Source organism: Collinsella sp. SGI.184, from assembly GCF_050313415.1.
Classification (GTDB): Bacteria; Actinomycetota; Coriobacteriia; order Coriobacteriales; family Coriobacteriaceae; genus Collinsella.
In genome coordinates this window covers 1-42,108 of the sequence record NZ_JBNPLJ010000020.1, presented here as the reverse complement: position 1 = coordinate 42,108, position 42,108 = coordinate 1, and the positions used below count along the sequence as shown (strand labels likewise).

Annotated in this window: 31 protein-coding genes and 1 pseudogene; 28 read left to right on the top strand and 4 right to left on the bottom strand. The window is 58.4% G+C overall.

Annotated features, from left to right (window positions below):
- Nucleotides 1-127 precede the first annotated feature (127 nt).
- The 3 genes from coaE to uvrB are packed head-to-tail and all read left to right on the top strand — an operon-like array spanning nt 128 to nt 3,635.
- Nucleotides 128-769 carry a dephospho-CoA kinase gene (gene coaE, locus ACQRAJ_RS07350; RefSeq protein ID WP_427748193.1) on the top strand — a complete coding sequence of 214 codons (642 nt, stop codon included), beginning with the start codon at nt 128-130 and terminating at the stop codon, nt 767-769.
- Complete coding sequence (locus ACQRAJ_RS07345; RefSeq protein WP_427748192.1) at nt 762-1,343, top strand: lytic transglycosylase domain-containing protein; 582 nt, start codon at nt 762-764, stop codon at nt 1,341-1,343. Before coaE ends, ACQRAJ_RS07345 begins: the two co-directional genes overlap by 8 nt.
- Before the next feature lie 51 nt (nt 1,344-1,394).
- The gene (gene uvrB, locus ACQRAJ_RS07340; protein ID WP_427748191.1) at nt 1,395-3,635 is read left to right on the top strand and encodes an excinuclease ABC subunit UvrB; all 2,241 of its coding nucleotides are present in this window, start codon (nt 1,395-1,397) and stop codon (nt 3,633-3,635) included.
- A 65-nt stretch (nt 3,636-3,700) separates the two neighbouring features.
- On the opposite strand, the gene ACQRAJ_RS07335 is transcribed toward uvrB, so the two are convergent.
- From ACQRAJ_RS07335 to ACQRAJ_RS07320, 4 genes are all read right to left on the bottom strand, one after another.
- Nucleotides 3,701-5,341, bottom strand: a complete 1,641-nt coding sequence (locus tag ACQRAJ_RS07335; protein WP_427748190.1) for an NAD(P)/FAD-dependent oxidoreductase — start codon at nt 5,339-5,341, stop codon at nt 3,701-3,703.
- An 80-nt stretch (nt 5,342-5,421) separates the two neighbouring features.
- Nucleotides 5,422-6,693 (bottom strand): NAD(P)/FAD-dependent oxidoreductase, encoded by a 1,272-nt coding sequence (locus ACQRAJ_RS07330; RefSeq protein WP_427748188.1) that lies wholly within the window; start codon nt 6,691-6,693, stop codon nt 5,422-5,424.
- Nucleotides 6,694-7,524: an Mrp/NBP35 family ATP-binding protein gene (locus ACQRAJ_RS07325; RefSeq protein WP_427718672.1), complete on the bottom strand. Its 831-nt coding sequence runs from the start codon at nt 7,522-7,524 to the stop codon at nt 6,694-6,696.
- Nucleotides 7,525-7,669: 145 nt separating this feature from the next.
- Nucleotides 7,670-9,823 carry an LTA synthase family protein gene (locus tag ACQRAJ_RS07320; RefSeq protein WP_427748187.1) on the bottom strand — a complete coding sequence of 718 codons (2,154 nt, stop codon included), beginning with the start codon at nt 9,821-9,823 and terminating at the stop codon, nt 7,670-7,672.
- A gap of 193 nt (nt 9,824-10,016) precedes the next feature.
- Between ACQRAJ_RS07320 and uvrA the strand changes: the two genes are divergently transcribed.
- The 25 genes and pseudogenes from uvrA to ACQRAJ_RS07195 all read left to right on the top strand — a co-directional run bounded on the left by uvrA (nt 10,017) and on the right by ACQRAJ_RS07195 (nt 41,976).
- Entirely contained in the window at nt 10,017-12,896 is a 2,880-nt protein-coding gene (gene uvrA, locus ACQRAJ_RS07315) for an excinuclease ABC subunit UvrA (RefSeq protein ID WP_427728763.1), read from the top strand.
- Nucleotides 12,897-13,030: 134 nt separating this feature from the next.
- Nucleotides 13,031-13,531 (top strand): Cys-tRNA(Pro) deacylase, encoded by a 501-nt coding sequence (gene ybaK / locus ACQRAJ_RS07310; protein WP_427718664.1) that lies wholly within the window; start codon nt 13,031-13,033, stop codon nt 13,529-13,531.
- Nucleotides 13,532-13,534: 3 nt separating this feature from the next.
- Nucleotides 13,535-15,832, top strand: coding sequence for a murein biosynthesis integral membrane protein MurJ (murJ, locus tag ACQRAJ_RS07305; RefSeq protein ID WP_427728764.1), 2,298 nt, complete (start codon nt 13,535-13,537; stop codon nt 15,830-15,832).
- A 60-nt stretch (nt 15,833-15,892) separates the two neighbouring features.
- The gene (uvrC, locus tag ACQRAJ_RS07300; protein WP_427728785.1) at nt 15,893-17,779 is read left to right on the top strand and encodes an excinuclease ABC subunit UvrC; all 1,887 of its coding nucleotides are present in this window, start codon (nt 15,893-15,895) and stop codon (nt 17,777-17,779) included.
- Nucleotides 17,780-18,143: 364 nt separating this feature from the next.
- Entirely contained in the window at nt 18,144-19,751 is a 1,608-nt protein-coding gene (locus ACQRAJ_RS07295) for an ABC transporter substrate-binding protein (RefSeq protein ID WP_427718660.1), read from the top strand.
- Nucleotides 19,752-19,908: 157 nt separating this feature from the next.
- Nucleotides 19,909-20,865 (top strand): ABC transporter permease, encoded by a 957-nt coding sequence (locus ACQRAJ_RS07290; RefSeq protein WP_370450641.1) that lies wholly within the window; start codon nt 19,909-19,911, stop codon nt 20,863-20,865.
- Between the two features lie 3 nt (nt 20,866-20,868).
- Nucleotides 20,869-22,884: a dipeptide/oligopeptide/nickel ABC transporter permease/ATP-binding protein gene (locus ACQRAJ_RS07285; protein WP_427728769.1), complete on the top strand. Its 2,016-nt coding sequence runs from the start codon at nt 20,869-20,871 to the stop codon at nt 22,882-22,884.
- Nucleotides 22,885-23,712: an ABC transporter ATP-binding protein gene (locus ACQRAJ_RS07280; protein WP_154517508.1), complete on the top strand. Its 828-nt coding sequence runs from the start codon at nt 22,885-22,887 to the stop codon at nt 23,710-23,712. It abuts the gene before it with no gap.
- A gap of 80 nt (nt 23,713-23,792) precedes the next feature.
- Nucleotides 23,793-24,770, top strand: a complete 978-nt coding sequence (locus tag ACQRAJ_RS07275) for an acetylxylan esterase (protein WP_427748185.1) — start codon at nt 23,793-23,795, stop codon at nt 24,768-24,770.
- Nucleotides 24,763-25,614 carry an acetylxylan esterase gene (locus tag ACQRAJ_RS07270; protein WP_427748184.1) on the top strand — a complete coding sequence of 284 codons (852 nt, stop codon included), beginning with the start codon at nt 24,763-24,765 and terminating at the stop codon, nt 25,612-25,614. Before ACQRAJ_RS07275 ends, ACQRAJ_RS07270 begins: the two co-directional genes overlap by 8 nt.
- Before the next feature lie 68 nt (nt 25,615-25,682).
- A complete protein-coding gene (locus tag ACQRAJ_RS07265) occupies nt 25,683-26,603 on the top strand; it encodes a dihydrodipicolinate synthase family protein (RefSeq protein ID WP_427718650.1) in 921 nt (306 codons plus the stop codon).
- Between the two features lie 170 nt (nt 26,604-26,773).
- A complete protein-coding gene (locus ACQRAJ_RS07260; RefSeq protein WP_427728775.1) occupies nt 26,774-27,739 on the top strand; it encodes an ROK family protein in 966 nt (321 codons plus the stop codon).
- A 70-nt stretch (nt 27,740-27,809) separates the two neighbouring features.
- Entirely contained in the window at nt 27,810-28,496 is a 687-nt protein-coding gene (locus ACQRAJ_RS07255; protein ID WP_154517496.1) for an N-acetylmannosamine-6-phosphate 2-epimerase, read from the top strand.
- A 99-nt stretch (nt 28,497-28,595) separates the two neighbouring features.
- On the top strand, nt 28,596-29,516 hold the full coding sequence (rapZ, locus tag ACQRAJ_RS07250) for an RNase adapter RapZ (protein WP_427718645.1): 921 nt from the start codon (nt 28,596-28,598) through the stop codon (nt 29,514-29,516).
- 6 nt (nt 29,517-29,522) lie between these two features.
- Nucleotides 29,523-30,452, top strand: coding sequence for a DNA-binding protein WhiA (gene whiA, locus ACQRAJ_RS07245; RefSeq protein WP_154517461.1), 930 nt, complete (start codon nt 29,523-29,525; stop codon nt 30,450-30,452).
- Between the two features lie 193 nt (nt 30,453-30,645).
- Nucleotides 30,646-31,671, top strand: coding sequence for a type I glyceraldehyde-3-phosphate dehydrogenase (gene gap / locus ACQRAJ_RS07240; RefSeq protein WP_154517458.1), 1,026 nt, complete (start codon nt 30,646-30,648; stop codon nt 31,669-31,671).
- A gap of 140 nt (nt 31,672-31,811) precedes the next feature.
- The gene (locus ACQRAJ_RS07235; RefSeq protein WP_304212190.1) at nt 31,812-33,002 is read left to right on the top strand and encodes a phosphoglycerate kinase; all 1,191 of its coding nucleotides are present in this window, start codon (nt 31,812-31,814) and stop codon (nt 33,000-33,002) included.
- Nucleotides 32,995-33,762 carry a triose-phosphate isomerase gene (gene tpiA, locus ACQRAJ_RS07230; RefSeq protein ID WP_154517452.1) on the top strand — a complete coding sequence of 256 codons (768 nt, stop codon included), beginning with the start codon at nt 32,995-32,997 and terminating at the stop codon, nt 33,760-33,762. The genes ACQRAJ_RS07235 and tpiA overlap by 8 nt, the downstream gene beginning before the upstream one ends.
- Before the next feature lie 5 nt (nt 33,763-33,767).
- The gene (gene gpmI, locus ACQRAJ_RS07225) at nt 33,768-35,321 is read left to right on the top strand and encodes a 2,3-bisphosphoglycerate-independent phosphoglycerate mutase (protein ID WP_304212185.1); all 1,554 of its coding nucleotides are present in this window, start codon (nt 33,768-33,770) and stop codon (nt 35,319-35,321) included.
- 164 nt (nt 35,322-35,485) lie between these two features.
- Nucleotides 35,486-35,740 (top strand): preprotein translocase subunit SecG, encoded by a 255-nt coding sequence (secG, locus tag ACQRAJ_RS07220; protein ID WP_006236144.1) that lies wholly within the window; start codon nt 35,486-35,488, stop codon nt 35,738-35,740.
- Between the two features lie 294 nt (nt 35,741-36,034).
- Entirely contained in the window at nt 36,035-37,711 is a 1,677-nt protein-coding gene (locus ACQRAJ_RS07215; RefSeq protein WP_427718635.1) for a peptide ABC transporter substrate-binding protein, read from the top strand.
- Nucleotides 37,712-37,866: 155 nt separating this feature from the next.
- Nucleotides 37,867-38,903: pseudogene (locus tag ACQRAJ_RS07210) on the top strand (ABC transporter permease).
- A 14-nt stretch (nt 38,904-38,917) separates the two neighbouring features.
- Nucleotides 38,918-39,853: an ABC transporter permease gene (locus ACQRAJ_RS07205; protein ID WP_427718631.1), complete on the top strand. Its 936-nt coding sequence runs from the start codon at nt 38,918-38,920 to the stop codon at nt 39,851-39,853.
- A 2-nt stretch (nt 39,854-39,855) separates the two neighbouring features.
- Nucleotides 39,856-40,947 carry an ABC transporter ATP-binding protein gene (locus ACQRAJ_RS07200; protein ID WP_154517437.1) on the top strand — a complete coding sequence of 364 codons (1,092 nt, stop codon included), beginning with the start codon at nt 39,856-39,858 and terminating at the stop codon, nt 40,945-40,947.
- On the top strand, nt 40,948-41,976 hold the full coding sequence (locus tag ACQRAJ_RS07195; RefSeq protein ID WP_427748182.1) for an ABC transporter ATP-binding protein: 1,029 nt from the start codon (nt 40,948-40,950) through the stop codon (nt 41,974-41,976). It abuts the gene before it with no gap.
- The last annotated feature ends 132 nt before the right edge of the window (nt 41,977-42,108 follow it).

Below are 42,108 nucleotides of genomic sequence, written 5' to 3'. Positions count from 1 at the left end.
TGCGCTATATACAAGCTGTGCCTTGTGAACGGACTCTTCCTTTGACTCTCTTACTGTTTGGCTGTTTTTTGAACCGTCGCTTTGTATTTGCGCGATAATTACTCGCATTGACGTTAGGGAGGGCTTGATGTTTACCGTTTTCGTTTTGGGCAATATTGCTTCGGGTAAATCGACTGCCTGCCGCTTTCTGGAATCTCGCGGAGCCCTGCTTATCGATTTAGACGTTCTTGCCAAATCGCTGTACGTACCGGGGTCGGATATCGTCAATGCTCTTGCTGAAGAGTTTGGCTGGGATATTTTGGACGAGGATGGCGGTGTTCGACGTAGCGTTCTCGCTTCTCGAGCTTTTGTTTCTCCCGATACGGTTGCAAGGCTCAATAGTATTGTGCACCCCGCTCTCATTGAGCAGCTTTCGCTGAGGATTCTCGATCCTGCTTGCTGTACGGTTTCGTCCCCCCGCTATCCCTTTGCGGCGGTCGAAGTATCTGCTCCGACTGGCTTTGAGGACGCCTTTGGCCTTGCGGATGAAATTATGGTTGTTAGCGCTCCTTTAGCGGTCCGTCGCGAACGCGCTATTCACCGTGGTATGGAGCCATCCGATTTTGATGCTCGCTGTGCTTGCCAACCCGATGAGTCTTCGCTTTGCAGTCTCGCCACGACCGTGATTGATAACGCAGCGGGCGACAGCTCGCTCTTTGAACAACTGGACGCGTGGCTTGCTCGCCATGGCCTTATGGATGCTATGGATAAGGAGACGACAGATGCCTAAGACGCGTTTCTTTACGTGGTATCGCCTTGTGCCGCTGGTTGTCGTTTTCATCTTTGGCCTTATCTCGCTCGTTTACTCGTGTGCTCCCGCCGCTTTCTTTAAACCGTTCTATCCGATTGACTATGAGGCGTATGTAAAGCAGTCCAGTATTTCGCATAATCTCGATCCGTATCTGGTGTGTGCCGTCATCAAGTCGGAATCAAACTGGGATCCCGAGGCGGAATCAAATCAGGGCGCCCAAGGTCTCATGCAACTTATGCCCGAAACCGCTCAGGATATGATCGCTAAGGGCCTTGTCGACGGGGACGAGTATTCAGCCGATGACCTGAATGACCCCGCTTCGAATATCGAATTTGGGTGCGCGTACCTCTCATACCTGTTGACGTATTTCAATGGGTCGACGGATAGCGCTATTGCTGCTTACAATGCCGGAATGGGCAATGTCGATGGGTGGGCGCAGCAAAACACATCGTTCCATAACGCGATTGCCTTTCCCGAGACGCAAGCCTATTTGATTCGTGTCAATAATGCCTGGGTTCGCTATAAGACCCTCTATCCCGACCGGTTCGTATAGGACTATGCCTGCCGCCTGCGTATACTGCAGATGTATGAGTTAGGAGTATCCATGGCGGATTTTGAAGTTGAGCGTGTTGGCGGAGAGCTCAAACGTTTTGGCGTTGAGGGCTCCGAGGTACCGTTTGAGGTCGTGTCTCCCTATGAGCCTGCAGGTTCACAGCCTAAGGCCATTGAGTCGCTTGTGCAGGGTGTGAGGGACGGAGACCGCTATCAGGTTTTGCTTGGCGTGACCGGCTCGGGCAAGACCTTTACCATGGCCAAGACCATCGAAGCTCTCGGTAAGCCAACGCTGGTCATGGCCCCCAACAAAACCCTCGCCGCCCAGCTTGCGAGCGAGCTCAAAGAATTCTTTCCCAACAACGCCGTGGTCTACTTCGTCTCGTACTACGATTACTATCAACCCGAAGCGTATGTGCCGCAAAGCGATACGTATATCGAGAAGGATGCTTCGATTAACGAAGAAGTCGAGATGCTTCGACATCAGGCGACCGCCTCGTTGCTTTCTCGACGCGATGTGATCGTCGTTGCTTCGGTGTCCTGCATCTATGGCATCGGCTCTCCTGAGGACTATGCGGGGCTGGCGCCGAATGTCGACAAGAAAGTACCGCTCGAGCGCGATGACTTTATCCATGCGCTCATCGACATTCAGTACGACCGGAACGACTATGACTTGGCGCGTGGCACCTTCCGCGTGCGCGGTGATGTTGTCGATGTGTATCCGCCCTATGCCGAGCATCCGTTGCGATTTGAGTTCTTTGGCGATGAGGTCGAGCTTATCGCCGAAATCGATGAGGTTACCGGTGAGATGCTTCGTGAGTATGAGGCTATTCCCGTGTGGCCGGCATCGCACTATGTGACCGAGAAGCCCAAGGTCAAGGCGGCCTTGAAGTCAATCAGTGAAGAATGCGAAAAACGCGTCGCGGAGCTTAAGGCAACCAATAAGTTGCTCGAGGCGCAACGTCTACAGCAACGGACCGATTATGACCTCGAGATGCTCGAGACCATGGGCTTTTGCAACGGCATCGAGAACTACTCTCGCCATTTGGACGGGCGTAAGCCGGGTGAACCGCCGTTTACCCTAATCGATTACTTTCCCAAGGACATGCTCTGCATCATAGACGAGAGCCATGTGACGGTGCCGCAAATTCGTGGCATGCATGAAGGCGACCGTTCGCGTAAAGTGACCCTGGTGGAGCACGGCTTTCGCCTGCCCTCGGCGCTCGACAATCGCCCGCTTCGTTTCGATGAGTTTGAGGCGAGAATCCCCCAGTTCATCTATGTTTCGGCAACGCCGGGCGACTACGAGCTGCGGGTGAGCCAAAACGACGTGGAGCAGATTATTCGTCCGACCGGCCTGCTCGATCCCAAGATCGACGTGCGTCCCGTTCGCGGTCAGATTGACGATCTTGAGGATGAGATTCGCGAGCGTGTTGCCCGCAAGGAGCGCGTGCTGGTGACCACGTTGACCAAGCGCATGGCCGAGGACCTGACCGACCATCTACTTGATGCGGGCATTAAGGTCAATTACATGCACTCTGATACGGCGACAATGGACCGTGTCGAGATCCTGCGAACGCTGCGCGAGGGCAAGATCGATGTTCTCGTTGGCATCAACCTGCTTCGCGAGGGCTTGGATCTTCCCGAGGTCTCACTGGTGGCAATTCTCGATGCCGATAAGGAAGGCTTCTTGCGCAACCGTCGTTCGCTGATTCAGACGATTGGCCGTGCGGCCCGTAACGCCGATGGCGAAGTCATCATGTATGCAGACGTTGTGACCGATTCGATGAAAGCGGCCATCGAGGAGACGCAGCGTCGTCGCGAGATTCAGATGGCATATAACGAAGAACATGGCATTGTGCCCAAGACAGTGCGCAAGGCCATCAACGACATCTCAAGTTTTATTGCCGAGGCCGAAAAAACTGTGGGCTCCAAGGGACGCTCGAAGGGCGACTCTCTTGGCCATGGCGCATTCTATACGCCCGATGAGTCGGGCGAGGGCGGTGTGCCGGAAACGGTGGCGCCCGAGCAGACACTTGCGGAACAGTTGGAAGAACTACCGCATGACGAGCTTGTGCGGATCGTCGAAACCATGGAAGAGGATATGCGTAACGCTTCTGCCGCCATGGACTTTGAGGAGGCGGCGCGCCTGCGTGATGCTGTCGTTCAGATTCGGGCGATGCTCGAGGGTGCGTCTGAGGACGAGACGATCGAGCGTTTGCGTTCGCAGGCCCGCAAGGGTTCCACGTTCGCATCGGGTAGAAAACGCCAGGGTGCACGGTTTAAGAAATAGCGAACAGGCCCCGAGCTCCATAGGGAGCTCGGGGCCTGTGTCTTTTGCGCGCTGGAATTCGTTCGCTAGAGGTCTGCGATCAGGGCTTCGGCACAACGGATACCGTCGGTGGCCGCGCTCATGATGCCTCCAGCATATCCAGCTCCCTCACCACAAGGGTAGAGGCCCGGGGTCGACACGGCATGGCACGTTCGGTCTCGGGTGACAGTGACCGGTGAACTCGAACGAGTCTCCACGCCGGTAAGAACGGCATCGGGGCGGTCGTAGCCCCGTAGCTTTTTTCCGAGTAGGGGAAGTCCCAGGCGGAGCGACTCGACGATATGCTGCGGCAGGGCTTCGTCAATTGCCGTCCAGGTCACACCGAGCGGATAGGTGGGCTTTACCTTTCCGGGCGCCTTGCTGGCGCGTCCTGCGAGGAAATCTCCGACGAGTTGTGCCGGTGCGTTCCAGTTGGAACCGCCCAGGCGATAGGCGGCCGCCTCGCAGGCGCGCTGGAGCTCGATGCCGGCGAGCGGGTCATCGTCGGGAAGGTCCTCGGGCGTGACGTTAACGAGCAGGGCGGCATTTGCGTTACGGCCGTCGCGGGCATTGAGGCTGGCGCCGTTGACGCACAGGTGGCCCTGCTCGGAAGAGGCGGCGACAACCTGCCCGCCGGGGCACATGCAAAACGAGAACACACTGCGGCCGTTGGGAAGATGGGCGACGAGTTTGTAGGGGGCTGCTCCGAGGGCAGGATGTCCCGCCGAGGCTCCATATTGGGCTCGGTCGATGTCGCGCTGCGGATGCTCGATGCGAACGCCCATGGCAAAGGTCTTTTGTGCGAGGGCCACGTCGTGGTCCTTAAGGAGTTCAAAAATATCGCGAGCAGAATGCCCGCAGGCGAGGATGAGGTGCTTTGTCTCAATTGGCTCGTAAGCGGCGTCTTGGGATGATTGGACATCAATACCGGTGATGGCGCCAGACGCGTCGATGCGAATGTCGACGAGTTTTGTTCGATAACGGACGACACCTCCGAGTTGCTCGATGCGCTGGGATATAGCGGTAACAACCGTGGGAAGGATGTCGGAGCCAATGTGCGGCTTGGCATCCCACAGAATATCGCGGGGCGCACCTGCCTCGACGAAGGTTTCGAGGATAAGGCGATGGGCGGGATTTTTGGTTCCTGTATTGAGCTTGCCGTCCGAGAAGGTCCCCGCGCCGCCCAGGCCAAACTGAATATTGCTCTCGGGGTCGAGGATGCGCTCCTTTAGAAAGAGGTCGATCGCCTGCGAGCGGCGAAATGCCGGGTCGCCGCGCTCGATGAGCAAGGGCTTCAGACCTGCTTCGGCAAGGGTGAGTGCGGCGAAAAGGCCGGCACATCCGGCACCGACGACGACGGGGCGCTCTTTGGGTGCGCCGGAAACGGGGGAGGGGAATGAAGGCTCATCGTCTTCTATCGCGCGTACGCGCGAGCGGTCACGCTCGGCAACGCTGTCGACCGCTTCTCGCTCGAGGTGGGGACTAGTCAGCTCAACACGAAAGCTCAGGATAAAATGGACGTCTCGTTTTTTGCGAGCGTCGATTGACTTGCGGTGGAGCTCGATGGACTTGATCTCGGAGTCCTTGCAACGCAGGACGCGCTTGGCGAATCGCTTGCCAACAATGAGGCAGGCATTTTCATCGCCGGCTTCATCGAGTGACGCGTTGACTTGGGTGATTTCGATCATCGAGGTCTCCTTAGAGGCAAGAAAGAGGCCGTCCGGTATCCCAGACGGCCCGAATGCGTTTTTGATTATAGACTGTGCGGCTACAGGCTGCTTGCAGCGCGAATGCCCGAGATCCAGGCCCACGCAAGGTTAAAGCCTCCGCAATCGGCGTCGATGTCGAGCGCTTCGCCGCAGACGTAAAGCGGGGCGTCGACAACGCTGCACGCGTGTAGACTGGGTGTTGAGATGCTCTCGACAGATACGCCACCACGCGTGACCTGCGCCGAGCGCTCCTCGGCTGTTCCCTCGACGAGCAACTTAAAGTGCTTGAGGATCGAGACCAGGTGGACGACATCGTTGGAGCCTGGATGGCACTGCTCGAACGCTGTGCAGACGACGCGGGAGAGTTGCGGGGCGAGCATGCCGTCGAGCCAACGGGGATCGCGGGGCGAAAAGCCGCCGAGCAGCTCAACGCGCCGGTTAAGCATATCGAGCAACTCGTCTTTAGAGAGGTCGGGGAAAACGTCGAGCAGGATCGTATCGCCGCGCTGGATACGACGGGAGAGGTTGAAGACAGCGACGCCCGAGATACCGAAGGTTCGAAACAGTACTTCACCGTCTTCGTGCCAGAGCTCACTATGGTTACGGGTGAGCGTCAAGCGGGCGCGGACGCGCAGACCATCCAACGTCTTGAGTGCCGCCCGATCGCCGACGACCGTTGCCGATACGGGGCAGAGGATGGGGCGCAGCGAAGTGAGGGGGAGGCTAAACGTATCGGCGATACCGGTGGGGTTGCCACCCGTGGCGATAATTACGGCATGTGCCTCCAGGGCCTCGTTCTTGCGAGGGACATCGGCGAGTGCTTTCCGAAGCGAGCGGAGCTCCGATTTTCGGTCGTCGTGCTTTTTTGCCTTGAGCGCCCGCGCTGGACGGTTTATTTGGAGTGCCCAGCCTTCGGAAGCTTTGTGCGCCGAGGCAACGTTGGCCCCGCAGATTAAGGTGATACCCAGGCGGTCGCAAACGTTGAGAAGCGCGTCGCGTACCGATTCGGCGCGAAGGGAGCGCGGGTACAGCCGGCCTTCCTCGGAGGTTGTCATGATGCCCAGCGAGGAGAAGAAACCCATAAGCTCTTGCTCGGGCTGGGGGCCCATGACGGATTCGACGAATGCGGGGTGGTTATACCGCTGAGGATCAATCGATTCGTTGGAGAGGTTGCAGCGACCGTTGCCGGTCGCAAGCAGCTTAAGGCCGCAGGCGACATCGCGCTCAACGATGCAGACGCTTTTACCCGCGCGCGCGGCCGTGATGGCGGCGGCGAGGCCTGAAGCCCCGCCGCCGATTACCAGGACGTCATAGAAGGCGCTCGTGTTCACTTAGGCCTCGTCGGTCTCGTGCGGGGCAATGGCCTCGACGGCAGAGACGGCCTGGGGCAACATGCCGTCGGGCAACGCGGTCTCGACCTCGCCCTTATCGCAGGCCTCGGCGAGTGCCGGATTAATGGGAAGCTGGCCCAAGATGTCGAGGTTATAGCGCTCTGCGACCTCGGGGAGCTTGCTCTTGCCAAAGACCTCGATCTTCTTGCCGCAGTCGGGGCACTCAATGTAGCTCATGTTCTCGACAATGCCCAGAATGGGGACGTTCATCTTCTCGGCCATGTTAACCGCCTTGGCGACGATCATCGAGACCAGATCCTGCGGGCTCGTGACGATGACGATGCCGTCGACGGGCAGCGACTGGAAGACGGTGAGCGCGACGTCGCCTGTTCCCGGAGGCATGTCGACCAGCAGGTAGTCGATGGGGCCCCACGAGGTCTCGCTCCAGAACTGCCTAATGGCGCCTGCGATGACCGGACCGCGCCAAAGGACGGGGTCGGTCTCGTTTTGGAGCAGCAGGTTGGAGCTCATGACCTTGACGCCGTGCTCGGAGATTTCGGGCAGCATAAGGTTGCCAAGGGCATGGACGTGGCGTCCGCTCATACCGAACATCTTGGGGATAGAGGGACCGGTGATGTCGGCATCGAGGACGCCGACCTTGTGGCCGTGACGGGCGAGCTCGGTGGCGATGGCACCGGTGACAAACGACTTGCCGACACCGCCCTTGCCGGAAAGCACGGCGATGACGCGTTTGACCTCGGACAGCGTGTTCTCCTCAAATTGCGACGGCGACGTTTGTCCGCCGGCGGCCTGTGCGTGCTCGCAACCCATGTATGACTCCTTTGTATATGTTGGGGCCGGGGCCCCGTGATGTGACACGAGCGTCATTGTACCCTCGTTTGCGAGCGGGAGTCATTTGTGATGCATTTGGGCCGAGCGTGCTTGCAATGCGATGGGCCCAAGCGAATGAGCGGGCTTACTGAACTTTGCTGGCGAACTCGAGGTATTGCATGCGCTGCAGCTTGTCGATCGTCGAGGCGTATGGGCTGTCTTCAGATTCCAAATCGTAGCGCAGCCCGTCGGCACCAAGATAGCCGGCGACATTGATGGTGGGCACATCTGACCTTGTTGCAAGCAGAGCCTTTTGATAGTCGGTGAGCGGGGCGCCGATCTTATTAAGGGTAATGGCTGCAATCTCGTTTGCCCCGACGGTGTCGTAGACGTTGAGCTCGGTATTGCCGGCGATTTCATAGTTAGCCCAGACGAAATAGGTCGACTGATAGATACGGAAAGCGTGGCTTGCCGTATCTTCCTGAGGGTACAGCTCGTCGTTGAGAGTCGCTGCGGCGCTCGGCTGATGGTCGCCAAAAAAGACAAGAACAACCGGTCTGCCGATATTGCGGAGCTCGTTGATAAAGTACTCGAGGTCCCGGTCGGATGCGTTGATGCAGGTAAGATAGGTGTTGAGCGCGCTATTGGCGCCCTCGCTGGCTCCCTCGACCCAATAGTTTGTCAGCTCTTCGGCGGGAACGGTGCCATAGTCGTAGCCGCCGTGATTTTGCATCGTGACGTCAAAGATGAACTGCGGGGCTTCGTCGGTTCTAAGCAGGTCGAGTATCTTGTCGTAGGTGGCGTAGTCGCATACGCCGGCATGGTAGCAGGGCGCACCTTCGAAATCGCCGATTGAAAGAAAGTCTCCAAAGCCCAGCTGCTGATAGATTTTATCTCGATGGTAGTTGACGGGGTTTTGCGGGTGCATAGCGGTAGCGGTATACCCAAGCTCTTTAAGGTCCTTTGCCAGGCTGTTGACGTCATTCATCTGATACAGCTGATAGGGGATTTTGCCTAATCCGACAAAGGCCGTTGTCGCTCCGGTCAAAAATTCGAATTCGGAGTTCGCCGTTCCGCCACCGGCGACCGAAGCGAACATGGTGCCGCGAACAAGCGTGTCGGGAAGCGAGTTGTAGAATGCGGGGCCGGTGTACCCGGCCGCCTGGAGCTGCTCAAAGCACGAAAGGTCGCTAAAACTCTCGTTCATGACGGCAACAATCGTCGGCTTGATTTCATTGAACTGGGCAACGGCCGCCGCGCGCTGCTCGCTCGAGCCATACGTGCTGTCGTAGGTGGCGGCGAGCTCCTGCTCGATGCTCTGCGCCTCATCGGGCGTATAGTCTTCGGGCTTCTCAATGGGCAACTCGTTGACCATTTCGGTGAACGAAGTGATAAAACCCTGAGACGCATACGTGGTGATGGGCTGCCAACGGTCAAATCCAAAATTCAGCGCCTGCTCCAAGTCGATGCTGGAAAAGCCCGAGAGCCCCACAACGGTCACTAGCAGAAAAGCGCAGAGGTTAGCGGCGATTGCGGGGAAGACATGGGTGGGCGTACGGAGCTTTCTCGGTCGGATAAGCGAAAGAAGCCCCAGGGAAATCTCTAACAGGGCTAGAGAGGTTACGATTCCGGCGGTAAAGGTAAACTCGTATCCCTCGCTCACTTCCATTGCGGTGCCAAGGGCCAAGATATCGCTTGGCAGGATGGCCTCGCCTTTAAACGTTATGACGAAGTGCTCGGCAATGCCAAGGATGCAACAGACGACGGGCACGAGGGCCATGACGCCTCCATGACGCTGTCCCAGCAAATAAAGGGAGAACAGAACCGTCGCGAGCAGCCCGACGGAAAACCCGAATGAGTTGGCGGGAATGCGATAGAACGTTTCGTTGCAGGCAATTTCGAGTGAAACGAACGAGAGCGCTGAAACAGCGGCGATGACAAGGATGTCACGGCAAATACAGGCAACCGTTCCCGTCGCAAGATCGGTTTGGTCGATAAGTCCCGAAACCAAGGGTTCGACAAGAAGTATGACGGCGGCAGCACCGAGCGCCGAATAAGAAAGGACCCATAGGGAACTGTCCTCATTTACGAGCAATTGATTCGTAATCCATGCAGCTACCATGCCGAGCGGAATGAGGAGCGTCGCGCACCAAAAGACGCGGGCAATGGGTGGCTTTTCATTGTGTTTAATTGAAAAATACACGCGCACGACGACGGTGGCCACGATAAGGACGGCGATGAATATGGGCAGATTGGCCATGTCGCTCGAAGTGATTTCAAGGGGGATATCTTCGGTCATGGACGTTCCTCTGTTACAGCAAATTAAGTTCAGTATTTGATTACTGTAACCTTTCCACGGCATTTCGAGAAACTAAGCGCCCGATACGCAAAGCTAAAGGTCTGCGAATCTTGTATTACGAACATCTGTGCGCGTCGAGTGCGCTAAACTCATCGACAGTATGATTCGATGCAATAGGAGGCAAGGAGCTTCCATGTCTGATTCTTCTATCGTTATTCGCGGCGCTCGTGAGCACAACCTCCGTGATATCGATGTTTCCATTCCGCGTGACCAACTCGTGGTCATTACCGGTCTTTCTGGCTCGGGCAAGAGCTCGCTGGCATTTGACACTATCTATGCCGAGGGCCAGCGTCGATACGTCGAGAGCCTTTCGAGCTATGCGCGCCAGTTCTTGGGCCAGATGGACAAACCCGACTTGGATTCAATCGACGGCCTTTCGCCGGCGGTGTCGATCGACCAAAAGACGACGTCTAAAAACCCTCGCTCGACGGTTGGCACCGTAACCGAGATTTATGACTATCTGCGCCTGCTGTTCGCCCGTGTGGGCACCCCGCACTGTCCCGAATGCGGCCGCGTCATTGAGCGCCAGACGACCGACCAGGTTGCCGACAAGGTCTTGGCGGCGGGGGAGGGTCGCCGCGCGTTTGTGCTGGCACCGGTGGTGCGCGGGCGAAAAGGCGAGTACACCAAACTGTTTGAGGACCTTCGCGCCGAGGGCTTTAGCCGCGTGCGTGTCGACGGTGAAGTGCGCTCGCTCGACGATCCAATCGATCTGGACAAGAAGTTCAAGCACGATATCGAGGTCGTGGTCGATCGCATCGTGATCCGTGAGAACTCTCTGGGCCGTATCGCCGAGTCCGTTGAGCAGGCGACCGCGCTGGCTCACGGCAATGTAAATGTGTACATGCTGCCCGATCGTGATGCTCCCGAGGGGACCGAGGGCGAGCTGCTGGAGTATTCGTTGGCCTTGGCGTGCCCGGAGCATGGACACTCCATCGACGATCTTCAGCCGCGTGATTTTTCGTTTAACGCTCCCTATGGCGCATGTCCTGAGTGCGACGGCCTGGGCTTTAAGAAAACCGTTGATGCCGAGGCGCTGATCGAGGACCCCTCGAAGTCCATTGCCGACGGAGTCTTTGGTAGCCTGTTTGGCAATTCGAACTACTACCCGCAGATTTTTGCTGCGGTCTGTAAACACTTTAAGGTAAGCGCCGATACGCCGTGGGAGGACTTGCCCCCTCGCGTGCGTCGTGCATTCTTGGATGGCCTGGGCGATACGAAGATCTCGGTTGACTACCAAAAGCTCGACGGACGTCGTAGCCAGTGGGATACCAAGTTTTCGGGCGTTCGCAACATCCTGTACGAACGCTATACCGAGACGACGAACGAGAACACCAAGGCGCGCTTGGAGAAGTACATTCGCGAGGAACCGTGCTCGAGCTGCCACGGCGCTCGTTTGCGCCCTGAGATGCTCGCCGTCACCGTGGGCGGCAAGTCCATTTACGAGGTTTGTTGCCTGTCGTGCCGTGAGTCGCTCGAGTTTTTTGAGGGCCTGGAGCTCACCGAGCGCCAACAGTTTATCGGCGGGCGCATCGTCAAGGAAATCCTGGAGCGCTTGCGTTTTCTGGTCGATGTTGGACTCGACTATCTGACGCTCGATCGTGCCTCGGCGACGCTTTCTGGTGGCGAGGCGCAGCGTATTCGCCTGGCAACGCAGATCGGCGCCGGCCTCATGGGTGTCCTGTACATTTTGGACGAGCCATCGATCGGACTTCATCAGCGTGACAACGAGCGCCTGATCAAAACCCTTGAGCGCCTGCGCGATATCGGCAATACCGTCATCGTCGTCGAACACGACGAGGACACGATCCGTGCCGCCGACTACGTGATCGACATGGGGCCCGGCGCCGGCGTCAACGGCGGACACGTAGTCGCGGCGGGAACGCCTGCCGATATCATGGCGTGTCCTGAGTCGATGACGGGCGCTTATCTGACCGGCAAACGAATGATCCGGGTGCCTGATGAACGGCGCAAGCCCGGTCGCGGCTGCCTTAAAATTACGGGCGCTCGAGCTAACAACCTCAAAAACGTTACTGCCAAGATCGAGTTTGGTACGCTTACGGTTGTTACCGGCGTGTCGGGATCGGGCAAGAGCTCCCTGGTTACCGACACCATTGCGCCTGCCCTTACGAATGCTATTCACCGTTCGACGCGCCCTGTGGGTCCGTATAAGAAAATCGAGGGCATCGAGTGTATCGATAAGGTTATCGATATCGACCAGTCGCCGATTGGCCGCACACCGCGTTCCAACCCTGCTACCTATATTGGCCTGTGGGATGATCTTCGCGCGCTGTTTGCGAGTACGCCGGAGTCGAAGGCGCGCGGCTACTCGCCGGGTCGTTTCTCCTTTAATGTGAGTGGCGGGCGCTGTGAGGCGTGCAAGGGCGACGGACAGATCAAGATCGAGATGCACTTCCTTCCCGATATCTACGTTCCCTGCGAAGTTTGCGGCGGTAAACGCTACAACCGCGAGACACTCGAGGTCACCTACCGTGGCAAGACCATCTCGGACGTGCTCGACATGAGCGTCACCGAGGCGCTGGCGTTCTTTGGGAATATCCCGCAGATTAAGCGCAAGCTTCAGACTTTGTATGACGTTGGCTTGGGCTATGTGAGTTTGGGGCAGCCTGCCACGACGCTTTCGGGCGGCGAGGCGCAGCGTGTGAAACTCGCCAAGGAGCTTCATCGACGCCAGACGGGCAAGACGTTCTATATTTTGGACGAGCCGACGACCGGCCTTCATTTTGAGGACGTCCGCCAGCTGCTCGATGTGCTGCAGCGCTTGGTCGATGCGGGCAACACGGTGCTGGTGATTGAACACAACCTTGATGTCATCAAGGTTGCCGACCGCCTGATCGATATGGGTCCCGAGGGCGGCAATGGCGGCGGAACCGTCGTGGTCTCGGGTACGCCGGAGCAGGTCGCGGCATGTTCGCAGAGTTACACGGGCAAGTTTTTGGCACCGCTGCTCAAGCGCGACCGCGAGCGTCAGGCACAACTCGACGCCCAGTAAAGAGACGCCGTCGTACGAGAAGCGCCACCGATTCCTTTCGATTCGGTGGCGCTTCTGTGTGTCGAGATGACGTATGCGGCTAAATTGGACATATACTTAGGCGTTACGTTCGAATGCGAGGGAAGGGACATGCCATGGCAAAGGCTGCAAAGACGCCGAAAACCAATGCGATGCGCGAGCTGGAAAACGCCGGCATCTCCTATATTCTCCATACGTATGAAGACGATGGCGATGAGTCGGTGGGTTTAGGCGTTGCAATTTTGGAACAACTTGGCGAGGAGCCTGGCCAGGGGTTTAAGACCTTGGTTTGCGTGACGCCGTCCAACGAACACGTTGTGTGCTGTATTCCCGTTGCCGACGAGCTTGACCTAAAGGCCGCAGCGCGCGCCGCTGGTGAAAAGTCGCTGACCATGATGCATGTCAAGGACTTGCTTGCCGCGACGGGGTATGTCCGGGGCGGCTGCAGTCCAGTCGGCATGAAAAAACGCTTTCGGACGCTGATCGATGAGACATGCGTCCTTTGGGATACCATTTTTATCTCAGGCGGTAAGCGTGGCTATCAACTTGAGCTTGCCCCCGACGACTTAGTTGCATTTTGCGGGGCGACGGTTGCCCCGATCACGAGAGAGGACTGAGCGATGCCGCAGGAAGAATCGAAGCGCGGAGCTCACTTTGCAAAGGGTTCGGCTTCTCAGACGCCCGCGCCTGAGGCTTCTTCGGTCGATGACCAGATTCGAAACGCTTGGTCCGTTGCTGCAGATCCAGGGGAGACGGCTGTGTATTTGCGTGCCGCCGGTGCCGGTACGGTGCCTCCCCGTACGATTCTCTCTTCGGCTCGCCCCGATGAGACGGCGGTGTTTTTGGCCGCGGCTCAATCCCGTGCCGGACGGATGCCTGACGCCGGGGCGTCTCGTGCGCCGCGTCCCGATGAGACGGCGGTGTTTTTGATGGCGGCTCAGGGAAAGGGCGCACTGCAGGGTGTCCCAGCCGATCGTCCCGCGAGGCCTGCAACCGACGGTGATGGCGAGCAGTTGCTTTTGGATGACGAGTGGTCACCGCTCGGCTCGACCGATCCGGTCGAGGGCGTTGCTGTTGAGGACGATGATTGGGATCTATTGTCGTTTTCTGGTCGAACCGCTGCCGCCAGGGAAGTTGACACGGTGTTTGGTAATAATGCCGTAGCTAACGATGACGCTTCGTTTGACAACGATGTCACGCCTGTTGACGGAGCTTTTTCTGCCGATGATGCCGTTTTGGTCGACGACCCCTTCGCGATAATCGATGAGCCTGATATCGAGGTTGATTCTCGACAACACACTGAAGTCAGCCCCCAATCACAGGACGACGTAGATGATATGGGCTCGTCGGACTACTCTACGGTTGGCCGTTCTGCCGGCCTCATGACTGCACTGACCATTGTGTCGCGCGTCACCGGGTTTATCCGTACTTGGGCTATGGCTGCCGCCATCGGCATGTCGCTGCTCTCGTCTTCCTATCAGGTCGCCAACAACCTGCCCAATATGCTCTATGAGCTCGTGATGGGCGGTATGTTGGTTACCGCCTTTTTGCCGGTGTACATGGGCGTGCGTCGTGAGCAGGGTCGCGACGCCTCAAACGAATACGTAGGTAATCTGCTCGGCATCCTGCTTTTGCTGCTGGGCGGCATTTCGGTGTTGGGCACCGTGTTTGCTCCGGGCTTTATCTGGACGCAGTCGTTCCTTTCGGGCGATGGCGGAAGCATGGATACCGCTGCATTCATGTTCCGTTTCTTTGCCATTCAGATTTTGTTCTACGGCTTGGGCTCGGTGTTCTCGGGCGTTCTTAACGCGCATCGTGACTACTTTTGGTCGACGTTCGCCCCGGTACTCAACAATGTGATTGTCATTGCGAGTTTTATGGGCTTCGCTCCCGTATCTGCCTGCTTTGGTGAGCAGGCGGGCGTCGTTTTGATTTCGCTCGGCACGACGCTTGGCGTTTTTGTCCAGATGGCGTGCCAGATTCCCGCACTCGGTAAGCATGGTGTCCGGCCTCATATTCATATCGACTTTAAGGATCCTGCACTGCGACAGACGCTCGCGCTCGGCGTCCCGACGTTGCTCGCTACGGTATGCATGTTCGTGTCGACTTCCATTACCAACGCAGCCGCGCTGGTGGTGCAGCCCGAGACCGGTCCTTCTGTAATTGCCTATGCGCGCCTTTGGTACACACTGCCTTATGCCTTGATAGCCGCCTCGCTCTCGACGGCGCTTTATACCGAGCTTTCGCACGATGCCCAGGAAAAGGATTATGACAGCGTGCGCGTTGGTATCTCGCGCGGCGTGGCCCAGATGCTCTTCTTCCTGATTCCTTTCGCGCTATATCTCATTGTGTTTGCCCGTCCGCTCAACATGATTTATTGCGCCGGCAAGTTCGACGAGTCGGGTGTGGCGCTTGTGTCCGAGTTTCTGGTTTATCTGGCGCTCTCCCTGCCGCTCTACGGCGTGGTCGTGTTGATGCAGAAGAGCTTCTCGGCGTTGCTCGACATGAAGCCTTATAGTCGCTATTGCCTATACTCTGCTATCGGTCAGGCTGGTTCGGTTCTGCTGTTTGGTGTGGTGCTGGGCTATGGCATGCCTGCGATTGCGATGTCGTATGTTGTCGACTATGTGATTCTGGTCGGCTGTTCGCTGTGGTGGCTGCGTCGTCGTCTGCAGGGTCTTCAGGTTAAATCTATTCTGCACGGCTGCTTCTATGGCCTTTTGCTCGGCGGCCTGGGTGCCGCAGCGGGTGCCGGCGTTTTGTGGGCGCTCGAGAGTTTTGTCGGAGCGCTTGGCGGATCGATTCTTATTACCTTGGGCTATGTTTGCATCGCGGGCATGGTTTCGCTTGCCGTGACTTTTGGCCTTGCCGTCCTTCTAAAGATGCCTGAGGTCTCCGCTCTTCTTCGCCGCAGGTAGGCAGTCGTGGCAGGTCATGACAACATTCCAACGCTTGCCGAACAGGTTTCGCGTGTGCCCATGCAGCCTGGCTGCTACCTTTGGAAAGATGCCAAGGGCGATGTCATTTACGTTGGCAAGGCTAAAAATCTGCGCTCGCGCATGCGTCAATATGTGACGCTGCAGGACGAGCGCCAAAAGATTCCACTGATGATGCAGCTGGTTGCGAGCTTTGACTATATCGTTGTCGAGAACGAGCACGAGGCGCTGGTGCTCGAGCGCAACCTGATCGGTCAATATCATCCGTACTTTAATGTCGACCTTAAGGACGATAAGAGCTATCCCTTTATCGCTATCACCAAGAGCGATCTGTTCCCAGCTATTAAATATACTCGTGAGCGTCATAAGCCGGGAACGCGTTATTTTGGTCCCTACACCGACAGCCGCGCGGCGCGCGAGACCATTGATACGCTGCGCAAGGTAATCCCGATCTGCTCGGCTTCTTGTGCGGAATGGCGTCGATGCCGCCGTATCGTCGAGTCCCACAAGGGCGAAGAAGATATCGTCAATATGATTTGCGCTCAAAACGGGCGTCCCTGCTTTGACTTCCATGTTGGCCGCGGTCCGGGGGCATGCGTCGGTGCGATCTCTCCAGCCGACTATGCTAAAAACGTTAAACGCGTCGAGCGATTTTTGTCGGGCCATCGTAAAGATGTCGTTGATGAGCTTACATCCGAGATGACGGACGCCGCCGAAGCGCTCGATTTTGAGCGGGCGGCGCGCGTCAAGCGTCGCTTGGAAGTTATTAGGGGCTTGGACGACCGACAGCAGGTCGTTTTTCCGTCGAGTGTCGATCTCGATGTGATTGGTTTCTATCGAGAAGAGACCATTTCGGCCGCCTGCGTGTTTGTTGTGCGCGAGGGGCGAACGGTTCGAACCTGTGAGTTCATTCTCGATAAGGGCCTGGATGTCGATGAAGAGGAGCTTCAGTCGGGCTTTCTCAAGCGCTATTACGACGAGACGGCTGATATTCCAGCCGAGGTGAACCTTTCCGTCGAGCTTGAGGATGCGGAGGCGCTAGGGGAATGGCTTTCGGACAAGCGCGAGCGTTCCTGTCATCTCCATAGGCCTCAGCGTGGCGAAAAACACCGGTTGCTCGATATGGCATCTAAAAATGCGCGTCATGCCCTCATGCGTTATATGATGCGCACGGGATACGCCGACGATCGCACCAATCGAGCGCTCCTGGAGCTTGAGAGCGCCTTGGCGCTACCTGCGCCGCCAATGCGAATCGAGTGCTTCGATATCTCTACGCTTCATGGCACCTTTACGGTCGCCTCGATGGTGGTGTTTACCAACGGCCACGCCGACAAGAGCCAGTACCGCCGCTTTAAAATCCAGGCCGAATTGGACGAGGCGAACGACTTCGTTTCGATGTCCGAGGTTTTGGGGCGTCGCTATGCTCCCGAGCGGATGGGCGACGAACGTTTTGGCTCGCGCCCCGATTTGCTCGTTGTCGACGGCGGCAAGCCGCAATTGACGGCTGCAATTAAGCAACTTGAGGCCCTTGGGCTCGATATACCAGTTTGTGGTTTGGCAAAGGCCGATGAGGAGGTTTTCGTGCCTTGGGACGAGACTCCTGTCGTACTTCCGACCGGGTCTGCGTCGCTCTATCTCATCAAGCAGGTGCGCGACGAATCGCACCGTTTTGCCATCACGTTCCATCGCGAATTGCGCGATAAAGCCATGACGGTTTCGGTACTCGATGACGTTCCAGGCGTGGGACCCACTAGAAAACGTGCAATTATGCGCCATTTTGGCTCGATGAAGCGGTTGCGCGCGGCGAGTGAGCAAGAGATCGCGGAAGTTCGCGGCATACCTGCCGATGTTGCCAAGGCGGTCCACGAGGCGCTCGTTGCATGGAATGCCGAGCGCGCCGAGGCAGCGGCTGGCCATTCCGATAGCTAAACACGAGCCTAAACAACTGATATACATGATTGCGCGATTTTCAACCATTTATTTCGCCATGATTGCCTGCTGGTTTCGGGTTTTATTAACGCTAAAACGTTTGACTAACCCAAGCGAAAACCCTGCTATCCTGCGGGTTGACGAAGACTGATATCTCACCTCGCCGATACATACTGTCTGCTGTATCGTTTGTCAACGAATTCGGTGAACGGTAGTAAATACCGTTCAAGCGTATGTATGTATCGGTCGCCGAGCGCGGCACCTCAGTTGGGTTTGTCGGTAGGTAAGGTATATATCGTCCGCAAGTTGCGCGGGGGCAAGTTTAGGTGCTCCCGGGTAAGATTCTCTATTGATAGGAGAAGACATGGCCATCATCAATAAGGGTATGTCCAGGCGTTCGTTCCTTGGCCTCACCGGCAGCGTCGCTGCTGTCGCCGGCTTTGGTCTCACTGGCTGCGGTGGCAGCTCTAGCGACGAGGGTTCCGCTCCCGCCGATTCCGCCAACCGTGGCGGCGGCGTGATCACCGCCGGTTCCGCTTACGCTCCGTCCAGCTTCGACCCCGCCAGCACCGGCTCCGCCGTGGGCCTGGGCGCTAACTGGCACGTCGTCGAGGGCCTCTACGGCATCGATTACCACGACTACAGCACTTTCAACGAGCTCGCCACCGATGATCCCAAGTCCGTGGACGACACCACCTTCGAGGTCACCATCCGCAAGGGCGCCAAATTCTCCGATGGCACCGAGGTTACCGCTGACGACGTCGTCGCCTCCTACACCGCTTGCGCCGCTTCTGCCACCTACGCTCCGTTCTTCCAGCCTTTCGAGTCCATCGAGGCCAAGGATGCCAGCACCGTGACGGTCAAGACCAAGGTCCCCAACTTCTCCCTGCTCAAGGATCGTCTGGCCATCATTCGCGTTACTCCTGCCGCCCAGAGCGAGGAGGATCGCGCCAAGCAGCCGATCGGCTCCGGCCCCTGGATGTACGATTCTATCTCCGATACCGAGATCACCCTGGTTCCCAACCCCGAGTACAACGGTGAGTATGCTGCCGAGGATAAGAAGATCCAGTACAGCATCCTGACCGACCCCACCGCTCGCGTCACCGCTCAGCAGGAAGGCTCCACGCTCGTCATGGAGCTCGTTACCGCTGACGCCGTCGACCAGCTCGAGGGCGCCGGCTGCAAGATCGACAACGTCCAGGGCTTCGGCACCCGCTTCATCATGTTCAACGTCGCCAAGGAGCCTTGGAACGACGTCAAGGTCCGTCAGGCTGTCATGTATGCGCTCGACACCGAGAAGATGATCAGCAACACCTTCGCCGGCCTTGCTACCGCTGCCAGCTGCTACCTGCCCAAGAGCTTCACCAACTATCATGAGGCCTCCACGGTGTACAAGACCGACGCCAAGAAGGCCAAGAAGCTTATCGAGGAGTCCGGTATCACCCCGGGCGCCATTACCCTGCGCACCACCGATAACGAGCAGATCAAGGGTATGGCTGCCCAGGTCAAGAACGACCTCGACGCTCTCGGCTTCGATGTGACCATCCAGACCGATACCTCGCCGGCCACCTATGCTGCCATCGACGGCGGCGAGGCCTACGATATCCTCCTTGCCCCTGGCGATCCTTCCTGCTTCGGCGCAGACCCCGACCTGCTGCTCAACTGGTGGTACGGAGACAACGTCTGGATGCAGACCCGTTGCCCGTGGAAGGAGTCCGCTGAGTGGCAGAAGCTCCACGGCCTTATGGACGAGGCTCTTGCCGCCGAGGGCGACGAGCAGCAGAAGAAGTGGAACGAGTGCTTCGACATCATCGCCGACAACGCCGTTCTGTACCCCGTTGTCCACGTTAAGACCGTCTCCGCTTCCTGGAACGACCCGTCCACTGCGCCCAACGGCGAGGCCCTCGATGGCTTCAAGGGCATCGGCACGACGAGCATGTCCTTTAAGGGTGTCGCGACCGTCAAGGCGTAAGACTCGCTTGAGTCTATATGCAGGATGTCGGCCGTTGGGACCGTATCCTCATAGTTGAAACAAAGACCCGGGCGGCAACGATGTCGCTCGGGTCTTGTAATGAGTGTCCGTACTCATATACCAGTTGGTCCTACCGACAAAAGAAAGGGGAGAGAACGTGAACAACTTTCTACGTTTGATTGGAAGGCGTCTCGTGGCGCTGCCGATCATGGCATTGGGCGTCACCGTCCTGGTGTTCTTCCTTATGTCGTTCTCCAAGACCGACCCCGCCTACACGGCGTTGGGTGACGGTGCCTCGCCCGAGGCGGTTGCCGAGTACCATGAGAAGTATGGTCTGGACGACCCCTGGCCCGTGCGCTACGTGCGCTATATGGGCAATTTGATCCATGGCGACATGGGCACCTATGGTGCTGCTCGCAACTCCGTTGCCAAGCGCATCTCCACGGCCCTACCCGTCACGATGCAGCTGACCTTCATCGGTCTTGCCATCGGTGCGGTCGTATCGTTTTTGCTCGGCGTCATCGCGGCACTGTATCGCGATAAATGGCCGGACCAAGTGATCCGCGTCTTTTCCATCGCCGGCTTGGCAACCCCGTCGTTCTGGCTTGCCGTTCTGTTGATCCTGCTGTTCTCTTCCTACCTTAAGGTACTCCCGGCATCGGGTGCCCTGCCGCACTTCACCACGAATCCGGCTGGCTATCTGGGACGCATGATCATGCCCGCCATCGCCTTGGCATTTCCGCTGACGGGTCAGATGACTCGTATCGTGCGTACCGCCATGGTCGAGGAGCTCGACAAGGACTATGTCCGTATGGCTCGCGGCGCCGGCGTTCCCGAGAAGGTCGTCGTCGGCATCAACGTTCTTCGCAACGCGCTGATCACCCCGGTCACCACCCTCGGTCTTAAGATTGGCTATCTCATGGGCGGCGCCGTCGTCATCGAGGTCATCTTCAACCTCCCCGGCATGGGTACTGCGATCCTGCAGGGCGTTCAGGGCAACGAGGCGAACCTGGTTCAGGGCGTCGTCATCGTCGTTGCTCTTGCCTTCATCATCATCAACATCGTGGTTGACATGCTCTACCTGCTCATCAACCCGCGCATCAGGACGGTGTAGATTATGGTAAAGATTCGAGAGAAGCAAACCGAGCAGCTCGAGAAGGCTGCCTCCAAGGGGCTCAAGCTCGGTGGCTGGAAGAAGATGACGCTGTCTTCTAAGATTGCCGCCATCGTGCTGGTGCTGGTCGCCCTGACTGCGATTCTTGCCCCCGTTCTTGCCCCCTATAGCCCGGTCGAGATCTTTACGGCTCGCCAGGCTCCCGGCAACGGGTTTATCTTCGGAACCGACGACAAGGGCCGTGACATCCTTTCGCGTATGCTCTACGGTGGCCGTTACTCGCTGATCATCGGCTTTGGTGCTACCGCTATGGCTCTGGTCTGTGGCTCCGTTGTCGGTGCTCTTGCTGCGGTTTCGCGCAAGGCCGTCTCCGAGACGATTATGCGCATCCTGGACATCATCATGTCTGTCCCGGGTATCGCCCTCGCAGCCGTCTTCGTTTCCATCCTGGGCAACTCCGTGCCGTCGATTATCTTTGCGATCGGCTTTATGTACACCCCGCAGATCGCCCGTATCGTGCGTGCCAACATCGTATCCGAGTACGGTGAGGACTATGTCCGCGCGGTCATCGTCTCCGGCGCCAAGGCTCCGTGGATTCTGATCAAGCACGTTCTTCGTAACTGCATTGCCCCGATCATGGTCTTCACCGTCACCCTGGTCGCCGACGCCATCATCTTCGAGGCTTCGCTGACCTTTATCGGCGCTGGCATCCAGGAGCCCACTGCTACGTGGGGCAACATCCTCGCCGACGCCCGCGGTGGCGTGCTCGCCGGTCGTTGGTGGCAGGCGCTGTTCCCGGGTCTGGCCATCATGATCACCTGCCTGGCGCTCAACATCCTCTCCGAGGGCATTACCGACGCTATGGCCGCTGCTCCTTCCGCCGCTCTGGATCCGACCGATTCCTCCAAGCGCCGCGAGGCCGACCTGCTGGTCTCCGACCCCGTTCGCGCCTACAAGGAGCAGGCCCAGTCCCTGTCCGCCCGTCTTGGCGCCCTGCGCGATGTCGAGCTCAAGCGTAACGACCGCCATGTGCCCGATGAGTCCGTTGAGCCGATTCTTTCGGTCCGCGATTTCTGCATCCAGTTTGAGCACCACGGTGATATCAACGTGGTCGACCATGTCAACTTTGACGTCCGTCCCGGCCAGACCATGGGCCTGGTAGGCGAGTCCGGCTGCGGTAAGTCCATCACCACGCTGGCCATCATGGGCCTGACCGATGAGGACGAGCATCTTTCCGGCGAGGTCCTCTGGGAGGGTCGTGACCTGCTCAAGATGAGCAAGAAGGAGTGGTTCGGCCTGCGCGGTACCGATATCGCCATGGTCTATCAGGACGCCCTGTCTTCGCTCAACCCCTCTATGCTCATCTCCGCCCAGATGAAGCAGCTCACCAAGCGCGGCGGCACCCGCAGCGCCGAGGAGCTCCTGGAGCTCGTCGGCCTCGATCCCAAGCGTACGCTCGAGAGCTATCCGCACGAGCTTTCCGGCGGACAGCGTCAGCGCGTTCTGATCGCTATGGCCCTTACCCGCGACCCCAAGCTGGTCATCTGCGACGAGCCCACGACCGCTCTGGACGTTACCGTCCAAAAGCAGGTCATTAAGCTGCTCAACGATCTTCAGGCCAAGCTCGGCTTTGCCATGATCTTCGTTTCGCATGACCTGGCGTTGGTCGCCGAGGTCGCCCATAACATCACGGTTATGTACGCCGGTCAGGTTATCGAGCAGGCGCCCACCAAGGAGCTGCTCACCAACCCGATTCACGAGTACACCCGCGGTCTTCTGGGTTCCGTTCTGTCCATCGAGAGCGGTTCGGGCCGCCTGCACCAGGTGCCCGGCGCCGTCCCCAGCCCGCGCGATTTCCCCAAGGGCGATCGCTTCGCGCCCCGCTCAAGCCATCCGCACATCGGCCTGGACACCCGTCCGGTCTTCAAGCGCGTGCCCGGCACCGAGCACTTCTATTCCGAGCTCCCCGATGAGGTGCTCAAGGCAAATGGTTTGACCCCTCATGCGGAGGTGATGTAGATGAGCGAGACTGCGGTCAACGGCGTCGAGCCGATTATCTTCCTTGACGATGTCCACGTCACCTTTAGGACCCGTACCGGTTCGATCCTGCACCCCAATCTGGTTCATGCCGTCCAAGGCGTGACCATTAAGCTCATGCCCGGTCAGACGATCGGCATCGTCGGCGAGTCCGGTTGCGGCAAGTCCACCACTGCTAATGTCATGTGCGGCCTGCAGGCCCCCACGAGTGGCAAGGTCTACTTTAAGGGCAAGGACGTCACCAAGCGTACTGCCGAGGATCGTCGTCACATGGGCCGCGTCATCTCGGTCGTGTTCCAGAACCCCGCGACGGCACTCAACCCTCGCATGGTCGTTCGTGAGCAGCTGCTCGACCCCATGCGCGTCCACAACCTGGGTACCGAGGCCGAGCAGGAGAAGCGCGTTAAGGAACTCCTGGAGCTCACCGGTCTGCCCAGCTCTGCCGCCGAGGTTCTTCCCGGCCAGCTTTCGGGCGGTCAGCGCCAGCGCGTGGCAATTGCCCGTGCCCTGTCGTTGAACCCTGACGCCATCATCGCCGACGAGCCCACCTCGGCTCTGGACGTTTCGGTCCGCGCGCAGATCCTCAACCTGTTGACCGATCTTAAGAAGGAGCTCGGCCTGGCCATGGTGTTCATTAGCCATGACATCCAGACGGTCCGCTACATCTCTGACGACATCATCGTCATGAACGGCGGCAAGATCGTCGAGCAGGGCGAGGCCAAGCAGGTCTTCCAGAACCCGCAGGACCCCTACACCAAGATGCTGCTCGGTGCTGCGCCGTCGCTGCTGCACCCCAAGCTTGGCGAGTAGGTTCGCTTTCCCTCCTGTGCGCCCGGCTCCCTTGCCGGGCGCACCCTCGTTGCGATTTCGAAAGGTTGGGTTCACGAGCCATGCCAAGCGCTCAGGAGCTACAACAGCAATTTGGTGGTTATCGGGGCGCCATGCCTCGTCCATCAGATTTCGATCTCTTTTGGAACGACCGCATGGCCGAGGCTGACGCCGTCGAGATCGACTATTCGGTCGAGACGGCATCGATTGCCGATGCTGCGACCTGCCAGTTTTTTGACCTCTGGTATACCGGCATGTGTGGCGCCCGCCTGCATGCCAAGTATCTCAAGCCGGTTTCGGACGAGTCCGTGCCGCTGGTGCTACAGTTCCACGGCTATCCGGGCGCAAGCCGCAGCTGGTTCGAGCAGGCATCGTTTGCGGGTATGGGCATGGCACTTGTCGCCCTCGACTGCCCCGGTCAGGGTGGCCCCTCCGCGGATATTGGTGGATTTGAAGGCACAACGGTTGCCGGGCATATCGTTGCCGGTATCGACGGCGACCCGGCCAATCTCTACTACGTACGCTTGCATCAGGATATCCGCATTCTGTGCCGCATTGTTCGCGAGCTCGAGGGCATCGATCTTGCCCGTGTTTTTGTGAACGGTGCGTCGCAGGGCGGTGGCTTGGGCATTGCGACCTGCGCGCTTAACAGCGAGCTTATCAATCGTGCCGCCATCCTCTATCCTTTCCTGTCGGATTTCCGCCTGGTCTGGGATTTGGATGCCGACGACATTGCCTACGAGGGCCTGCGCTATTGGTCTCGCTGGTTTGACGAGGACTCGACTCGTATTGACGAAGCCTATGCCAAGCTGGCGTATTTCGATTCCAAGAACTTTGCCCCCATGGTCAAATGCCCCGTGCTGTTTGGCACGGGAACGGCTGATATCGTCTGTCCCCCGGCGACGCAGTTTGCGGTCTACAACAACCTGACCTGTGAGAAGCGCCATGAGTTCTTTGAGGGTTTTGGCCACGAGGAGATTCAGGATTTTGACGATCTGATCATTCCGTTTTTCTGCAAGGAAGGGGAGGCTCATGTCTAAGTGCGAGAGCAATGTCAATGAGCTGATTGACCCCGAGCTTGCGGGGATCTCTGGGACGGTTTCGTCAAGGCTCTCCGATTTCCGTGATTGGCGCGGCGATGCCTTGGCGGATGTTTCCGAGTTGGAGGCAGCTGCTTCGGACCTTGAGGTTTGCGGACTGACTGTCACGGCGATTGATTTCGCCAATCCGTGCGCGTGCTACTCCGAGGTTTCCTTTGAACTTGCCGGGGAAGTCGTACACGGCCGTTTGATTGAGCCCTCAGGTTGCGCCCGGGCATCCGAGCTTGTGCCGCTATGCCTGATGTTTCACGACATCGACCGACCCGTACGTGGATGGCATCACATGACGAGGTTTGCCGCCATGGGATATGCCGTGCTTGCGCTGGACGACGATGTGATTGGGCTCAGCGAGCTGCAGCAGGGGGTTACCTCGCCCGTTTTTGTTGAACGCGTCCGCTGGGGCTGTGCAATGGCAAAGGTCGCGCGCAATCTTGATGGCATGGACCCCGACCGCATCTTTGCATGGGGCGAGGGCCTTGGCGGTGGAGTCGCGCTTGCGGTTTCTGCTCTGGACGAGCGGGGCCTTGCCTGCACGGCGGTTGCCAATCCGCTTCCCGGCGGCCTCGAAGCGCTGTCGTCTCGGGTGCGCGGATCGGTACTCATGGGTACATCGCTCATGGATACCGTGAGCGATCCCAAGGGCCAGTTTGCCGTATTCAACGGTCTTGAGTGTGACCGGAGGCATATTATCTATGCCAAATATGCTCACGAACGCATCAATGCGTTCGAAAACGAAGTCGTCGACTTCTTTAACCAAGCGTTCTACCTGTGTTCTTTGGCCTAGACGGCCTGGACACTGCCAACAAGAGTGGGCGGCATAGGGCCACCCGCCAGACAACTAAGGAGATTCTTGTGGCAACTCAGAAATTCACCGGCGTTATTCCTCCCGTCGTTGTTCCCGATACCGAAGATCACCAGCTCGACGTTGCCTCCTTTGAGCGCAGCATCAACCGCATGATCGACGCCGGCGTCGATGGCCTGTTCTTCCTGGGCTCTTCGGGTGAGGTCGTTTTCTCCACCGACGAGCGTCGTCGACAGATCATCGCCGAGGCCGTTCGAATCGTCGACCACCGCGTTCCTGTTCTGGTCGGCATCATCGATACCGAGACCGAGCGCATGATTGAGCACGGTAAGGTTGCTCAGGAGCTGGGCGCCGATGCGCTCGTTGCCACCTGCCCCTTCTATGCCCTGCAGGGCATGACCGAGGTCGAGGAGCATTTCCGCATCCTGCACGAGGAGCTCGACCTGCCCATCTTTGCCTATGACATTCCCGTGTGCGTTCACACCAAGCTCCCCTGGAAGCTCCTTGCAAAGCTCGGCGCCGAGGGCGTCCTTGCTGGCGTCAAGGATTCCTCGGGTGACGACGTCTCGTTCCGCTACCTCGTTCAGGAGAACGAGAAGAACGGCCATCCGATGAGCATCCTCACCGGCCATGAGGTCGTCGTCGACGGTGCCTACCTTGGTGGCGCCGACGGCTCTGTCCCGGGTCTCGCCAACGTTGAGCCCGAGGGCTACGTGCGTCAGTGGAAGGCCGCCCAGGCTGGTGACTGGGCTACCGTCAAAGCCGAGCAGGATCGCCTCAATGAGATTTCGCACATCTGGGACGTCACCTCGGGCGTCCAGGGCTATGCCGGTGGCGTTGGCGCCTTCAAGACCGCTATGAACCTCATGGGCATTTTCGACAGCCCGACCATGCCGCGCCCGGTGAAGGCCATGACCGGCGAGAACGTCGAGGCGATTAGGAAGGTCCTCCAGGACAACGGTCTCCTGTAAAGCTTTCCCGGGCACCCGATCTTGGGGCTCAAGCGATCGAGCGTGACTCATTAGGTCAATGCCCGACCGCTTTCACCCCAACCCCGGGCACTCGGGAAGCCTTTAGCAAGCTGCGGCGATAACACCGCCTTTATTTCCTGTAGTTGTTTTTATCTCCTAAGGAGAGCGACATGGAGAACAAGTACATCTGCTCCGTTGATATCGGTGGCACCAAGATTGCGACCGCCATTATGGAATATCCGGCTGATGGCGGCGTGCCCCATCCCGTATTTGAGGCTGAGGTTCCCACCGAGGCCCAAGAGGGCGGTGAGGCCGTCTTCCAGCGTATCGAGGCGTCCATCAAGGCCGCTCTCGAAGCGAATCCCGATGTCGAGGTCCTTGGCGTCGGTATCGGTGCCGCTGGCGTCGTCGATCCCAAGACGGGCGCCATCGCGTATGCCAACGAGATCATGCCCGGCTGGTCCGGCGTTCAGTTGGGGCCGCGTCTGCGCGAGGACCTCGGTCTTCCCGTTGCCGTTGTAGGCGACGTGCAGGCTCATGCTCTGGGTGAGGCCCATTGGGGCGTCGGCAAGGGCAAGTTCTCCGTCTTGTGTCTGGGCATCGGTACGGGTATCGGAGGCGCATATGTCGAGAACGGCCGCGTGATGCAGGGCTTCCATGGTGCTGCCGGCCATATGGGCCACATCGAGTGCTCGGCTGCCGCCGGCATTCCCTGCGCCTGCGGGCGTTCCGGCCATCTGGAGTCGGTGGCTTCGGGTACGTCGATTGGGCGCATGTACGACGAGCGCTTCGGTCGCGTTGACCCCAGCCGTCCCTCGGTTGGCCGCGACGTGAACGACCTGTGCCGCGCGGGTGACGCAAAGGCGACCGAGGTCATCCACGATGCCGGCTTTGCATTGGGCGCTAGCTTGGGCTCGCTCGCCAACATTCTGGATCCAGAGGTCATCGTACTTTCGGGTGGCGTAATTCACCAGGGACCCGATTGGCGTTCGCAGACGTGGAAGGATTCGGTACACGAGGGCTATGCCAGCCAGGCGCTCGATCCGCTTCAGGACACGCCGATCCTCATCGGTTCTCTGGAGGGCGACGCACCGCTTATCGGTGCCGCCGAGCATCTTCTTGCCTCGTTAAAGTAAACGTATCTGCTGTAGGAGCCTCCCGAGACGACACGCCTCGGGAGGCTGTTCTGAGAAAGGTTATAGCCTTATGACCGTCGATCCTTTAATTCAATCCCTGAAGGGTAAGCTCATCGTGAGCGTTCAGGCGTATATGGGCGAGCCGCTTCGTACGCCCGAGACCATGGCTCAAATGTCTCGCGCTTGCGAACTCGGAGGCGCCGCCGCCATTCGTTGCCAGGGCCTTGCCGACATTGCTGCCATTAAGGGTCGTTGTGAGGTTCCTGTTATCGGCCTGTGGAAGGATGGACACGAGGGCGTTTACATCACGCCGACGCTGCGTCACGCCCGCGCCTGCGTTGCTGCCGGTGCTGACATCGTGGCGATTGACGCCACCGATCGTCCGCGCCCCGATGGCAAATCGCTCGAGGACACTTTTCGTCCGCTGCACGAGGAGGGCGTGCTTCTGATGGCGGACTGCGCCACGATCGAGGATATCCGCCGCGCGGTCGACATGGGCTTCGATTTGGTTTCCACTACGCTTTCGCATGGCGTCGCCGCCATCGATTGCACCATGGCAGACGGCCCCGACCTGCCGCTTTTGCGCCAGGCAACCGAGGAGTTCCCCGGTCTTCCCATTATTTGCGAGGGTCGTGTGCATACGCCCGAGGAGGCTCGCGCCGCGATTGACGCCGGCGCCTGGGCCGTTGTCGTTGGCACTGCCATTACGCACCCCACAAGTATTACGAGTTGGTTCAAGGCTGCGCTTGAGGCGTAAGACGGGCCTCGTATCCGCTTGGGGCGGTATACTCAACTAAGGCAATTGATCGCGCGGGATCCGCTGGCCGGGTCCTGCGCTTATTTTAGGAGGCAGCACATGCAAAAGGGAGATGCCATGGATGCGGCGGAGCGCACGGAGCGCATTCCCGATATCGTCATCATCACCGGAATGTCCGGATCGGGCCGAACGCAAGCCATGCATGTGTTTGAGGACATGGGCTATTTTTGTATCGACAACCTGCCTCCGCGCCTGATTGCGCAGCTCGCAGAGCTCGTTGGCATCAATACGGGTGTGGGTAGACACCTTGCTGTTACCTGTGACCTTCGCAGCCAAGGCCTGTTTGATGAGCTGCTTGACGCCGTTGCCGCCTTGGAAGAGCGCGAGATGAGCTGTGACATTGTGTTTCTCGATGCATCTGATGAGGTGCTGATTCGCCGCTACAGCGAAAACCGCCGCCGTCATCCCATTGCGAAGCCGGGGGAGACCACGGCCGACGCCATCCAGCGCGAGCGTTTACAACTCCAGGGCGTGCGCGACCGAGCCGATATGATCATCGATACGAGCCGCCTTCGTACCTCTGCTTTACGCAATAAGCTGCGTGCGGCTTTTTCAGAGCTGTCCGACCAGCAGCTCATGGACGTCCACGTCTTCTCATTTGGCTTTAAGCATGGTATGCCCGTCGAGGCAGACATCATGATCGATGTTCGCTTCCTGCCTAATCCATTCTACGACCCCGAGATGCGCACGTTGACCGGCCTCGATAAGAAGGTCTCCGACTTTGTCCTGGACCATCCCAAGACGCAGGAGTTCTGGAAGGTTTGGACGCAGTTGCTCGATACGGTCATGCCGGGTTATATCGCGGAGGGCAAGCCGCAGCTTTCCATTGCCATCGGCTGTACGGGCGGCCAGCACCGCAGCGTTGCCATTGCAGAGGCTACGGCCCGATACCTGGAAGGTGCTCAGTATCACGTGAGCATTTCTCACCGCGACTTGTCGCGTGCCAACACGAAAGCATAGGTTTGAATGTCGTTTACCGCCGAGGTGCGTGACGAGCTTGCGCGCTGCGAACCCGAATGTGAATATTGCGATCTGTCGACACTTGCCGCTCTTACACGTGTGAGTGGCACGCTTTCGCTGGCGGGCTCTGGTCGGTACCGTTTGACGGTTGCGACCGAGACGGGTGCCGTTGCACGCACGATGATTACGCTGACGCACCGCATCCTCAAGCTCAAAACGGAGTTTACCGTCCGCAAGTCGGTCTTGCATAAGGTGCGAAACTATCTCATCACCTTGCCCGACCAGCCCGACCTCGATAAGGCTTTGGTTCTGCTGGGCATTCTCGACCGCAGGGGAGGGCTCGTCGCCGGTGTGCCGCGCCATATCGTCGCCCGGCCCTGCTGCAGGCTCGCCTACATTCGCGGCGCTTTGATTGCCGGCGGTTTTGTGGCAGACCCGCGTGGCGATTTTCACCTGGAGATTGCGGTGCAGGGCGAACAATACGCCAAGGGGCTTTGCGACCTGTTGGAGCAGGTCGGGGTTCATGCACGCGTCAACGCCCGGCGAGGATCATATGCCGTGTACATCAAGAGCGCCGAGGAGATTGAGCATTTGCTCAAATTGATTGGTGCCAAGCGCAGCGTTGCCGAAATCGAGGAAGCCCGTGCGGTCAAGTTGGTGAAAAACGACGTAAATCGTCGCGTGAATGCTGAGCTGGCCAACCAGACGAGAAGCGCCGGCGCTGCCCAACATCAGCTCGCGCTTATCGAGGAGCTTGAGCGACGCGGCATGCGCGATGTGCTCCCGGATGCCTTGGCGGCCTTTTGTGACTTACGTGAGCGCTATCCCGATCTCTCACTGCGAGATTTGGGGGAGATGGCCGACCCTCCTTTGTCAAAGTCGGCCCTATATCACCGTGTATTGCGTCTTGAAAAGCTCATTGAAGCGAACAGGTAGTTTAAAGCGGCAGTTTATATAGTACTTGAACTGCTGTTTTATGATTTAAAACGTTTTAAAGCAAATTTGATTTTCAATTTCGAGCATTCTCGTGAAATTCAAGTCAAAAAAAAGGTATATTAGGCGAGTGGTTAGTTTGTGGGCCTCAACGGCGGGCGCTGTAGCTTGCGGGGGCCTTACGAAAGGAGACACAATGGCAGTAAAGGTTGCTATTAACGGCTTCGGTCGCATCGGTCGTCTGGCCTTCCGTCAGATGTTCGGTCATGAGGGCTCCGAGATCGTCGCTATCAACGACCTCACCTCTCCCGATATGCTCGCTTACCTGCTGAAGTACGACTCCACGCAGGGCAACTATGCTCGCGATCACGAGGTCGTCGCTGGCGAGGATTCCATCACCGTTGACGGCAAGGAGATCAAGATCTACAAGGAGGCCGACGCCAACAACCTGCCTTGGGGCGACCTCGACGTCGACGTCGTTCTCGAGTGCACTGGCTTCTACACCAGCAAGGCTAAGGCTCAGGCCCACATCAACGCTGGTGCCAAGAAGGTCGTCATCTCCGCTCCGGCCGGCAGCGATCTGCCCACCATCGTGTACAACGTCAACCATGAGACGCTGACCGCTGAGGACAACATCATCTCCGCTGCTTCCTGCACCACCAACTGCCTCGCCCCGATGGCCAAGGGTCTGAACGACTTCGCTCCCATCGTGTCCGGCATCATGACCACCATTCACGCCTGGACTGGCGACCAGATGCCGCTCGACGGCCCGCAGCGCAAGGGCAACAAGCGTCGTAGCCGCGCCTGCGCCGTCAACATCGTCCCCAACACCACCGGTGCTGCCAAGGCTATCGGCCTGGTTCTCCCCGAGCTCAACGGTAAGCTCATCGGTGCCGCCCAGCGCGTCCCGACGCCGACCGGCTCCCTCACCAACCTCTACGCTGTCGTTGACAAGAAGGTTACCGCCGACGAGGTCAACGCCGCTATGAAGGCCTACGCTGCCACCATCTCCGAGACCTTCGCTTACAACGAGGACGACATCGTCTCCACCGATATCATCGGCGAGACCCATGGCTCCATCTTCGACGCCACTCAGACCATGTGCTCTGACCTCGGCAACGGCCAGACCCTCGTTCAGGTTACCTCTTGGTACGACAACGAGAACTCCTACACCTCTCAGATGGTCCGCACCATCAAGTACTTCGAGAAGTTCGTTGCTTAATTTGGCTTTTAGCGAATAGCTCGTTGAGCGTCTAAAAAAGGGCGCGGCCTTATAGGGCTTACACCCTAAGGTCGCGCCCTTTTTATAAGAAATCGTCTGCCGTAATGGGAGGCAGACACGTACGAAAGGTAGAAGCAAACATGGCCTTTACCAAGAAGACCGTCCGCGACATCGATGTCGACGGCAAGCGCGTTCTCGTCCGCGTTGACTTCAACGTGCCTATCAAGGATGGCGTCGTTGGCGACACCACCCGTATCAAGGCTGCCCTGCCCACCATCAACTATCTCGTTGAGCACAATGCTCGCGTTATCCTCATGAGCCACCTCGGCCGTCCCGAGGGCACCGGCTTCCAGCCCGAGCTTTCCCTCGAGCCCGTCGCCAAGAAGCTCGCCGAGCTCTCTGGTCTCGATGTTGCTTTTGTCGCCGACACTTATGGCGAGAAGGCCGCCGAGGCCGTCGCCGCCGTCGAGCCGGGCAAGGTCCTCGTTCTCGAGAACGTCCGTTTTGACAAGCGTGAGAAGAAGAACGATCCCGAGATCGCCAAGACCCTCGCTTCCTATGGCGACGTCTTCGTCCTCGACGCCTTCGGTACCGCTCACCGCGCCCAGGGTTCCGTCGTGGGTCCCGCCGCTTACCTGCCCGCAGTCGCTGGCTTCCTTCTGGAGAAGGAGGTCGACACGCTGACCGGTATCTTCGCCGAGCCCGAGCGTCCCTTCGTCGCCATCGTCGGCGGTTCCAAGGTTTCCTCCAAGATCGGCGTTCTCGATCACCTTATCGACTCCGCCGACACCCTGATTATCGGTGGCGGCATGGCCTATACCTTCTTCCTGGCTCAGGGCATGACCGTCGGTCAGTCCCTCAAGGAAGAGGACTGGGTCGAGCGCGCTGGCGAGATGCTCAAGAAGGCCGAGGAGAAGGGCGTCAAGATCCTGCTCCCCATCGACAACCGTGTTGCCGACCACTTTGGCGAGGACGCTGTCCCCGAGGTTGTCGCTTCCGACGCTATCCCCGACGACCGTGAGGGCATGGACATCGGCCCCAAGACCGAGGAGCTCTACGCCGAGGCCGTCAAGGGCGCCAAGACCGTATTCTGGAATGGCCCCATGGGCGTCTTTGAGTTCGACAACTTCGCTCACGGCACCCAGGCTATCGCCGAGGCTGTCGCCGAGGCTGATTGCACCTCGATCATCGGTGGTGGCGATTCCGTCGCAGCCGTCAACAAGTTTAACCTGGCCGACAAGATGAGCTGGATCTCCACCGGCGGTGGCGCTTCCATGGAGCTCGTCGAGGGTAAGGCCCTGCCCGGAGTGGAGGCGCTTCTCGATGCCTAATCGCACCCTTCTTATCGCTGGTAACTGGAAGATGAACAACGACGTCGCCGAGGCTGCCAAGCTCGCCGACGAGCTGGCCCAGGCTCTGCCCGAGGTTCCGGCTGGCGTCGAGGTGCTCGTCTGCCCTCCGACCATCGACATTACTACGGTTCATGACCGCATTCAGGCTGCCCCCATCGCCCTCGGTGCACAGAACGTGTACTGGGAGGCCAAGGGTGCCTTCACCGGTGAGTCCTCTTGCGACATGCTCAAGTCCGCTGGCTGCACCTACTGCATCATCGGCCACTCCGAGCGTCGTGACTACTTCCACGAGACCGATGAGGACCAGAACAAGAAGGCTAAGGCTCTCGTTGCCGCCGGTCTTGTTCCCGTCTTCTGCTGCGGTGAGTCCCTTGAGGTTCGCGAGGCCGGCACCTATGTCGAGCATGTCGTGAACCAGGTCAAGGCTGGTCTCGAGGGTCTTGAGATCACCTGCCCCAAGCAGGTCGTCGTCGCCTACGAGCCCATCTGGGCCATCGGCACCGGCAAGACCGCTACCGCCGAGGACGCTCAGGAGGTCTGCGGCGCTATCCGTGAGACCCTCAAGGAGATGTTCGGCGAGGAGCTCGCCAACGGCATCCGCGTTCTTTATGGTGGCTCCGCCAAGCCCGCCAACATCGCTGAGCTTGTTGCCAAGCCCGACGTTGACGGCGCCCTCGTGGGCGGCGCTTCGCTCAAGGCTGCCGACTTCGCCTCTATGGTCGTCAAGGCAGGCGAGTAGGGCATATGGCACAGCGTCATCTTCCTGCACTCCTAATCATCATGGATGGCTGCGGCTTGGCTCCGGCCGACGGCGAGAACGCCGTCGCTGCCGCCAAGACGCCCTTCCTCGATAGCCTGTACGAGAAGTATCCTCACACCACGCTCGGTGCTTCGGGCGAGGACGTGGGCCTTCCCGACGGCCAGATGGGCAACTCCGAGGTGGGTCACCTCAACATCGGTGCCGGCCGCATCGTGTTTCAGGAGCTTTCGCGCATCAACAACGCCATCAAGGACGGCTCCATCGCCAAGAACGAGGTTTTCGTCAAGGCTATGGATGACGTCAAGGCCGAGGGCAAGACCCTGCACCTCATGGGCCTTATGAGCCCCGGCGGTGTTCATTCTCACATGAACCATGTCGAGGCCCTGGTCAAGATGGCTGCCCAGTATGGCATTAAGACCGTTCGCGTTCACGCCTTTATGGATGGCCGCGACGTCGATCCGCAGTCCGGTGCCGGCTACATGAGCGAGTTCTGCGCCTTCCTGGCCAAGATCTCCGAGGAGACTGGTTGCGACGCTCGCGTTGCTACCGTCTCGGGCCGTTATTGGGCCATGGACCGCGACAACCGTTGGGAGCGCATCGAGCGCGCCTACGACGTCATGGTCAATGCGTCCGATGCCGATACCGACCCCGTTGCCGGTATCAAGGCCTACTACGAGAAGGATCCGCGCGGCGATGAGTTCGTTGAGCCGTTCGCTGCCCACAACGAGGGTATCCACGAGGGCGACGCGGCCATCTTCTTCAACTTCCGTCCCGACCGCGCTCGTCAGATGACCCGCGTGTTCACGGACAAGGAGTTCGACGGCTTTGAGCGCGAGCAGATCAAGCTCTCGCACTTTGTGACGATGACCGAATACGATCCGACGTTTGACGTCGAGGTCGCCTTCCCCAAGACGTTCCCCGAGAACGTTCTGGCCGACGTAATCGCAGCCAATGGCCTGAAGCAGCTGCACACCGCCGAGACCGAGAAGTACGCCCACGTGACGTTCTTCCTTAACGGCGGCATCGAGGAGCCCAAGGAGGGCGAGGAGCGCGTGCTCGTCGCTTCCCCCAAGGTTGCTACCTATGATTTGCAGCCCGAGATGAGCGCTCCCGAGGTTACCGAGAAGCTCGTCGCTGCCATCAACGAGGACCGCGCTGATTTCTACATCGTGAACTTCGCGAACTGCGACATGGTTGGTCACACCGGTGTCTTCGACGCGGCCGTTAAGGCCGTCGAGGCTGTTGACGATGCCCTGTCCAAGGTTGTCCCGGCGATTCTCGCTAAGGGCGGCTTTGCGCTGATTACCGCCGACCACGGCAACGCCGATCACATGTTTGACGTTGCTTCCGACGGTTCCAAGCATCCGTTTACGGCTCACACCACCAACCGCGTGCCGTTCATCATCGTTGATGAGAAGGCACAGCTCACCGGTATCGAGGACGGTCGACTTTCCGATATCGCTCCGACTATGCTCACTATGGCTGGTCTGGAGCCTTCCGCCGAGATGACGGGCCGTGTACTCGCGACCGAGGCCTAAGAGAAAACGCCAAGCGTTTCTTTGCAAGGGGGTTGACCATATTCGGGCAACCCCCTTTTTTGGTATTTCTGCCATTTCTACCTCGTCCCCAAATGGCAGGTGGGGAGTGTCGGGGGTTGTGGTACAGTACTGGAGTTTGAATTGTTCTATTAAGGAGCTTCTCTATGGGTCCGTTTCAGATTCTGCTGTTTGTAGTTTGGGCTGTCTCTGCCGTGGCGCTGACGATTCTCGTCCTGATGCATTCCGGTAAGGGCACCGGCGTTTCGGATATGATCGCCAGCTCGCTGTATAACTCCAGCTCTGCCACGGGCGTTATGGAGCAGAACCTTGACCGCCTGACCGTCATCATGGCTGTCGTGTTTGCCGTGTGCGTCGTGCTGTGCATGTTCTTCTTCCCGCAGGGCATCGTGGGCTACTAAGCACGAGCCGCATAAAATAATTGAAAAGGGTTCCGCAAGTGCGGGACCCTTTTTGTTTACATATTTGTAACAGAGTCAGAATATCACCACATACTGCGCCCAACTAAAGAAATTCTCGACCGTTAACCGGAATTAGCCCCAAACCGTGCATAAAATGCGCTACTGTATTGAAAACGTTGGCCTGTTGTGCATAACCAGCCATAGCAACGGGCGGCGTTTCGATAGTTCGGATCGGATTGTCTCGACATATGTCCGACTGAACATTTCTTTGTCCTATCTCATAAGGAGGATGGCATGGCTGATTCTATGTTCCACCAGCCCGTTATGGGTCGTCGCGCCTTTGTCGGCGGTACCCTTGCTGCGAGCTCCATGGCTTTTCTTGCCGCATGCGGCAAGAAGGGCGGCGACGCTTCCGGTTCTGAGTCCGGTTCGACGCTGAACTTCTACATCAATAACCCGGTCTGCATCGACCCCTACAATGTCCAGGAGGACCAGGGCACTCAGGTCGAGTACCAGCTCTTTGACGCTCTGACCTCTTATGACGCCGAGAAGGGCGAGATCGTTCCGCTGGCTTGCGAGTCCTTCGAGGCCAACGACGACGCCACCGAGTTTACCTTCAAGATCAAGAAGGCCAAGTTCCACAACGGTGATGACGTTACCTCCAAGTCCTTTAAGCTCGGTTGGGAGCGTCTGGTCAGCACCAAGTCCGCTGTCGCTCAAGAGTATGGTCCTTCCGAGGTCTCCTATCACCTTTCCATGGTCGAGGGCTATGACGATCTGCTTGCCGGTAACACTACCGAGCTCACCGGTGTTACCTGCCCTGACGATGAGACCCTCGTCGTCAAGCTGTCTTCCGCTTACGCCGACTTCCCCTTCGTCGCCACCCACCCGGCTCTGGCCCCGGTTCCCGAGTGCGCCGAGTCCGATGCCAAGAGCTTCTACCTTGCCCCGATTGGTAACGGCCCGTTCATGATGGACGGCAAGTGGGAGGATGGTCAGGAGATCAACCTCAAGAAGTTCGACGATTACTATGGCGACAAGGCCAAGATCGATGGCATCCACTTCCAGGTCATCAAGGACATGGAGACTGCTTACAAGGAGTTCCAGGCCGGTAACCTCGACGTCTGCGACGTTCCCGTTGCTCAGATCGATGCCGCCAAGAAGGACCGTGGCGAGTCCAAGGATGGCTACACCATGAGCGACGGCGAGCGCATGCTGCTCGGTGCCGAGCCTTCCACCTACTATCTGACTTGCAACACCACGGCCGAGCCGTTCAACAACGCCGATCTGCGCAGGGGCATCTCCCTGGCCATCAACCGCGAGGCCATCTGCAAGACCATCTTCAAGGGTACCCGCACCCCCGCTGACGGCATTGTTCCTCCGGGTATCGATGGCTACAAGGAGGGCGCATGGGAGTTCTGCGCCTATGACGTCGACAAGGCTAACGAGTACCTCGACAAGGTTGCTCCTGCCGACGCCAACGGTGACCGTGGCATTAACGTGACTCTGTCCTACAACCAGGACGGTGGCCACAAGGAGATCATGGAGTCCATCATCGGCGACCTCGCCAAGGTTGGCATTACCGCCGTCTCCGATACCCCCGAGTGGTCTGCCCTGCTCGAACAGTATCAGAACCTCAACTATCAGTTCGGTCGTCTGGGCTGGATTGCCGACTACCCGATCATGGACAACTTCCTGTATCCGCTGTTCCACTCCGACTCCCTCGGTGGCGACAACCGTTCTGGTTACAACAACCCCGAGTTCGACGCCAAGGTCGACGAGGCCCGTACCGCGATTGACGACGAAGAGCGCGTCGCTAAGATGCAGGAGGCCGACGCAATCGTCGCTGCTGACTGCCCGGTCATCCCGCTGATGTTCTACACGCACACCCTCGCTGGTTCCGACCGCATCAAGCACCTCTATGTTGATCCGCAGAAGCATGCTGATCTGGGTACCGCTGAGCTCGCATAAGATTTGCAGCTTTGGTGAGGGTCAAGTTTTTACGTAGACCTCATGGGAAACATACAGTTCCCCCTAACCTGGGGTAAACTGGCTGATGGTAATTTTGGGATGCCGGTCTGGCGATCGGCATCCCATTTAGGTTAATCCCTAGATAGGGGAGTGGTATGGGTAAGTACATCGTTAAACGTGTGCTTCAGTTCATCCCGGTATTTTTGGGCGTTACGCTGATTCTGTTCGCCCTCCAGAATATCGTGCCGGGAGACCCGATCAAGCTGATCGGTGGAGACAAGGCTCTGTCCCCCGAGGTGGAGCTTCAGCTTCGCGTGCGCTATCACCTGGTCCAGTCGGACGAGGACGGCAACGCGATCCTTGACGAGAACGGCGACCCCGTTCAAACGTCGCTCGTGGACCGTTACTTGTATTACATGAACGGCCTGCTTCATGGCGATCTGGGTAATTCCTATCAGCGCAAGCTGCCGGTACGGATATCTTTGCCCAAAAGTATCCGTATACGGTCAAACTTGCCGCGTGCGCCATCGTACTCGAGGCAATCATGGGTATCGGTGCGGGTATCATTTCGGCGGTAAAGCGTTACTCCTTCTGGGATATTTTGGTAACGCTGACCACGTCGATCCTCGTTGCCGTTCCTGCTTTCTGGCTCGGTATGCTGCTGCAGCTGTTCTTTGGCGTCATCCTCAAGGATGCCACCGGCGGCGCATTCTCCATGCCGATTTCGGGTGCCGGCGGTGCTAGCTCTCAGTATCAGGATTGGATGCACTATGTGCTTCCGACCATCACGCTTGCTTCGGTTTCGACCGCCTATGCTGCCCGCATCATGCGCTCGCAGTTGCTCGATGTCATGAACCAGGATTACATCCGTACGGCAAAGGCCAAGGGCCTCTCCAATCGCGCGATCATCATCAAGCATGCGCTTAAGAATGCACTCATCCCCGTCGTTACCTATATTGGTGTCGACTTTGGCGGTATGCTTTCGGGCGCCATCCTGACCGAGACGGTCTTTAACTGGCCCGGTATCGGCTATGAGGTCTATCGCGCCATTAGCATGCGCGACTGGCCCATCGTTATGGGCGGCGTTACGCTCATCGTCGTCGTCGTCATGGTGATCAACCTGCTCGTCGACATTAGCTATGCATTCCTCGACCCGCGCATCCGCCTTGGCGGTCCGTCGGATAAGGCCTAAGGGAGGTACGTCTCATGCAGGAAACTGATTCTCAGTCTCAGGAGCAGGCTACCGCCACCAAGGCCGCATCTGCTCCCGCCAAGTCCCGCACGCTGTGGGGCGACGCTTTTAAGCGTCTTCGTAAGAACAAGCTCGCCGTTATCGGTGTCTGCTGGATTGTCATCGTCGTTGTGGTTGCCCTGACCGCCGACCTGTGGGCTAAGCCCTGGCTCGGTTCGCCGACGGCTTCCGACTCGACCACCATGGCCGAGACGTCGCTGCTGGCTCCGTGTGCAGAGCACCCGTTTGGCACCGACTCCCTTGGCCGTGACATTCTCGTCCGCGTTATCTACGGTGCACGCGTTTCGCTGTCCGTCGGCATTATGGCCACTGCGATCTCCACGGTGATTGGTCTGGTCATGGGCGCTCTGGCCGGTTTCTACGGCGGCATCTGGGATACGATCATCATGCGCTGTGCGGACATCTTCCTTGCGTTCCCGTACGTGCTGTTCGTTGTCGCCATGATCGCCGTTATCGGCCGTGGTCTTCAGAACGTCTTTATCGCCATCGGTATTCTTGGCTGGCCTTCGATTGCGCGCGTCTTCCGATCCGCGATCTTGACGGTCAAGGAAAACGACTATGTTGACGCCGCGCGCGCGATGGGTGCATCTGATGCTCGTATCGTCGTGCGTCACATCTTCCCGAACTCCGTTGCCTCCATCGTGGTCTACGCGACTATGAACATTGGTGGCGCCATTCTGACCGAGTCCGCTCTGTCCTTCCTCGGCATGGGCGTTATTCCGCCTACGCCTTCGTGGGGCTCCATGATTCAGGACGGCCAGCAGTATCTTCTGACTGCTCCCTGGATGATGATCATGCCCGGTCTGGCAATTCTCTCGACGGTGCTCGCCTTCACCCTGCTGGGTGACGGTCTGCGCGACGCCCTCGACGTCAAGATGAAGGACGCATAAGGATGAAGAAGAACAAGAACTATGTGGACCTGAAGGACCAGCCGGTTCCCGAGGGCCAGCATCTGCTCGAGGTTGATGACCTTAAGATGTATTTCCACACCGAGGATGGCGTCGTTCGCGCTGTCGATGGTGTGTCCTACACGCTCGATCGTGGCGAGACCCTGGGTGTCGTCGGTGAGTCCGGCTCTGGTAAGTCCGTGACCGCCATGACCATCATGGGTCTTATCTCGATGCCTCCGGGAAAGATTGAGGGCGGTGACGTTCGCTATCGCGGTCGTTCTATCCTCGAGATGACCGAGGAAGAGATGCAGCACATTCGTGGCAACGATATCGCGATGATCTTCCAGGATCCTATGACTTCCTTGAACCCGGTCTATAAGATCGGCAAGCAGGTGGGTGAGGGCCTTCGTCTGCACCGTGGCTACTCCAAGCAGGAGGCGCTCAAGCGCGCCACCGAGCTTTTGGACCTCGTTGGCATTCCCGAGCCCGAGAAACGCGTCAATGAGTATCCGCACCAGTTTTCTGGTGGTATGCGTCAGCGCGTCATGATTGCCATGGCCCTTGCCTGCGACCCCGATATTCTGATTGCCGACGAGCCCACGACTGCCCTGGACGTTACCATCCAGGCTCAGATTATTGAGCTTATGCAGGAAATGCAGGAGAAGAACGGCAACGCCATCATCATGATTACCCATGACCTGGGTGTTGTCGCCGATATGGCCGACAAGATCATGGTTATGTACGCCGGCCGTCCCGTCGAGTTCGGTACTGCTGAGGAAATCTTCTACGAGAGCCGTCACCCCTATACCTGGGGCCTGATTCGCTCCATCCCGGAGCAGGCCATCGATGAGAAGAAGCCGCTTACGCCGATTCACGGCAACCCGCCTTCGCTCATGAACCTGCCCGAGGGTTGCGTGTTCTCGCCTCGTTGCCCCTATGCGACCGATAAGTGCCGCAAGCAGCGCCCCGAGCGTTTTGTCACCGAGTCCGGCCACTATTCTGCGTGCCATTATTCCGGTGACCCCGAGTTCCTCAAGAACGCCCCTGAGACGTCCCGCACGCGTAAGGATTCCAAGAAGGGAGGCGAGGCGTAAATGGCAGACAATAACGAGCGCACTCCGCTACTGAAGGTCGAGCACCTCTCTAAGGAGTTCCCCGCAGAGTCCGGCATGTTCGCCAAGCGTTTTTCCAAGCGCGTCGTCTCTGCTGTAAACGACATCTCTTTTGAGATTTATCCTGGTGAGACCTTTGGTCTGGTTGGTGAGTCTGGTTGCGGTAAGTCCACTACGGGTCGCACCATCATGCGCCTGACCAGGCCGACCGCCGGTAAGGTGTTCTTCCAGGGTAAAGATGTTGCCGAAATGAGCAAGCATGAGATCAAGGATATGCGTCGCGAGATGCAGTTTATCTTCCAGGATCCTTATGCCTCGCTGAATCCTCGCATGACCATCGGCGAGATCGTCTCCGAACCCATGACTATTCACGGCGTGGGAACCAAGGAGGAGCGCATTGAGCGCGTCCGCGAGCTTCTCGACGTTGTCGGACTGAACCCCGAGCACATCAACCGCTATCCTCATGAGTTCTCGGGTGGCCAGCGTCAGCGTGTCGGCATTGCCCGCGCTTTTGCACTGAAGCCCAAGCTGATTATCTGCGACGAGCCGGTATCCGCTCTGGATGTGTCCATTCAGGCCCAGGTTCTGAACCTGCTTAAGGAACTGCAGGACAAGTTTGGTACGGCGTATCTGTTTATCGCCCACGACCTGTCCGTCGTTCAGCACATCTCCGATCGCGTTGCCGTTATGTATCTGGGTAAGGTGGTCGAGGTTTCTGACTGGAAGACGCTCTATAGTGAGCCTCACCACCCGTATACGCAGTCGCTGCTGTCTGCCGTGCCGGTTCCCGATCCGGATATCCAAAAGTCCCGTAAGCGCATCATCCTCGCCGGCGATCCGCCGTCACCGCTGGATCCGCCGACTGGCTGCCGTTTCCACACGCGCTGCCCGATCGCGCAGGGCATCTGCTCCGAGAAGCTTCCCGAGTTTAGGGAAGTTGCTCCGGGCCACTGCTGCGCCTGCCACTTCGCCGAGCCGTTCCCGATCAAGGAATCGCACATCGACCTGTAGTCGGTTGTTATCGTTCGGGCCTGCCCTGGTGTTGCTTTTCAGAACGTCCTCGGACATGTCGGAAGCCCCGCTGCGCGCTGCGCGCTGCGGGGCTTCCTCCGTCCTGCGGAATGTTCTGAAAAGCAACACCAG

What these genes read in the sequence shown, in the direction of transcription:
- ACQRAJ_RS07200 (WP_154517437.1), top strand. Translation starts at nt 39,856, where the DNA reads ATGAAGAAGAACAAGAACTATGTGGACCTGAAGGACCAGCCGGTTCCC.
- ACQRAJ_RS07325 (WP_427718672.1), bottom strand. Translation starts at nt 7,524, where the DNA reads ATGGGTTGCGAGCACGCACAGGCCGCCGGCGGACAAACGTCGCCGTCG.
- ACQRAJ_RS07280 (WP_154517508.1), top strand. Translation starts at nt 22,885, where the DNA reads ATGAGCGAGACTGCGGTCAACGGCGTCGAGCCGATTATCTTCCTTGAC.
- uvrB (WP_427748191.1), top strand. Translation starts at nt 1,395, where the DNA reads ATGGCGGATTTTGAAGTTGAGCGTGTTGGCGGAGAGCTCAAACGTTTT.
- rapZ (WP_427718645.1), top strand. Translation starts at nt 28,596, where the DNA reads ATGCAAAAGGGAGATGCCATGGATGCGGCGGAGCGCACGGAGCGCATT.
- ACQRAJ_RS07215 (WP_427718635.1), top strand. Translation starts at nt 36,035, where the DNA reads ATGGCTGATTCTATGTTCCACCAGCCCGTTATGGGTCGTCGCGCCTTT.
- ACQRAJ_RS07335 (WP_427748190.1), bottom strand. Translation starts at nt 5,341, where the DNA reads ATGATCGAAATCACCCAAGTCAACGCGTCACTCGATGAAGCCGGCGAT.
- ACQRAJ_RS07295 (WP_427718660.1), top strand. Translation starts at nt 18,144, where the DNA reads ATGGCCATCATCAATAAGGGTATGTCCAGGCGTTCGTTCCTTGGCCTC.
- uvrA (WP_427728763.1), top strand. Translation starts at nt 10,017, where the DNA reads ATGTCTGATTCTTCTATCGTTATTCGCGGCGCTCGTGAGCACAACCTC.
- whiA (WP_154517461.1), top strand. Translation starts at nt 29,523, where the DNA reads ATGTCGTTTACCGCCGAGGTGCGTGACGAGCTTGCGCGCTGCGAACCC.
- murJ (WP_427728764.1), top strand. Translation starts at nt 13,535, where the DNA reads ATGCCGCAGGAAGAATCGAAGCGCGGAGCTCACTTTGCAAAGGGTTCG.
- gap (WP_154517458.1), top strand. Translation starts at nt 30,646, where the DNA reads ATGGCAGTAAAGGTTGCTATTAACGGCTTCGGTCGCATCGGTCGTCTG.
- ACQRAJ_RS07205 (WP_427718631.1), top strand. Translation starts at nt 38,918, where the DNA reads ATGCAGGAAACTGATTCTCAGTCTCAGGAGCAGGCTACCGCCACCAAG.
- ACQRAJ_RS07285 (WP_427728769.1), top strand. Translation starts at nt 20,869, where the DNA reads ATGGTAAAGATTCGAGAGAAGCAAACCGAGCAGCTCGAGAAGGCTGCC.
- gpmI (WP_304212185.1), top strand. Translation starts at nt 33,768, where the DNA reads ATGGCACAGCGTCATCTTCCTGCACTCCTAATCATCATGGATGGCTGC.
- ybaK (WP_427718664.1), top strand. Translation starts at nt 13,031, where the DNA reads ATGGCAAAGGCTGCAAAGACGCCGAAAACCAATGCGATGCGCGAGCTG.
- coaE (WP_427748193.1), top strand. Translation starts at nt 128, where the DNA reads ATGTTTACCGTTTTCGTTTTGGGCAATATTGCTTCGGGTAAATCGACT.
- ACQRAJ_RS07255 (WP_154517496.1), top strand. Translation starts at nt 27,810, where the DNA reads ATGACCGTCGATCCTTTAATTCAATCCCTGAAGGGTAAGCTCATCGTG.
- uvrC (WP_427728785.1), top strand. Translation starts at nt 15,893, where the DNA reads ATGCAGCCTGGCTGCTACCTTTGGAAAGATGCCAAGGGCGATGTCATT.
- ACQRAJ_RS07260 (WP_427728775.1), top strand. Translation starts at nt 26,774, where the DNA reads ATGGAGAACAAGTACATCTGCTCCGTTGATATCGGTGGCACCAAGATT.
- ACQRAJ_RS07195 (WP_427748182.1), top strand. Translation starts at nt 40,948, where the DNA reads ATGGCAGACAATAACGAGCGCACTCCGCTACTGAAGGTCGAGCACCTC.
- ACQRAJ_RS07345 (WP_427748192.1), top strand. Translation starts at nt 762, where the DNA reads ATGCCTAAGACGCGTTTCTTTACGTGGTATCGCCTTGTGCCGCTGGTT.
- ACQRAJ_RS07320 (WP_427748187.1), bottom strand. Translation starts at nt 9,823, where the DNA reads ATGACCGAAGATATCCCCCTTGAAATCACTTCGAGCGACATGGCCAAT.
- secG (WP_006236144.1), top strand. Translation starts at nt 35,486, where the DNA reads ATGGGTCCGTTTCAGATTCTGCTGTTTGTAGTTTGGGCTGTCTCTGCC.
- ACQRAJ_RS07235 (WP_304212190.1), top strand. Translation starts at nt 31,812, where the DNA reads ATGGCCTTTACCAAGAAGACCGTCCGCGACATCGATGTCGACGGCAAG.
- tpiA (WP_154517452.1), top strand. Translation starts at nt 32,995, where the DNA reads ATGCCTAATCGCACCCTTCTTATCGCTGGTAACTGGAAGATGAACAAC.
- ACQRAJ_RS07270 (WP_427748184.1), top strand. Translation starts at nt 24,763, where the DNA reads ATGTCTAAGTGCGAGAGCAATGTCAATGAGCTGATTGACCCCGAGCTT.
- ACQRAJ_RS07275 (WP_427748185.1), top strand. Translation starts at nt 23,793, where the DNA reads ATGCCAAGCGCTCAGGAGCTACAACAGCAATTTGGTGGTTATCGGGGC.